60 protein-coding genes, 3 pseudogenes, 1 riboswitch and 1 other annotated feature (2 of these 65 cut by a window edge) are annotated in these 57,671 nt (G+C 35.6%); of the genes and pseudogenes, 20 read left to right on the top strand and 43 right to left on the bottom strand.

Annotated elements, in window-relative coordinates; translation table 11 throughout:
- On the top strand, nt 1–267 hold the 3' portion of the coding sequence (locus JFU18_RS26825) for a winged helix-turn-helix transcriptional regulator (protein ID WP_002128279.1). It extends 108 nt beyond the left edge of the window; only the last 267 of its 375 coding nucleotides appear in the window; its start codon lies off the left edge, out of view; its stop codon occupies nt 265–267.
- 240 nt (nt 268–507) lie between these two features.
- Nucleotides 508–966: a hypothetical protein gene (locus JFU18_RS26820; protein WP_201034106.1), complete on the top strand. Its 459-nt coding sequence runs from the start codon at nt 508–510 to the stop codon at nt 964–966.
- Between the two features lie 54 nt (nt 967–1,020).
- Here JFU18_RS26820 and JFU18_RS26815 read toward each other — a convergent pair whose 3' ends face one another.
- The 6 genes from JFU18_RS26815 to JFU18_RS26790 form a co-directional block, all read right to left on the bottom strand.
- Nucleotides 1,021–1,308, bottom strand: a complete 288-nt coding sequence (locus JFU18_RS26815) for a hypothetical protein (RefSeq protein WP_201034107.1) — start codon at nt 1,306–1,308, stop codon at nt 1,021–1,023.
- Nucleotides 1,309–1,556: 248 nt separating this feature from the next.
- Nucleotides 1,557–2,282, bottom strand: a complete 726-nt coding sequence (locus tag JFU18_RS26810) for a hypothetical protein (protein WP_201034108.1) — start codon at nt 2,280–2,282, stop codon at nt 1,557–1,559.
- Between the two features lie 336 nt (nt 2,283–2,618).
- Nucleotides 2,619–3,377 (bottom strand): SDR family oxidoreductase, encoded by a 759-nt coding sequence (locus JFU18_RS26805; protein ID WP_002013978.1) that lies wholly within the window; start codon nt 3,375–3,377, stop codon nt 2,619–2,621.
- Nucleotides 3,378–3,433: 56 nt separating this feature from the next.
- Nucleotides 3,434–5,098: a putative ABC transporter permease subunit gene (locus JFU18_RS26800; RefSeq protein ID WP_201034109.1), complete on the bottom strand. Its 1,665-nt coding sequence runs from the start codon at nt 5,096–5,098 to the stop codon at nt 3,434–3,436.
- Nucleotides 5,091–5,816 carry an ABC transporter ATP-binding protein gene (locus JFU18_RS26795; RefSeq protein ID WP_002066081.1) on the bottom strand — a complete coding sequence of 242 codons (726 nt, stop codon included), beginning with the start codon at nt 5,814–5,816 and terminating at the stop codon, nt 5,091–5,093. Before JFU18_RS26795 ends, JFU18_RS26800 begins: the two co-directional genes overlap by 8 nt.
- An 88-nt stretch (nt 5,817–5,904) precedes the next feature.
- A complete protein-coding gene (locus tag JFU18_RS26790) occupies nt 5,905–6,099 on the bottom strand; it encodes a hypothetical protein (RefSeq protein WP_002142517.1) in 195 nt (64 codons plus the stop codon).
- Nucleotides 6,100–6,279: 180 nt separating this feature from the next.
- Here JFU18_RS26790 and JFU18_RS26785 point away from each other — a divergent pair, with 180 nt between their 5' ends.
- A complete protein-coding gene (locus JFU18_RS26785) occupies nt 6,280–6,639 on the top strand; it encodes a DUF2178 domain-containing protein (protein WP_201034110.1) in 360 nt (119 codons plus the stop codon).
- Complete coding sequence (locus JFU18_RS26780; protein ID WP_002084410.1) at nt 6,627–6,827, top strand: helix-turn-helix transcriptional regulator; 201 nt, start codon at nt 6,627–6,629, stop codon at nt 6,825–6,827. The genes JFU18_RS26785 and JFU18_RS26780 overlap by 13 nt, the downstream gene beginning before the upstream one ends.
- A gap of 301 nt (nt 6,828–7,128) precedes the next feature.
- On the opposite strand, the gene JFU18_RS26775 is transcribed toward JFU18_RS26780, so the two are convergent.
- Nucleotides 7,129–8,091 carry a tubby C-terminal domain-like protein gene (locus JFU18_RS26775; RefSeq protein ID WP_085311938.1) on the bottom strand — a complete coding sequence of 321 codons (963 nt, stop codon included), beginning with the start codon at nt 8,089–8,091 and terminating at the stop codon, nt 7,129–7,131.
- 536 nt (nt 8,092–8,627) lie between these two features.
- Here JFU18_RS26775 and JFU18_RS26770 point away from each other — a divergent pair.
- The gene (locus JFU18_RS26770) at nt 8,628–9,125 is read left to right on the top strand and encodes a DinB family protein (protein WP_002013992.1); all 498 of its coding nucleotides are present in this window, start codon (nt 8,628–8,630) and stop codon (nt 9,123–9,125) included.
- A gap of 500 nt (nt 9,126–9,625) precedes the next feature.
- Here JFU18_RS26770 and JFU18_RS26765 read toward each other — a convergent pair whose 3' ends face one another.
- The 3 genes from JFU18_RS26765 to JFU18_RS26755 all read right to left on the bottom strand — a co-directional run bounded on the left by JFU18_RS26765 (nt 9,626) and on the right by JFU18_RS26755 (nt 12,428).
- Nucleotides 9,626–10,336 carry a YjjG family noncanonical pyrimidine nucleotidase gene (locus tag JFU18_RS26765; protein ID WP_201031452.1) on the bottom strand — a complete coding sequence of 237 codons (711 nt, stop codon included), beginning with the start codon at nt 10,334–10,336 and terminating at the stop codon, nt 9,626–9,628.
- A 157-nt stretch (nt 10,337–10,493) separates the two neighbouring features.
- Nucleotides 10,494–11,525, bottom strand: coding sequence for a tyrosine-protein phosphatase (locus tag JFU18_RS26760; protein WP_201034111.1), 1,032 nt, complete (start codon nt 11,523–11,525; stop codon nt 10,494–10,496).
- A 180-nt stretch (nt 11,526–11,705) separates the two neighbouring features.
- Complete coding sequence (locus JFU18_RS26755) at nt 11,706–12,428, bottom strand: GNAT family N-acetyltransferase (protein ID WP_201034112.1); 723 nt, start codon at nt 12,426–12,428, stop codon at nt 11,706–11,708.
- Between the two features lie 123 nt (nt 12,429–12,551).
- Between JFU18_RS26755 and JFU18_RS26750 the strand changes: the two genes are divergently transcribed.
- Nucleotides 12,552–13,391 (top strand): DUF2785 domain-containing protein, encoded by an 840-nt coding sequence (locus JFU18_RS26750; protein WP_002013997.1) that lies wholly within the window; start codon nt 12,552–12,554, stop codon nt 13,389–13,391.
- A 17-nt stretch (nt 13,392–13,408) separates the two neighbouring features.
- On the top strand, nt 13,409–13,858 hold the full coding sequence (locus JFU18_RS26745) for an NUDIX hydrolase (RefSeq protein WP_201034113.1): 450 nt from the start codon (nt 13,409–13,411) through the stop codon (nt 13,856–13,858).
- Between the two features lie 42 nt (nt 13,859–13,900).
- On the opposite strand, the gene JFU18_RS26740 is transcribed toward JFU18_RS26745, so the two are convergent.
- The 4 genes from JFU18_RS26740 to JFU18_RS26725 form a co-directional block, all read right to left on the bottom strand.
- A complete protein-coding gene (locus tag JFU18_RS26740; RefSeq protein WP_201034114.1) occupies nt 13,901–16,390 on the bottom strand; it encodes an FtsX-like permease family protein in 2,490 nt (829 codons plus the stop codon).
- A complete protein-coding gene (locus tag JFU18_RS26735; RefSeq protein ID WP_201034115.1) occupies nt 16,387–17,145 on the bottom strand; it encodes an ABC transporter ATP-binding protein in 759 nt (252 codons plus the stop codon). Before JFU18_RS26735 ends, JFU18_RS26740 begins: the two co-directional genes overlap by 4 nt.
- Entirely contained in the window at nt 17,138–17,287 is a 150-nt protein-coding gene (locus JFU18_RS26730; protein ID WP_002014003.1) for a hypothetical protein, read from the bottom strand. Before JFU18_RS26730 ends, JFU18_RS26735 begins: the two co-directional genes overlap by 8 nt.
- Nucleotides 17,288–17,364: 77 nt before the next feature.
- Nucleotides 17,365–18,363: a tryptophan--tRNA ligase gene (locus tag JFU18_RS26725; protein WP_242486453.1), complete on the bottom strand. Its 999-nt coding sequence runs from the start codon at nt 18,361–18,363 to the stop codon at nt 17,365–17,367.
- A gap of 43 nt (nt 18,364–18,406) precedes the next feature.
- Nucleotides 18,407–18,613, bottom strand: a binding site (T-box leader).
- A gap of 135 nt (nt 18,614–18,748) precedes the next feature.
- On the opposite strand from JFU18_RS26725, the gene JFU18_RS26720 reads away from it, so the two are divergent.
- Entirely contained in the window at nt 18,749–19,906 is a 1,158-nt protein-coding gene (locus tag JFU18_RS26720) for a 1-deoxy-D-xylulose-5-phosphate reductoisomerase (RefSeq protein WP_201034117.1), read from the top strand.
- 28 nt (nt 19,907–19,934) lie between these two features.
- On the opposite strand, the pseudogene JFU18_RS26715 reads toward JFU18_RS26720, so the two are convergent.
- Both JFU18_RS26715 and JFU18_RS26710 read right to left on the bottom strand, forming a co-directional pair.
- Nucleotides 19,935–21,057: pseudogene (locus JFU18_RS26715) on the bottom strand (AI-2E family transporter).
- Nucleotides 21,058–21,121: 64 nt separating this feature from the next.
- Complete coding sequence (locus JFU18_RS26710; protein ID WP_002033357.1) at nt 21,122–21,370, bottom strand: GlsB/YeaQ/YmgE family stress response membrane protein; 249 nt, start codon at nt 21,368–21,370, stop codon at nt 21,122–21,124.
- Between the two features lie 231 nt (nt 21,371–21,601).
- On the opposite strand from JFU18_RS26710, the gene JFU18_RS26705 reads away from it, so the two are divergent.
- Together JFU18_RS26705 and JFU18_RS26700 are read left to right on the top strand one after the other, a co-directional pair.
- Nucleotides 21,602–22,072 carry a GNAT family N-acetyltransferase gene (locus JFU18_RS26705; protein WP_085311949.1) on the top strand — a complete coding sequence of 157 codons (471 nt, stop codon included), beginning with the start codon at nt 21,602–21,604 and terminating at the stop codon, nt 22,070–22,072.
- Nucleotides 22,073–22,100: 28 nt separating this feature from the next.
- Nucleotides 22,101–22,242: riboswitch (cyclic di-AMP (ydaO/yuaA leader) on the top strand.
- 97 nt (nt 22,243–22,339) lie between these two features.
- On the top strand, nt 22,340–22,483 hold the full coding sequence (locus tag JFU18_RS26700; RefSeq protein WP_000945244.1) for a hypothetical protein: 144 nt from the start codon (nt 22,340–22,342) through the stop codon (nt 22,481–22,483).
- A gap of 81 nt (nt 22,484–22,564) precedes the next feature.
- On the opposite strand, the gene JFU18_RS26695 is transcribed toward JFU18_RS26700, so the two are convergent.
- From JFU18_RS26695 to JFU18_RS26680, 4 genes and pseudogenes are all read right to left on the bottom strand, one after another.
- Nucleotides 22,565–25,078 carry a BC_3345 family exosporium-associated protein gene (locus JFU18_RS26695; protein ID WP_201034118.1) on the bottom strand — a complete coding sequence of 838 codons (2,514 nt, stop codon included), beginning with the start codon at nt 25,076–25,078 and terminating at the stop codon, nt 22,565–22,567.
- 24 nt (nt 25,079–25,102) lie between these two features.
- Nucleotides 25,103–27,610 carry a collagen-like protein gene (locus JFU18_RS26690; RefSeq protein WP_201034119.1) on the bottom strand — a complete coding sequence of 836 codons (2,508 nt, stop codon included), beginning with the start codon at nt 27,608–27,610 and terminating at the stop codon, nt 25,103–25,105.
- 146 nt (nt 27,611–27,756) lie between these two features.
- A pseudogene (locus JFU18_RS26685) lies at nt 27,757–27,990 on the bottom strand (SAM-dependent methyltransferase); the annotation flags it as partial.
- A 2-nt stretch (nt 27,991–27,992) separates the two neighbouring features.
- Nucleotides 27,993–28,535, bottom strand: a complete 543-nt coding sequence (locus tag JFU18_RS26680) for a CGNR zinc finger domain-containing protein (RefSeq protein WP_085311951.1) — start codon at nt 28,533–28,535, stop codon at nt 27,993–27,995.
- A gap of 112 nt (nt 28,536–28,647) precedes the next feature.
- On the opposite strand from JFU18_RS26680, the gene JFU18_RS26675 reads away from it, so the two are divergent.
- The 3 genes from JFU18_RS26675 (at nt 28,648) to JFU18_RS26665 (ending at nt 30,821) form a co-directional block, all read left to right on the top strand.
- A complete protein-coding gene (locus JFU18_RS26675; RefSeq protein ID WP_201050377.1) occupies nt 28,648–29,844 on the top strand; it encodes an MDR family MFS transporter in 1,197 nt (398 codons plus the stop codon).
- A 228-nt stretch (nt 29,845–30,072) separates the two neighbouring features.
- Complete coding sequence (locus tag JFU18_RS26670; protein WP_201050375.1) at nt 30,073–30,516, top strand: hypothetical protein; 444 nt, start codon at nt 30,073–30,075, stop codon at nt 30,514–30,516.
- Between the two features lie 17 nt (nt 30,517–30,533).
- Complete coding sequence (locus JFU18_RS26665; RefSeq protein WP_201034121.1) at nt 30,534–30,821, top strand: DUF3923 family protein; 288 nt, start codon at nt 30,534–30,536, stop codon at nt 30,819–30,821.
- A gap of 21 nt (nt 30,822–30,842) precedes the next feature.
- Here JFU18_RS26665 and JFU18_RS26660 read toward each other — a convergent pair whose 3' ends face one another.
- From JFU18_RS26660 to JFU18_RS26645, 4 genes are all read right to left on the bottom strand, one after another.
- The gene (locus JFU18_RS26660; protein WP_002190204.1) at nt 30,843–31,394 is read right to left on the bottom strand and encodes a DUF2179 domain-containing protein; all 552 of its coding nucleotides are present in this window, start codon (nt 31,392–31,394) and stop codon (nt 30,843–30,845) included.
- A gap of 199 nt (nt 31,395–31,593) precedes the next feature.
- The gene (locus JFU18_RS26655) at nt 31,594–32,007 is read right to left on the bottom strand and encodes an ATP synthase subunit I (RefSeq protein WP_085311953.1); all 414 of its coding nucleotides are present in this window, start codon (nt 32,005–32,007) and stop codon (nt 31,594–31,596) included.
- A 53-nt stretch (nt 32,008–32,060) separates the two neighbouring features.
- Nucleotides 32,061–33,383, bottom strand: a complete 1,323-nt coding sequence (locus tag JFU18_RS26650) for a hemolysin family protein (RefSeq protein WP_002137356.1) — start codon at nt 33,381–33,383, stop codon at nt 32,061–32,063.
- 119 nt (nt 33,384–33,502) lie between these two features.
- Nucleotides 33,503–33,910 (bottom strand): MerR family transcriptional regulator, encoded by a 408-nt coding sequence (locus JFU18_RS26645; RefSeq protein ID WP_025149265.1) that lies wholly within the window; start codon nt 33,908–33,910, stop codon nt 33,503–33,505.
- 224 nt (nt 33,911–34,134) lie between these two features.
- Here JFU18_RS26645 and JFU18_RS26640 point away from each other — a divergent pair, with 224 nt between their 5' ends.
- From JFU18_RS26640 to JFU18_RS26620, 5 genes are all read left to right on the top strand, one after another.
- The gene (locus JFU18_RS26640; RefSeq protein ID WP_085311954.1) at nt 34,135–34,908 is read left to right on the top strand and encodes a glycosyltransferase family 2 protein; all 774 of its coding nucleotides are present in this window, start codon (nt 34,135–34,137) and stop codon (nt 34,906–34,908) included.
- 115 nt (nt 34,909–35,023) lie between these two features.
- A complete protein-coding gene (rfbF, locus tag JFU18_RS26635; RefSeq protein ID WP_085311955.1) occupies nt 35,024–35,791 on the top strand; it encodes a glucose-1-phosphate cytidylyltransferase in 768 nt (255 codons plus the stop codon).
- A gap of 1 nt (nt 35,792) precedes the next feature.
- Complete coding sequence (rfbG, locus tag JFU18_RS26630; protein WP_201034123.1) at nt 35,793–36,848, top strand: CDP-glucose 4,6-dehydratase; 1,056 nt, start codon at nt 35,793–35,795, stop codon at nt 36,846–36,848.
- A gap of 12 nt (nt 36,849–36,860) precedes the next feature.
- A complete protein-coding gene (locus tag JFU18_RS26625; RefSeq protein WP_201034124.1) occupies nt 36,861–38,096 on the top strand; it encodes a class I SAM-dependent methyltransferase in 1,236 nt (411 codons plus the stop codon).
- Nucleotides 38,093–39,016, top strand: a complete 924-nt coding sequence (locus tag JFU18_RS26620; protein WP_201031471.1) for an NAD-dependent epimerase/dehydratase family protein — start codon at nt 38,093–38,095, stop codon at nt 39,014–39,016. The genes JFU18_RS26625 and JFU18_RS26620 overlap by 4 nt, the downstream gene beginning before the upstream one ends.
- Here the strand turns inward: JFU18_RS26620 and JFU18_RS26615 are convergent.
- A complete protein-coding gene (locus JFU18_RS26615) occupies nt 38,985–39,746 on the bottom strand; it encodes a glycosyltransferase family 2 protein (RefSeq protein ID WP_265176833.1) in 762 nt (253 codons plus the stop codon). The genes JFU18_RS26620 and JFU18_RS26615 overlap by 32 nt on opposite strands.
- Before the next feature lie 368 nt (nt 39,747–40,114).
- Here JFU18_RS26615 and JFU18_RS26610 point away from each other — a divergent pair, with 368 nt between their 5' ends.
- A complete protein-coding gene (locus JFU18_RS26610) occupies nt 40,115–41,002 on the top strand; it encodes a DMT family transporter (protein WP_201034126.1) in 888 nt (295 codons plus the stop codon).
- A 22-nt stretch (nt 41,003–41,024) separates the two neighbouring features.
- On the opposite strand, the pseudogene JFU18_RS26605 reads toward JFU18_RS26610, so the two are convergent.
- Both JFU18_RS26605 and JFU18_RS26600 read right to left on the bottom strand, forming a co-directional pair.
- A pseudogene (locus tag JFU18_RS26605) lies at nt 41,025–41,558 on the bottom strand (hypothetical protein).
- A gap of 21 nt (nt 41,559–41,579) precedes the next feature.
- Entirely contained in the window at nt 41,580–42,434 is an 855-nt protein-coding gene (locus tag JFU18_RS26600) for a pentapeptide repeat-containing protein (RefSeq protein WP_201034127.1), read from the bottom strand.
- Between the two features lie 195 nt (nt 42,435–42,629).
- On the opposite strand from JFU18_RS26600, the gene JFU18_RS26595 reads away from it, so the two are divergent.
- Nucleotides 42,630–42,803 carry a DUF1272 domain-containing protein gene (locus JFU18_RS26595; protein ID WP_001162783.1) on the top strand — a complete coding sequence of 58 codons (174 nt, stop codon included), beginning with the start codon at nt 42,630–42,632 and terminating at the stop codon, nt 42,801–42,803.
- Between the two features lie 70 nt (nt 42,804–42,873).
- Here JFU18_RS26595 and JFU18_RS26590 read toward each other — a convergent pair whose 3' ends face one another.
- The 16 genes from JFU18_RS26590 to JFU18_RS26515 all read right to left on the bottom strand — a co-directional run.
- The gene (locus JFU18_RS26590; protein ID WP_201034609.1) at nt 42,874–43,935 is read right to left on the bottom strand and encodes a lactonase family protein; all 1,062 of its coding nucleotides are present in this window, start codon (nt 43,933–43,935) and stop codon (nt 42,874–42,876) included.
- A gap of 137 nt (nt 43,936–44,072) precedes the next feature.
- Nucleotides 44,073–45,614 (bottom strand): gluconokinase, encoded by a 1,542-nt coding sequence (gntK, locus tag JFU18_RS26585; protein ID WP_033708043.1) that lies wholly within the window; start codon nt 45,612–45,614, stop codon nt 44,073–44,075.
- A 157-nt stretch (nt 45,615–45,771) separates the two neighbouring features.
- Nucleotides 45,772–46,440, bottom strand: coding sequence for a fructose-6-phosphate aldolase (gene fsa, locus JFU18_RS26580; RefSeq protein WP_000667685.1), 669 nt, complete (start codon nt 46,438–46,440; stop codon nt 45,772–45,774).
- Between the two features lie 51 nt (nt 46,441–46,491).
- Complete coding sequence (gene gnd, locus JFU18_RS26575) at nt 46,492–47,385, bottom strand: phosphogluconate dehydrogenase (NAD(+)-dependent, decarboxylating) (RefSeq protein ID WP_002014034.1); 894 nt, start codon at nt 47,383–47,385, stop codon at nt 46,492–46,494.
- A 95-nt stretch (nt 47,386–47,480) separates the two neighbouring features.
- The gene (gene zwf, locus JFU18_RS26570; protein ID WP_201034128.1) at nt 47,481–48,965 is read right to left on the bottom strand and encodes a glucose-6-phosphate dehydrogenase; all 1,485 of its coding nucleotides are present in this window, start codon (nt 48,963–48,965) and stop codon (nt 47,481–47,483) included.
- A 388-nt stretch (nt 48,966–49,353) separates the two neighbouring features.
- Nucleotides 49,354–49,863 (bottom strand): heme-degrading domain-containing protein, encoded by a 510-nt coding sequence (locus tag JFU18_RS26565; protein ID WP_201034129.1) that lies wholly within the window; start codon nt 49,861–49,863, stop codon nt 49,354–49,356.
- A gap of 218 nt (nt 49,864–50,081) precedes the next feature.
- A complete protein-coding gene (locus JFU18_RS26560; RefSeq protein ID WP_201034130.1) occupies nt 50,082–50,504 on the bottom strand; it encodes a SpoIIAA family protein in 423 nt (140 codons plus the stop codon).
- A gap of 112 nt (nt 50,505–50,616) precedes the next feature.
- Nucleotides 50,617–51,936 (bottom strand): aromatic amino acid transport family protein, encoded by a 1,320-nt coding sequence (locus JFU18_RS26555; protein ID WP_201034131.1) that lies wholly within the window; start codon nt 51,934–51,936, stop codon nt 50,617–50,619.
- A 1,134-nt stretch (nt 51,937–53,070) separates the two neighbouring features.
- Entirely contained in the window at nt 53,071–53,406 is a 336-nt protein-coding gene (locus JFU18_RS26550) for an IDEAL domain-containing protein (protein WP_000987460.1), read from the bottom strand.
- A 125-nt stretch (nt 53,407–53,531) separates the two neighbouring features.
- Nucleotides 53,532–53,945 (bottom strand): Rrf2-family transcriptional regulator SaiR, encoded by a 414-nt coding sequence (saiR, locus tag JFU18_RS26545; protein ID WP_001083471.1) that lies wholly within the window; start codon nt 53,943–53,945, stop codon nt 53,532–53,534.
- Between the two features lie 194 nt (nt 53,946–54,139).
- Nucleotides 54,140–54,274, bottom strand: coding sequence for a BA3454 family stress response protein (locus tag JFU18_RS26540; protein ID WP_000573513.1), 135 nt, complete (start codon nt 54,272–54,274; stop codon nt 54,140–54,142).
- Between the two features lie 30 nt (nt 54,275–54,304).
- Nucleotides 54,305–54,700 carry a transcriptional regulator SpxA gene (gene spxA, locus JFU18_RS26535; RefSeq protein ID WP_000236196.1) on the bottom strand — a complete coding sequence of 132 codons (396 nt, stop codon included), beginning with the start codon at nt 54,698–54,700 and terminating at the stop codon, nt 54,305–54,307.
- 517 nt (nt 54,701–55,217) lie between these two features.
- Complete coding sequence (locus JFU18_RS26530; RefSeq protein WP_002128326.1) at nt 55,218–55,784, bottom strand: SGNH/GDSL hydrolase family protein; 567 nt, start codon at nt 55,782–55,784, stop codon at nt 55,218–55,220.
- Nucleotides 55,785–55,800: 16 nt separating this feature from the next.
- Nucleotides 55,801–56,625, bottom strand: a complete 825-nt coding sequence (locus tag JFU18_RS26525; RefSeq protein ID WP_002167930.1) for an MBL fold metallo-hydrolase — start codon at nt 56,623–56,625, stop codon at nt 55,801–55,803.
- Nucleotides 56,626–56,653: 28 nt separating this feature from the next.
- Nucleotides 56,654–57,211 carry a DUF7010 family protein gene (locus tag JFU18_RS26520; RefSeq protein WP_201034132.1) on the bottom strand — a complete coding sequence of 186 codons (558 nt, stop codon included), beginning with the start codon at nt 57,209–57,211 and terminating at the stop codon, nt 56,654–56,656.
- A 27-nt stretch (nt 57,212–57,238) separates the two neighbouring features.
- On the bottom strand, nt 57,239–57,671 hold the 3' portion of the coding sequence (locus tag JFU18_RS26515) for a phosphotransferase family protein (protein WP_002128328.1). 407 nt of this gene lie beyond the right edge of the window; the window shows 433 of its 840 coding nt (coding positions 408–840); its start codon lies off the right edge, out of view — the gene reads right to left on this strand; its stop codon occupies nt 57,239–57,241.

The raw sequence follows: 57,671 nt of genomic DNA, 5'->3' as shown, positions 1-57,671 counted from the left end.
CTTTATCATTTATTAGATGGTAAGAAACGATTTAATGAATTAAAAAGATTAAAACCTAATATCACCCAAAGAATGTTAACACTTCAACTTAGAGAACTTGAAGCAGATGGCATCGTACATCGGGAGGTATATCGTGAAGTGCCCCCTAAAGTAGAATATTCGTTAACTGAACTTGGCGAGTCATTACGTCCAATTATCCTTTTAATGATGGAATGGGCGACTAATAATATGGAGCAGGTTTTGGAAAGTAGAAATAACACTAAATAGTTTTTAAAACCTGTAATTAGCCATTACAAACACCTCAAAAAAGATTGCCTCTTAGGATACTGGCAATCTTTTTTGAGTAAAAGGATTATTTTATTTAACTTTTTGTCAATATGTTGCGTTATTTGTAAATTATTGCTTACTTTTGTAAAACACAATATTTATCTATTAATTTATTCATCTTAATTGGTTATTATGTATTTGAGAGCAAATCTCAATTAAAAACCATAAGGAGTGTTTATCTTGAAAAAATTCTTAGCTATCCCTGTAATTGCTGCATCTCTTATCGGCTTAGGTCAAAATTCAACATTCGCGGCAACCGAAGAAACAAAGGTAAGTCCTGCAAGTACTGAGTCTAATCAAGTGCAACTTCCACCAGTTCAATATGCTTTAGAGGCTAATGAAGAGTTCGCTTTTTACGGTTCAGGAATTTACAAATTTCACCATGAAGGCGGGAAGGATCTAAGAGTTTTTCTTAAAAATATTGGTAATGAAACTTTCAGTTATGATTTATATAATTCTAAAGGTGGATGGTTATCAAACGGAAAGTTAACACCTGGACAACAAACTATTAATGAATTTAGTACTGAGTGGTCTGATTGGCTTCCTAATGGTAAATACCAGATTGTATTTAAAAATAACAGTGGTGCATTTTCTAAAGTCAAAATTGCTGCAAGAGCACTAGACGAGTTTGAAAAATAGTACTTTTGGAATAATATTACCGATTGGAGCAGTTAGCTTTTGCTAGCTGCTCTTTTATTCTTTTCGTATTGTTGCTGCCATAAAGTATGGAGGACCATTCTTTCCATATTTCATTACCTCGTCAATATCCTGCAATTGTTGGATACCTTCCTCATCGTTACGATCACCAGGAATAATAATTGATGTGCAATATAATGGTGTAACTGACTCCTCATCATATGGCGACTCTTCAGCGAGATAAAACTGAGCTACCATTGAAAGTTCTTCTCTTTTACAGATTTCAAGAATCTGCTGCATTAACGGTGCAATTTCCTCATCATAAATTTTCTCTTTATCGTACATATCAATCCATTCCCCTTTTCTACAAAATAAAATTTTTGTAGAAAATAATGAACTTTAAAAACTACTAAATTGCAAATATAAATACAAGGGAGCGTTTTATATGACTTCCTATCAAAAAATATCTTTAATAGTTATCACTCTTTTTTATCATTGTGATGTTCCTTTTAAATGAAGTCTTTATTTCTTAACCCCCAACGAGAATGTACAACAAACTAAAAAGGCCTACTCACACGAGTAGGCTTTTGAAACTATGAAAGCTTCGTTAATAATTGATTTAAATCTTTTTTCGTTTTCGTCGTTAATGACTTCATTTTGTTAATATCGATCTTTTCTTTCTCCGCTCCTACAATTAACGGATACATACTTTGGCCAATTGTTTTATATTCAGTCGGATGCGATGCTTCTAACTCTTTTTCAATTACATCCCACTTCTCATTAATTTGTTTTCCAAGTTTATTAACTGTTTCTAATTTAGGATTTGCAGCTAATTGCTTGTCTAAGCTTTCAATTAATGTAACGACTTCTTTTACATTTGTTTTCACAGCTACGCTTTTCTTCGGATCTTTCGTTGTTTTTCCGTTGTTGTTTGTACTTGTACTTTGATCTGTTGTCTTTCCGTTATTGTTTGTACTTGTGCTTTGATCTGTTGTTTTCCCGCTAGTAGTTTGATCATTCGTTTTTCCTGTTGTTTCTTTTTCTTTTGTTGTTTTTCCGTTACTTTCTGTTCCTGATGATTCCTGTGTATTTTTTGCATCCTTATCTGTTTTTTCATTCGAAGAAGTATTTGTGTCTTTTTCAGTATCTTTCGTTGTTTTTGACGCTTCATCTGCACTTGTCGTTTTTGATTGCTCTTCATTTTGCGCTGTTGCTGGATCCTTCTTCGCTTCATCTTTATCTGTGAAGGTACTACAAGCTGCCATTGAAAGCATTGTACCAATTGCTACTGATGCGATAGCGACCTTTTTCATTTTCATAAAAATCCCCCTATGTTTACAATTTTATCCTTCTCTTTACGATTCTATTTCCCCTTAAAAAATCCCTTTTCATACGAATCACCATCTTTCCGACAGTAATCTTCATAATAATACGTACAAAAAACGATAAATTCATTTTAATATTCGAGTTTTTTCTACTACATTTTCCTCCTCTGTAGCAAAAGAAAAAGAGTATGTTGTCACATGAAGATTTACAATCTACAAATGACAACATACTCCCCTATCAATTTTTTATCTTTCTTGACATTTTATTTATACAAAAAACAAAATAATTACTAATTTTTTTATTTCTCAACAATTGTTAACATAATATTTTTATGAATAACCACCGTTCGAATGAATGACTTGCCCAGTAACCCACTTCGCTTCTTCACTTACTAAAAAAGCAATTAAGCGTGCCGCATCCACCGGTTCTCCAACTCTTCCTTGCGGGAATTTCCATACTAAATGATGCTGTAATTCCTCTGTAATCCATCCTGTATTCGTTGGTCCTGGATCAACAGCATTGACTGTAATCCCCTTCTCCATAGCTACTGGTGCAACTGACTTAGTAAATGCTTCTATTGCTCCTTTCGTTGCTACGTATGCTAGTTCATCTGGCATCGGACCTAATGACTGCCCAGAAGTAAGATTTATAATACTTCCACTCGTTTTAAGTGAAAAATGTTTAATAAATAATGAACTTAATAGCATAGGAGCACGAACATTAACCGTATAATGTTTATCTAGCTGTTCTACATCTAACTCTTCAATTTTCGTAGGAGTAGAATACGCCGCATTATTAATAAGAATAGATGGATCCCCTAAACGTTCTGATACCATATACAATACACGATTAGGCGAATAAGACTGCGATAAGTTTATTTCTGCCATTTCACATCGAACGCCGTAACTTTCAATTTCCTTTTTCAACAAAAAGGGCTCTTGATCATTCATTCCCCATGGCATCGCTTTATCATACCGAGGCCAATACGTGAAAAAAATGTCTATCCCATTTTGAGCAAGCACCTTGCATACAGCTGCACCAATTCCATTCAGACGAGTTGCCCCTGTTACAATTGCTATTTTCTTCACCTTTTCTCCTCCATCTATGGATAAATCCCCTGCACGAATACAGAGGATCTACCTTTTTAATTAATATTTGACAATATACGCTCAGCGCCTAATTTTAAAATTTTAATAAAGATATAATTTACAATCGTAAACATTACAAATAAAACGATAAACATAATCCAAAGTCCTACTTGAAGGAAGAAGTATAATACACTTACACCCGCTACAATAACTAAAGCTATTAAAATATTAGCTAAAAAATTCCACAAAGTTGTATATCGACTTTTAAATAATTTCTGTTCTGTATCCCAATGAATATCTGCAGTTTGTGCATCCCAGCGTGTACCGATTAAATTAATTAACAATAAACCGTTCGCACTTAGTAAGAACCAAAGTATCATGAAGACTGGCGAAATACCTGCTACAAATGCCATTGTAATACCGAATACTCCTAAAATGATTACATTAATTAACCAGGCCGTTATCGCTTTCGCAAAAAAGATATCCGAAGCCTTTACTGGTAAGTAGCGATTAACAAACCAAGAGCTTCCATCTCGTGAGAATGACGTTGTTGCAATAACGTTACTCCCCATTAAAAATAAGGATGCACAAAGGCCAACACCAATTGCGAAACCTGCTGATTCTGGATTATCAATATACCCTGTAATCCATTTTAAATTTCCATCTTGTACAAACAAAACAAAGAACAGCATAATTGGCATAACGAAAGTTTGCACAATACAATTTAAGAAAAATTGTGGTGTACGGAATAACGTTTTAAATTCTTTTTTCACATATGCTTTTAAATGAGAACTTTGTACTGTTGATTTCTGTAAACCTTCTGGTGAAATTACCTCTTTCTTTGCTGTACTCGTTGAAAGTCCAATAACCCCTTTTAAATATGTACGCTCTGCAATGTAATAAAACAAACCGAAAAATGCGATAGAAATAAGAATGTATATTAGTACGTATAATATTCCCTTCCACGATGCATTTTCTACTAATCCCATTGCACCAAAATATGTAGTCGGAAAATAATTTGTCATTTGTATGAAAAGGGAGGATTGATTATTTGTAAGATAATTCGCAACTGAATCTCCAGCTCCAGATACTGCACTTTTATTTCTCCATTGCATAAATACATTGATTCCGACGATAAATAGTATACTTACGATTCCAATAAATATACTTCCTCGATCTTTATTTTTCGCTATATTCGTATACCTCATAATAATTGTCATAATTAACGAAGCTAAAACTAGCGGAATGATCGGGAAGAATAAGTAAATGACAATCATATAAATGTAATATGTAATGAAAGCACCACTCTTTAAACCGTAAGTAATAAAGATAGGCAATAAAATAAACGAGCTCATTACGTATTGTGTAATTAACACTGTAAAGAACTTTGCCGAAATAATTTGCGCTGGTTTTAATGGTAACGGTAGCAACATTTCAACATCATTACTATAGTAAAACACTGTTAAAATGTTCATAATACTCATCAAAAATACCCATATACTAGCAACTGCTAATCCCATCGCAATAACAATTCCTGGATCCTGTCCGAGGTGTATCATTCCTTCATATATTCCATGGGTCATCGAACCGAATATTAAAAAACCTACAAATAAAATGGCTGCAAATGAAAATAAATACGCCCACCTTTTCTTTTTATCTGTTATGAAATCTGCATAATTTAATTTCAATAATACTTTCGTTAACGTCCAAATTTTACTCATTTCCCGTCATCTCCAAGAACATTTTTTCAAGTGATTCATTGGATTCAAAATGGTCTCTCATTTCATTTAAATTCCCTTTAAACTGAAGATTTCCCTTATTAATAATCGCGACGCGGTCACATATTTTTTCAGCTACTTCTAATACGTGTGTCGAGAAAAATACAATCTTCCCTTTATCTGCATGTTCTCTCATCATTTCTTTTAAAATATATGCAGATTTCGGATCAAGACCTGTTAACGGTTCATCTAAAATCCACACATCTGGTTCATGTACGAGCACACCGATAATAACAATCTTTTGTCTCATACCGTGTGAATAACTTTGAATTTGATCAGATAAAGCATTGTACAGATCAAACTTCTTCGCTAATGACTCTATTCGTTCTTGTCTTACTTCCTTCGGTACTTCATACATATCAGCCATAAAGTTTAAATATTCAATCCCTTTTAATCGTAAAAACATATCCGGGCTATCTGGAACATAGCCAAATGTTTTCTTCGCCTCCATCGGATTTTTCATAATATCTTTACCGTTGATTGTAATGGTTCCTTTGTCCACCCCATGAATACCAGTAATCATCTTAATTGTCGTTGATTTACCCGCACCATTCGGTCCTAAAAACCCAAAGATTTCTCCGCTCGGTACAGATAAACTTAAATCTTTTACTGCATAGTTAGATCCATTATAACTTTTTGACACATTCAAAATTTCGATCATTACATCCAATCCTTTCCTTAATTACCAATTAACTATATTAATATTATAGCATACTTATATTTATAGATTTTTACATTTTTCAGTTTTTTTAACCTTTAAAATAAATATAAACTCCTAATCCAACGATTAAAACAACAGCTAGTATTATATAAATCATCGTAAGTCGTTTAATATTTCCTTTTGTCGCTTTACTATAATTCGCATCACCATTTCGCCCAATTAACACCGTTCCAATTACAGTAATAACTACAAGTAATATAACGATCATTATCCCAGTTAACATTTCGTCCTCCCCCTCCTTACATCCATTTTACGATATTTCCCTTTTTATTTTACAGAATATTTAACCTTTTTTACTATTATTATGAAATAAATCGCAAAACTATTATTACTATGAATTTCCATATGTGATATATTTATAACATATAGTGATTTATTTCTAACACCGAAAGGAGCATCAATCATGAAAACGACTTGGATAAAATATTTAGGATTTCTCGGTTTCTTTGGGTTTCTCGGATTTTTTTATGAAAAAGGATTGTTTACTATGTTCTGTTTCTTCTCCTTTTTCACGACGTATAGAAAAGTTCATCACGATGAGCTTTTTGAACAAATTGTCATTAAATCGTGCCGAAATGCATTCATTATTACAATATTAACAACAGCTATCATTATGTTTATTGAAATGTTATTTCCGAATCCTACACTACAAGAGATTGATATTGCTCTTATTTTCAGCACACTCATTCTTACGTTCGGCTTCTCTATGTTCTTTTACGATAAACCAGTTGATGAAATGGAAGATGCACCATGGCGTTCGTAACGAAGATAAAAGAATATCGTGCCAAAGTACATATGACGCAGGAAGATTTAGCGAAAAAGGTTGGTGTACGTCGTGAAACGATTAGCCATCTCGAGAAAGGAAAATATAATCCTTCCTTACAGCTTGCTCACGATATAGCGAGGGCACTACATAGTACGATTGATGAGGTTTTTATTTTTGAGGATTAATAAAGGGCACCAAGTTTAATATATAATACTGAATCTAAAGTAATTAAATATATACTAGACGACGCATGTTGTTTAACAATGTAGTTTTAAGGTGTATCAACACTTTGCTTGATACGCCTATTTTTTATGGTTTTTATCACTGCATTCATCAAAGCGACCAGTATGTTGCAACGAAAATACCGTACTTTTTCCAGAACAACATAAAAAATACCAGTATTCTTTCCATGAAGAATACCGGTACTTCTCATTTATCCCACTATTTACGGGCAATAAGACCCCCACTGATTAAAGTTTCACTTTATCACCCATACAAAACAGCATGAAATACACCTAACAGTAAGTATTGATCCTCTATATAATCCTCATCATATACATCCATCTCGATACAATACATATCTTCCTCAAGACGAATATTCCAATCTGCGATTACATAGCCGTTTCGTAATAATTTTCCAAGCCCAATTGAAGTTTTGTGAACAACATATTCTTCTGTCTTATATGTAAAAGTAAATAAGAAATTTGCATCTAATAACTTTCCGTCACATACAAGTATTTCATGCTCTGCATCATTATTATCGATGTACGTTACTAAAATCCTTCTTTGACGCTGCCTACTTACATCCTTTGCAATGACGCGAATATTGTTCTTACTATCCTTTATTTCATAAATGATATTACTACCGACTTTCGGAATGAAGTCTAGCACTTTCATCAACGTATTTTTATAATAGCCCCGTACTGCGCCTACTCCTTCGCTTCCATTGTAAACCTCTATCGAAGTCGTATCCGCTTTACTATCACACAGTCGTTTATAAGAAAGTTGCATCATTCGCTCTCCTCTTAAGTACTGATCAAACGTCACAGGATATCCTATCGCGCGCAGTTCCTTATTTAGCTCATATAAATAGCGTTGAACGCTCTCTACTAATGTTGTAGTTGATATACGCTCTTGAAGTTCAAATTGCTGCCAACTGGAAAAAACTCTCCACTGATCTTCCTCTTCATATACGAATCCGAGAATTACTTCCTCACGGTCACTCGTTTCATAATTCAATTGTTCTTTCTGTCCATGTTGCACTTGTTCCATCCACTGTCCTAAATAAATGCCAAGCTCTGCAACCTTCATGCATGACTTCTGAAAAAATACGCTGTCACTCACGCGAATTGTTAAATCCCCTTCAATAAAGCCATTTGCATAAGCGGCATACCGTGGCTCATCCTTCTGCGGGATAGCCTTGTCTAACTCAAATAAAAACGTTAACATCCTTCACTCACCTCTAGTTGTTACACAGCTCATACATGACATCGCATCACTCTGAGAAACTATGTATATATGAATATTTAATTATCGCATTATAACACGTGAATGACCTTAGTATAGTAGCGCTATTTTTGCTTCGCGAACTCCCTCATAATAGAATAACTATCCTTTTATTATTTTTTTCTTGACTTAGAGTTCACTCTAATTATTATAATCAACTCATAGTTCATTCACAATAAAATCAATTGGATAAAATTCAGGAGGGATCGGAAAAGCTAAAATCAAAAGTGGCTGACATTAACGCAGACCTGAATGTTGTCATTCGAACCTTTGATTTATCTGTTAATACAATTGTACATTAAGGTACTAATCAAATAAAAACCTACGATTTCCTGTACGTTAAGAAGTCAGTGATTCTTGCCTTATTTTACTTTCTCTTAATAGTCGTAAAGCTTCTATAATTTATTTAGTACATATAAAAAAAACGGAATCATAAAATCAGCAAATTAGAAAATAAAACAGGATGGGAGTCAGTTATTATGGAGCAATCAAATAAAGCGTTTAGCCAGGCATTAGTAAAATCGTTAAGAGGAGAACGAGGACATCTTCCCATCAAGAATGCTTTATCGGATATAGACGTGGCGCTTGCGGGAAAACGCAGAGAGGAACTGCCTTATTCTATTTATCAATTAGTGAAACACATGACCTATTGGCAAGATTTTCTCTTATTATCCGCTCAGGGGAAGAAGCCTGCATTGCCTGCCCATGTAAAAGAGAGCTGGCCTGAAGAAGAATGCCCTGGCAGTGAGGAAGAGTGGCAACAGATTATTCAGTATTTTCTTCAAGGGATTGAACAGGCATGCACGATCGCCCAAACTGTTCAATTGGACAAAACATTGGAGGAATGGCCTGGTGAAACCCCTGGCGGTGTTCTACGGAATATTGCATCTCATAACTCCTACCATTTAGGAGAAATTGTGCTGATTCGCAGATTATTTAGTGCTTGGCCACCGCCAACAGGCGGATATCCGGTCTAAACAAGGAAAGGGTTCCACCCCATGCCCATTAACTTAAGATTTTAAATTACACCCAAAACGAAATTTTTACCACTTTACAGTTATTTATGAGAATTAAATTCATTTTTTTCATTACTGGGGAACAAACATTTTTTAAACTTGATGGAGATAGGGTATAAAAATACAAATTTCATCTCCGAAAAAATAAAAAAAACGATTGCTTGGATCCTAAGAGGCAATCGTTTTTTTTAGCTGTTTGTAATGACCAATTACAAACAGCTAAATATATTATTTTGTGTTATTTCTGTTTTCCAAAACCTTCTCCACATTAATCCTCAATTTCAATTCCAGCTTGTTTAAATGGTTCTAATTTTATCTCTGTTTTCTTTCAGTAAAATTATTTTGACTTGGTAACATCTTTTTTTGTTCCATATCATAGTATATGAACTTATATGAACGATTTTTCAAATATATCTACCGTAACTTAATATATATCAACTAATCGAAAAATCTTAACTCTATTAAAATGAAGCTACCTTTTCTTCCGCCACTTCCGCAATTTCTAAAATTTGTAGCAGGTTCTCCACTTCATAGGTCGGCTTAACACTTGTCTTGTTTTCTTTCAGACTCGGATTATACCAACACGTATCAATACCGTAATCTTCTCCACCTTTCATATCAGAAGTTAGCGAGTCTCCAACCATTAGTACACTTGATTTATCAGTAATCCCAAGCTTTTCAAACGCATAATCAAAAATCTCACGCGCTGGTTTTTGATGGCCGACTTCTTCAGAAATAATAATATGATCAAAGAAGTTACATAAAGGCGAATTTCCAATTCTAGATTGTTGCACTTTTGTATATCCATTCGTAATGATACCTAACTTGCAATCTTGAAGATTCTCACATAATTGCACTGCACCATCTATAAGATGTACTTCTTTTCCTAAGTTTTCAAGGTATACATCACTAAAATGCTGCGCGTCTACTTCTAGAGTATGAAGAGCAAATAATTGTCTAAATCGATCTACCGCTAATTCACTTAGCGTAATCATTTTATTCTCTAAATCTCTCCATAATCCATTACTAATCTCTTTATAACTTGCAAGATAATCATTATACCCTGTAGGCATGCCAAATTGTACAAATGCGTTATGTAATGCGTTTCTTTCTGTTTCAGGGAAATCTAATAATGTATCGTCTACGTCGAATAGTATTACTTTGTATTTCATGATGTTCGCCTCAATTCCTATATTCTCATAGCTTAATTATAGCAACAATAATAAAAGGAGGCTAATCCAATCAGCCTCCCTCCTCATTATTTATCACGCATTAACGGGCAGTCCGATTGGTGAAGGCTAATAATCAGTGGGGATGCCCCCTCACTGATTAAAGTTTCACTTTATCTTCTAGCAATAACACTTTCATTTCCTCTAACGATTCTTTCGTAAAGCCAAGAGCTTTTTCAGCGTATGCTTCCACTGATCCGTATTGCTTTTGGATTTCATTCATTGCAGCTTGTAAATATTCAGCACGAGCTTCAAACATCGCACCTAATATTGCTCTACTTTCATCGTTTTGTAATTTTGCGCCTAAAAATGCCATCATTTTTTCGTTTAACTTCTCACGGAAACCGTTACTTAATAAATAGTCTTGCATTACCGTTTCTTCTGATACACCTAATAGAAGTAATAATAATGCGGAACCAAATCCAGTACGGTCTTTTCCAGCTGTACAGTGGTTTACTAACGGTAAGTTTTCCGGGTTTTGCGCTAGGTTTAAGAAGCTCACGAATGCTTCATTACCACTTACGAAATCTTGATTCATTTTCACAAGATACTCGCCTGGTTTCCCTAACATAGAAAGGTCACCAACTTGGAAAAATTCATTTATATTTAAATCTTTCGCTAATTCTTGCATTACTGGTAAGCATACTTGACGAGCACCTGTAACACCTGGATTCGGCTTATGTTTCACTTCAAAATCTGTACGGTAATCACAAATTAACTTTAAGCCCGACTTCTGTAAATACTCGATATCCCATTCTGTTAATCCTGCTAATTCTTCAGAACGGTACAACTTGCCCCATTTTACTTTACGGCCTTCAGTCGTTTCATATCCTCCCATATCACGGAAGTTAAACGCACCTTGTAATGGTAATCTACGCTCAGCTACTGTGACTGCTTGTCCATTACTTCCTACTAACCTAAAATATGGACGCTCATTTTCACTCGGGTTTTCAATTGTACATGCTGAATCCCCACTCACTGTTACAAGTAATTCTCCATTTTCTTCAATATGATCTGGTGAAGTACTCCAATAAATACGAACTTCTTCTATATTATTTTCCCACTTTATTTGTAACGTATGATCTTCATTTCGTTCTACAGTTGCTTGTAGCCAATTTCTTTGTTGCTTCATACTTTCACCAACGCTTTCTTCGTATAGTCTAATCCTTCTCTATTGTATTATAGGAAAGCTTACTTTGTCGTTTCGATTTTTCTTTTTATCTTACAAACATGCAAAAAGTTCTTTTACTTGTTCATAAGTTGTACATGGATTCCCGCTAAATGAGTTCGAGAGAGTAAGCCATCCATCCTTCTAAAACCTTCTCACATATCGCTCAGTAGAGCTCAGCTGCTGACATCCGTTCTTTTCAAAGACATCCTTCATCCACTCGTTTTGTACATTTGTCTCGCCAATATAATAAGATGCGCCTATTTCTTTTAAGACAAACATTGCCCCTGTAAAGAATGCTGCTTCATACCCTTTATTTCGCATATTTGGAGCGACTGCGAAATACATAAGTTTTCCTTCTTCTAACGTACCTCTTTCAATATGCGGGATTACAATTCCTATTGGCTCTTCATCGATACTTGCTGTTAAACAATGTTCTTTCCATTGCCCACCTATTTCTTGTAGCATCGTATTTACAAATTGATCATAATCGATTTGTTCTCCCGTCACTTCATTCCACAGTGAATAAAAAGCGTCTTCGCCTATCTCTTCAATAAGCTTAAAATCAATATCACTTTTTATATCTTCCACTTCATATATATCCTTAAATACAATCATGTTTTCAGTAATATATTCAAATGAATACGTTTCGAAACATTTCTTATACACATTATAATTTGGGCTTTTTGAAGAAATCTCAAATTGAAATTCTTCTATTCCATCTTTTTCAGCTTCAGCAACGCAATATTGCATTATCTCTTCTAATTGCTCTTCTGTAAAAACCTCTGCATCATTTTCTTTTATCATTATAGAAGAAGCATTTTTTCTTGTTTTAAAATGTTTTTCTAACTGTTCTATAGTCATCATATACTTCCCTCATCTATGTCATACTCGAATTTCTACTCGTTCTCCTTGCATGAGCAGGATTGTCCTTGAATATATAGAATACTAGAAAACATTGCATCTTTAAAGTGCGGAGGAGGTTCTCCATTGGATATTACAGCGCTGCAACAACAGTTAGAGCTTATACAACAAAATGACTATACGCAACTGCAACATATAGATATTAATGAGTTAACGCTCAATATGCTTCAGTATATCGGAACAACTGATAGTTACGTTCGTTACCAACTTATATATAAATGTTTTGCACATTTCATTCATCATGAATTCCTTATGGACGATCAACTGAAATTACTTCTACAAACTTGTTTAAGTGATGAGTATTTATATTGTGACATTCACTCCCCACTTACAGATGGGGTTTTCACACGTTCTTATACTGTTTCGTTACTTGCATTAATACTCCAATTCGCTAACTCGCACTACTTTTTTACAGAGGAGGATATCGAAGAAATAAAAAACAAACTCATTACATACACAAACTTAGAAATGGATTTTCGAGGCTATATTGAAAATAAAGGATGGGCTCATTGTCTTGCCCACGTATCTGATGCCTTTTCTGAAATTGTTCACAATTCCTATACGACCTTTGAATGGTACGAGGAATTAATTCATTGTTTATTAAATAAAATTTTCATCCCATCGGATCTTTTTCATAATAATGAAGATGAACGAATTGTTACACCGTTACTATCCATGCTATATCATGACTTTCCGCAAGATGAGTTAATTTCAATTATTTATAAAAAAATAAAAAGGCTTCCTCAAATTAGAAAACGCCTTTCCCTTAATGAGTATTGTATTTTATGCGCAAACATTAAAATCTTTTTACGCACATTATTTTTTAGAACAAAAGATGATCATAACTTAGCATTTACAGCACGTAAAACAGAAAAAATGTTAAAAGAACTGCCTAATTATTATTAAATATAAGGAGAAGAATTATGGGCTATATTGAAGACATGAGAAATCTAGTAGGAAATCATCCACTCATTTTAATCGGATCACACGCCATTATATTAAATGAGAAAAATGAAATATTATTGCAGCTCCGTACAGATTTTAATCGCTGGGGCATTATTGGTGGCGCCTTAGAATATAACGAAACGTTAGAAGACGCTTTACAACGAGAAGTATATGAAGAAACTGGACTTATCATTAAAAATCCAGAACTATTCCGTACATACTCAGGACCTGATTTCTTTCAAATCTATCCAAACGGTGATCAAGTACATGGTGTACTCGTTGTTTATATTTGCCGTGAATTTCAAGGTGAGCTTGTATGCGATCAAACGGAATCGAAAGAACTGCGCTTCTTTTCACTTGATGAATTACCTAGTAATCTCCCTCCTGTTATTGAGAAGATTATTACTGACTTTCGGAAGTCGAATTGAACTATTAATATAGCCAAGATGGAATTCATCTTGACTATATTTTTATTTATTATCCTTATTTAACTCTTGTACAATATCCCTTTTTCTTATTTTATTAGCAAAAGGAATAAAAATAATAAGGACTATTCCGAACATCCCCGCTATTACCGTTACGATAAGTTTGAAATCAAAAAATAAAGGTGTACGATCTATTATACTTACCATATAGGTTAATAATATTCCTATAACAACCCCTAGTATGATTCCAATAAGTACATATAAATTAACTTGCGTCAAAATAATTTGTACAATACCCTTTTTATTAACTGTTATTGCTCGTAAAATAGCAAACTCTTTTCTTTTAGATTGAATATTATTTATAAGTGTATTACACACCCCTAATGTTACACTAAGCAAAATTACTACAATAACAACGATGAAGATGGACCACCTTTGCTGAAACATTAAATTAGATTGTTTTAACGATTGAGTATAACTACTTATTTTTAATTGTGGATATTGACCTTTCAATTTCTTTAATTGTTCCAACGTCTCTCTCTCATTATTTGAGCTAATAAATGCACGCTCAAAAACTGTATAATCTTGTTTATATGTTACATTACTCCAATCCATGAGTACCGAAGGAGAATTCGGTAGCTCGTTAACAATTAACCCAACTTCTACCTTACTAGTCGCTCTAACTTTTTGTTCCTGTTCTGAAAATAGACCTAATTGAACGATATCGCCTACATGAAGTTTATACCGTCCCGCTAACTCTTCTGTAACAATTATACTATTCTCCAAATTTGCAGGTACTTCTGACAGTAATCCTTGCTTTTCCATTTCCTTTAAATCACCTAAATTATAGTCAAAAGTAATATAATTTTCACCTTGCTTTAATTCTGCCAGTGAGTTCGTACTAATTGTACTAGCTCCTTTTATACTACTTATTTCTTTAAATATATTTTGTATATGAGGTGAGGTAATGGTTAAATCATTATTCAAACGATTTTCCACAACAATATGTGTTGGAAATTCTCGTTTTAAATATCTTTCATTATTTTTCTGCATTGTTTTAAAAATAGTGGAACCAAAGACAACTATCACCATCATCGTACTTATCATTAAGATAACAAATGTATTTTTCCTTACTTGCGGAATTACATTTTTAATAGCAACAAATGTGTTCCTTCCAAATATTTTTTTCATCATAGGTAGGCATAATTCTAATATCGAAGAAAGATAAATAGGAAATAAAACATACACTCCTAAAACAAGAAATATAGATCCTATTACTATCACTATCGCCTGCATATCTCCAGTATTTGCTACAAATCCACCTAAAGCAGTTAAAACTATGCTACTAATTAAAAGGAATTTCCCCATAATACTGCGTGTTTTATTATTAGAAAAATCGGATTCTTCATTTTCGCGCATAAGCTTTACTGGCAATATTTTCGAACTTCTATATGACGGATATAACATAAACAGTTCAATAAAAAAGATACTACAAATCACAGTTACAATTGCTAGTTTATAGTCGAAACTCATCGAATTAATTTGAAAAGCAAATAAATGCTCTAGCCAACTTTGTAAAAAACGGTTACTTATTACAGCTAGTAACAAACCAAATATTCCACCAAAGAAATTAATTACACTACATTGAATGAATATAACTGTAAACATTTGTTTCGTTGTTGCTCCCATTGATCGCATAATCGCAAATTGACTTTTATATTTATATAAAAACACTTCAAAATTAGACATTAATAATAACGAAGTAATAATAAGTATTAATACAGATAAAATAACTATAAAAATATGTAATGACGCTAAGTTACTTTTTAAAAACTCGTCTTCCTCCGCAATATCGATTCTTAATTCTTTGTCTATTTTATGAATTTGATTAGACAAAGCTAGTACATCCGCATTCGCTTTTGCTTTTATCAACACATAAGTAGCTTCATTGTGTTTACCCGTTTTTTCATATACGTGCTGTTTCACCGTACCTTTCGATAAAACGAGTATATCTGGAGCTGAACCTCCAGCTTCTATATCAGATAACACTTCTTTTACTACATAGGATTTATTTTCTATTTCAATCTTTTCCCCAACGTTTACTTGTAGAGTTTCTGCTAATCCATGATTTAATGTTACTTCCTCATTCGATAGATTTTTAGAGAAGTGATATCGACTTTTAGATAACGAATCATTTTGAACACCTACTGTATAAATAGCTGTATTCAATTTATTCACTTGCAAATGATTTACTAATACTTTTGACATGTATTCAATATTTTCTTGTTCCTTAATATTTTGTAGTAAAGATTTATCCATCAATTTATTTTGATCAGGGTTATATCCAACAGATAAATCCATATCTCCATATAAATTTTTAACTTCATTTATAACAGACTGTTTCGCATGGCTCGAAAATACAATCATCGTAACAATTAGAGAAACAGCCAACATAACGCTAACTATAGAGGAGATAGCAGTAAATTTATTCGTCTTAAAAAAGCGTAAACCTAATCCTCGTACTGATTTTATCATTTTGATTTCTCCATTAATCTTTTAAATTTATTTAAAATGATATTTATATCATTTACTCCATGAGAACACGTATAATCATCAACAACTTCTCCATCATGAAAGAAAAGAACCCGATCTGCATACGTAGCAATGTGAGGATCATGAGTAACAAGAATCATACTTTGATTGAATCTTTGTTTCATATCGACCAGTACTCGTAAAATATCATTAGACGTATTGAAATCTAAATTTCCAGTAGGCTCATCTGCAAGAACAATTGGAGGAGATGTTATTAACGCCCTACCAATTGCAACACGTTGTTGTTGCCCCCCAGAAAGCTGAACTGGTCGATGATTTCTCCAATTTACTAAACCAAGAACATCTAATATTTTATTTGTTTTTTCTCGTATCTCCTCTTCTGAATCAGCTGATAATATGAGGGGTAACGCAATATTCTCTTCTACAGATAAATCCTTTAATAAATGAAATGCCTGAAATATGAATCCTATGTTATCCCGCCTGTACTCCGTCGCATATGGTTCAACAAACATATTTTTAGGGCCTTCACCATTTACATATACGACTCCCTCATCAGGCTTGTCTAAAGCACCAAGTATATTAAGTAATGTACTCTTCCCAGACCCACTCGTCCCCATTACGGCAAGAAGTTCTCCTTTATTTAACTCCAAAGATACATTTTGTAAGGCTCTAACATTTGTATCTACACTCTCATAAGTCTTACTTAAACCTTGAACTGCTAACACAATTTCACTCATCTTTATTCACCTCAACATTATTAAATGCTATTTCCTCCATTAGATTAACTTGAATTAAAATTTTTTCTTTTAGATTACTAGGTGGTATAATTTCTGTTCCTATTTGAAATAACAACATTTTTAATTCGAGAATTGCATCCATTTCTATCCCTCCCTTAATCTATATTGGTAACAAATTTAAATTTCGTTCGATTTTTTTATAAAAAAATAAGGGAACGCTTAACGTCCCCTCTCAAATCCAATTCGTTTTTTAATTTCCGCTAAATTTACCTTTGCGATTTCTCTTGCCCGCTCGGCACCTTTTTCTAACGCCTCATATAATAAATTCGGCTTATTCATATACATCTCATATTTCTCACGAGGTCCAGCTAATTCGCGGTCTACAACGCGGAATAGCTCTTTTTTCACATCGCCCCATCCGATTCCAGTCTCATACTTTTCACGCATCGACTGCATTTCATCTTCTGCCGCAAATTCTTTATATATCATAAATAATGTTTCTAGTTCTTTCGGTTCATTTGGAAGTGAAGAATCGGTTTTGATTTTAAATATTAACTTTCGTAGCTTTTCTTGCTCTGCAAATAACGGGATCACATTTCCGTAACTTTTACTCATTTTTCTTCCATCAAGACCAGGTAATATTGCACCTTCTTCTTGTATGACATACTCCGGAAGTGTAAATGTCGTGCCGAATGTATGATTAAAATACGTCGCAATATCACGCGCAATTTCAATATGCTGAATTTGGTCTTTTCCAACTGGTACATGAGTAGCTTGAAATAGTAACATGTCAGCTGCCATTAAAATCGGATACGTATATAATCCCATATTCACACCTGCATCAATTTCTAATCCCGCTTCTTTATTTTGCTCTACCTTCGCCTTATACGCATGGGCACGGTTCATAAGCCCTTTCGGAGTTAGACATGCTAATATCCAAGCTAATTCTAGAATTTCCGGCACTTCCGTTTGTCGATAAAAAATAACATCTTCGCTAAGTCCAAGTGATAACCAAGTAGCAGCTACCTCTTTCGTATAACTACTGAACTTCTCTGGATCATGCACTGCATTTAACGCATGATAATCAGCTATAAAGTACAATGCTTTTCCTTCATTATTTTTTGACATTTGCAATGCAGGTTTAATTGCACCAATATAATTTCCTAAATGCGGATAACCTGTCGGCTTAATTCCTGTTAACATAATTTTCTCGCTCATCCTAACTCCTCCTTTCTCAAAATAAAAAGAGCCCCTCATCCAAAAAAAGGACGAGAGGCTCCCGCGGTACCACCTTAATTAGCTATATTATAGCTCACTTCAACTTCTTAACGTGAAGTAACCGTCTTCGCCTACTCATTTCAGCTAGAAGCTCCAGAGCCCATTCCATATTCATCACTTACTGATTCCCACCACATATCAGCTCTCTGAAAAGTTTTGAACATGTACTCTTCTCTTTCATTGCTTTTTCGTTTTTTACAGTTTATCACATTCCCTTTCCAATTAAACCCTAATTTTCTGTTTTATATAGCAGGAATTCCCACCTTAATTGTCTAATAATATATAGGTTTGCAGAAATACTCGAAACAACTTTGGAGGTTTTTTTATGGTAAAATATATATCCATTTTAGGTTCAACAGGATCCATTGGCACATCTGCATTAGATGTCGTTTCCGCTCATCCTGAACATTTTAAAATCGTCGGTTTAACCGCAAATTATAATATCAATCTTCTCGAAAAACAAATCGAATCTTTTCAGCCTCGTATTGTAAGCGTAGCGACAAAAGAATTAGCGGACACATTACGTTCTCGTATTTCAACAAATACAAAAATTACATATGGAACTGATGGTTTAATTGAAGTATCTACCCATCCTGATACAAATCTTGTATTAAGTTCAGTTGTCGGTGTTTCAGGTTTACTCCCAACAATTGAAGCATTAAAGGCGAAGAAAGATATCGCTATCGCTAACAAAGAAACTTTAGTTGCAGCTGGACATATCGTCACCGAACTAGCGAAACAAAACGGATGCCGCCTAATTCCAGTTGATAGTGAACATTCAGCCATTTTCCAATGTTTAAATGGGGAAAATAATAAGGAAATCGAAAAATTAATTGTTACAGCTTCTGGCGGCGCTTTTCGTGATAAAACACGTGAAGAAATGAAAATATTACAAGCGAAGGATGCTTTAAAACACCCAAACTGGTTAATGGGCGCAAAACTAACGATAGATTCTGCCACGTTAATGAATAAAGGGTTTGAAGTGATGGAAGCTAAGTGGCTATTCGATATTCCTTATGAAAAAATTGATGTTATGATTCATAAAGAAAGTATCATTCACTCTTTAGTGGAATTTATTGATGGATCAGTCATGGCACAGCTCGGTGCTCCTGATATGAGAATGCCGATTCAATATGCGTTTCACTACCCTACTCGGCTACCTTCATCCTATGAAAAATTAAATTTATTAGAAATTGGTAGTTTGCATTTTGAAAAACCAAATTTAGAAAAGTTCCCCTGTCTACAATATGCATTTGAATGTGGAAAAATTGGCGGTACAACTCCAGCCGTATTAAATGCAGCAAATGAAATTGCAAATGCACTATTTCTTAAAAATGAAATTGCATTTTTCGATATTGAGAAAACAATTTACAAAACCGTTGAGGCTCATCATAACGTAAAAGATCCTTCTTTAGATGCTATATTAGAAGCTGATCAATGGGCACGCCAATATGCAAATCAATTATTAATAAAAAAGAGCTAAAACAGATAAAACTGTTTTAGCTCTTTTTTCACGTATTCAACTTAACAAATCTATAACTATGCGTAACTAACACTTTTAATATCGCATATCCTGGAATTGCTAAAATAATCCCCATAATTCCAAATAAATTTCCAAGCAGTTAAAATAATAAAAATGATAGTAATTGGATGAATGTCTAACTTTTTTCCCATTACTTGTGGTGAAATAAATTTCCCCTCTGCTAATTGTACAACCATCATGACAATAATTACTTTTAAAATCATTGCTGGCGAATCAATAAAAGCGATAATTAACGCTGGCGTTATAGCGATAATTGGCCCTACATACGGAACAATGTTTACAATCATCGCCAAAATAGCAAGTAGTACCGCATATTTAATACCAATAATAAGATAACCGATTAATAGCATAATACCGATAAATAAACTAACAATAATTTGCCCTCTAATATACGAACTAATCGCATAATGCATATCATCTAGTATTCTCTTCGCAGTCGGTTGTCTTTGCTCAGATATAAACTTTAAAAAATGATTCGGTAATTGCTCACCATCTTTTAAAAGATAGAACAAAATAAATGGAACCATTACAAATGTTAAAACAACTTCAGTAATTGTACTTAAAAATCCAGTTACATTTCCTGTTACTGATGATAATGATTTTGTAAAGTTCATTGTAGAATCTTTTACGATATTAGCAAAATCAATATTTAAACTTTCCTGCATTCTACCAATTACATTACTTTCTCCAAATTTACGTGCTGCCCTTTCGATTTCATGCCCGAAATATGGCAAGTTATCTATTAAAGCATTTACTTGATCTTTAATAATTGGAATAACCGTGACCGCAAGAAAAACAAATAATCCAAGAACAATTATATATATCGAGGCAATTGACACAATTCTCGACACACCTTTTCTTTCTAAAAGAGAAACGAATGGATGCAATATATAAAATAGTACTCCCGCTAATAATACTGGGAAAAAGATTGTTTTTAAAAATACGACGAACGGTGTAAAAACGAATGATATTTTTGTAAGTAATAATATATTTACAAACAGCAAAGCGAATCCAAGTAGTACAGCTAAATAATTTTGTTCTTTAAAAAACTTTTTCAACTTATCTCTTTTTCTTATATTTACTTTCTCCAAGTGTACCACCTCTCTAATTAGGAAAAGCCCTAAAAGGGCTTTATAAAACAATCAGTAATAGCCTTTATTTTCTTGCAGCTTTTACTACAAATGATACAATAAGAATTAACACAATTGCACCTAATAATGCTGGCACGACATGAATCCCACCAAATGATGGCCCAAAAGATCCAAATAATCTACTACCTAACCAAGCTCCTAGTAAACCAGCAATTATATTTCCAAACATACCAGCTGGAAAATTTTTACCCGTTATAGAACTAGCAATTATACCTATAATAGCACCAACTATTAATGTAATAATCCATCCCATTTTTAGTCCCTCATTTCTATTATAGTTTGTATTATCAAATACAAGAGTAGCTAAACTCTTATATAAGATTACGTATTTATCTACGCTAACCATATCCTACTATAGAAATATACCTACGAACATTTTATGTATGGAGATACATATATTATATGCAAAAAAGAAAAAAATTGTCAAACTTACCCACAAATCAATTATATTAATATATCATATTTAAAGGAGGCGTTATTATCTATGATTCATAAATTACTTCCCACTTCTTATGAAGTAGCAACATCCATTTTAAAGGTTCAAATTCCAGCTTATAAAATTGAAGCAGACTTTTTAAACAGTACTGCAATACCTCGTTTATATGATACTGTAAACGATATTCAAAATTGTGATGAAACATTCTATGGATATTTCTCTGAAAATAAACTCGTCGGCTTTATTTCTTTTATACAAGAAGAAGAACTAATCGATATCCACAGATTAGTTGTATCGCCCGATTTTTTTCAAAAAGGAATCGCAACGAAACTGCTACTTTATATATTTAACATGTTCTCGTCTTCAATGACATACATTGTACAAACGGGTAAAGCCAATACTCCAGCTCTCGCATTATATAAAAAACACAGCTTCATTGAAGTAACAGATACAACACTACCTGATGGCATGATTCTTACGCAGCTTAAAAGACAGAAAACACAAAATAATTTGACTTAATTATTTATTTATGTTATTTTTTACTTTATACAACCTTTTGCTGAGTCCAAATTTTGGAGCGGGGGAACCATTTTTGTAGCCATGCTACTTGGGGCGAATCTTTTTAAGTAGGGAAACTCTCACTTCCCGAGTCCGACAGCTAACCTCGTAAGCGTAATGGGAGAGGAAGGTGCTTTTTGCCTATGTTACACACTTTGCCTCCTTAGTTATAAATATGGAATCGATATCAATCAGAAAACTATATTTATAGAAAAGGAGACTGGTACAATGTTACGTTTATCAGATCACGCAATAAAAATGATGGAGCAAAGACTTCGACTCGAACAACACCGCACATATCAAGCAAATAAAATTGTAGATAACTTACATCACAAATACTTCTTTCAGCATATTTTTCAGCCGAAAAGATAAAAAAATGTTTATTTAAAATTAAAAACAAAAGGAATGTCTAAAAAGACATTCCTTTTGTTTTTTATATTTCCTGTGCTTTCTTTATAATATTCTCACTACATTTAAACTTGCTGTTATTGTACCCGCTATAGTAGTCACATGCCCGATACTTAATGGTCCGTTTTGTAATATTAACGTCGAATTCGCACTCGTTACATTTACAAGAAGCGTATTTGAAATGGATGGTTCCAGTATTACAGTTACTGTCGTTACATTTTGTATAAAGCTCCCTGTTACTTGTGTTCCATTCAATAGTAATCTTACAGATACTACTTCATTTCCACCATTTGCGTCTCCTTGGAAATAGTAGCTTACTAAATATATGCCTGGGGTGGATACTGTGACAGTCGTGGCACTAGTTAAAGATACACCAGTTCCATATAAAGTGGATCCCGAATTAATTGGAATATTGGCATTTGCTGCAATTGTACTTGTTGATGTAGAAAAGAAGTATCCACCACCTGTTGATATAGCAGATGATCCAGTTGGTCCAGTTGAGCCGGTTGCTCCCGTTGCTCCCATCGCACCAGTTACTCCTGTTACTCCCGTTGCACCGGTTGCTCCTCCTATTCCTTGTATTCCTGTCGGACCAGTCGCACCTGTCACTCCGGTCGAGCCGGTTGCTCCTGTTGGACCCGTTACACCTTGGGGACCTTGGATTCCTTGCGCGCCTTGAGGGCCGGTTGCTCCCATTGGGCCGGTTGCTCCCGTTGGACCCGTTTCTCCTTGGGGGCCTTGAATACCTTGGGAACCTTGGGGACCCGTTTCTCCTGTTTCTCCTGTTTCTCCCGTTGGGCCAGTGGCACCTTGAGGGCCTTGGATTCCTTGAGGGCCTTGAGGACCCGTTTCTCCCGTCATTCCAGTTACCCCGGTTGGACCAGTCGGGCCTGTTGAACCGGTTATTCCTTGTATCCCTTGAGGTCCAGTTGGGCCGGTTGGACCAATTGGACCTTGGATTCCTTGTATCCCTTGAATTCCCTGTGGGCCAGTCGGGCCTTGAATACCCTGCGTTCCTTGAATTCCTTGCGGGCCTGTTGCTCCAGTTGGACCTGTTGGGCCCCCTGGACCTTGCACTCCTTGAATTCCAGTCGCGCCGGTTGGACCTATACCTCCTTGTGGCCCCTGTATGCCTTGTATTCCTTGTGAACCGGTTGGACCTGTTATACCACTTGCCCCTTGCACTCCTTGCACTCCTTGAAGACCTGTTGGGCCAATTGGACCTTGGATTCCTTGTAGACCCTGTAGGCCTGTTGGACCGGTTGCTCCTCTTCCCCCTTGCTCACCTTGTATTCCTTGTATTCCTTGAGGACCTGTTGGACCGATTGGCCCCTGGGCCCCTTGCACTCCTTGAGGACCTGCCTGGCCTGTTGCTCCTATCGGCCCCTGTACTCCTTGTAAACCCTGTAAACCAGTTGGACCTGTTGCTCCCATCGGTCCTTGGGGACCTTGAATGCCTTGATCACCCGTTGGGCCTGTTACTCCCATCGGTCCCTGTACTCCTTGTAAACCTGTTAAACCAGTTGCTCCGGTTGGACCTATTACACCTTGCACCCCTTGTAAACCAGTTGTTCCCGTCGCTCCCGTCGCTCCTGTAGCACCAGTTGCTCCGGTTGCTCCGGTCGGTCCACCAGGAGATCCAGCTGGTCCAGTTGCTCCGGTTGGACCTCCTGGTGGACCTGTTGGGCCAGTTACTCCCGTCGGACCGGTTGAAGAACCTGTTGGGCCAGTTACTCCCGTCGAGCCCGTCGGGCCGGTTGGACCGGGATCCCCTTGCAAACCTGTTGCTCCCGTCGGACCTATTACACCTTGCACTCCTTGGATTCCTTGAGAGCCAGTAGGACCTGTTGACCCCATATCACCTTGTGGACCTTGTAAACCTTGAACACCGGTTTCCCCCTGCAATCCCATCGAACCCTGGGTCCCTTGAATTCCTTGAGAACCAATTGGGCCAGATGAACCAATTGGCCCCTGTATTCCTTGTATACCCGCTACACCTTGTAAACCACTACTTCCTAAATTCCCTTGAATACCTTGTATGCCAGTATTTCCGGTTGGGCCAGTCGGACCAATTTCCCCTTGTACTCCTTGTATACCTTGTATTCCTGCTGGACCTGTTGGACCAATTTCCCCTTGTACTCCTTGTATACCTTGTATTCCTGTTGGACCTGTTCCTCCCATTGGACCAGGTATTCCTTGGATACCTTGTATTCCTGTTGGACCCGTTGGGCCCCTTTCTCCTTGAATCCCTTGAACACCTTGAATTCCCATTGGACCTTGAGAGCCCATTGGTCCTTGACTCCCTTGAGAGCCTCTTGGTCCAGTTAAACCTGTTGGACCTGTTGGGCCAATCGCTCCCTGCACTCCTTGGATTCCTTGAATTCCTGTCGGACCTGTCGGGCCAATCGGCCCTTGTACCCCTTGTATTCCTTGCGGTCCAGTCGGTCCGCCTAAGGGACCTGACGGACCAGTTGGTCCAGTTGGCCCCGTAATACCTGACGGAAGAAAAGGAATAGGTGCTTGAAACTTACTACACTTATCTTGATTCTTCACAAGCATCTCCTCCCATGTATATATGGTGTATCAAACTAATTTCAATATATTTAAACTAGCTGTTATTACTCCTGCTAATGTCGTTACATGTCCTATACTTAATGGACCATTTTGTAATGACAAGGTGGAATTTGGAGAAGTAACTTCAATAACCATCGTATTCGAAATCGATGGTTCTAATATAAAATTACCTTTTGTAACATAAAGAATAAAACTCCCTGCGACTTGCGTTCCGTTTAACACAAGCCTTACCGAAATGGTTTCATTTCCTAAACTTGGATCCCCTTGAAAATAATAACTTATTAAATATATCCCCGGCGCACTTAACGTTATAGTTGTTGCATTTGTTAAACTAACTCCTACCCCAAAAATCGTAGAACCAGAATTTATTGGTATTAACGCATTGGCTGCAATAGCACTCGTTGCAGTAGAAAAGAAATAACCGCCCCCTCTAGGTAAACCAGTTGCTCCTGTCGCTCCTACTATTCCCGAGAAACCTATAGATCCTATACTACCAGTTGCTCCTGTAAGTCCCACCGCTCCAATTGGTCCCTGACTTCCTTGTGCTCCAACTGGGCCAATACTACCACTAACCCCTGTCATTCCACTTACTCCTGTTGGGCCTTGTATACCTTGAATACCTTGGATACCTTGAATTCCGATTACTCCCGTTTCTCCTGTATTACCTGTCATTCCCGTAATTCCTTGTATCCCCATAATCCCTTGAACACCTTGCAACCCTTGTAATCCAGTCGCTCCTGTTTCCCCCGCCTGGCCTGTTTCTCCCGTTTCACCAGTAATTCCAACGCTTCCTTGAGGTCCTTCGGGGCCCTGACTACCTTGTGCTCCTTGTATTCCTTGCGGGCCTGTTATACCGTCTTCCCCTACATTTCCTTGAGGCCCCCTAATTCCTTGCGCACCAGTTGGACCTGTTATTCCTTGTATTCCTTGAAGACCTTGAACACCTTGAGCTCCTGCTGGGCCTGTTATTCCTTGGACTCCTTGAGAACCTTGCAAACCAATAGCTCCTGTTGAGCCTGTTATTCCTTGGACTCCTTGAAGACCTTGAGCACCTTGAGCACCAGTCAACCCAATTACTCCTTGAATTCCTTGCACTCCTTGTGCTCCTTGTACTCCTGCTGCTCCTGTTTCTCCTTGAATTCCTTGCACTCCTTGTATCCCTTGTGCTCCAACTTGACCTGTTACTCCTCGGATTCCTTGTGGACCTTGTACTCCTGCCGCCCCTGTTGCACCTATTGGACCGGCTATACCTTGTATCCCTTGCAATCCTTGTGCACCTGTTGGACCGATTATTCCTTGAATACCTTGAATACCTTTATGACCTTCTGCACCAGTTGGACCGATTTCTCCCTGCGGACCTTGTATTCCTTGTGGACCTTCTGCACCAGTTGCTCCTGTTATACCTCGGTTACCTTGAGAACCTTGCGCCCCTTGTACTCCAACTGCTCCAACTACACCTTGGGAACCTTGTGCTCCTCTAACACCTTGAGGTCCAGTTGGACCTGTTATCCCTTCTAACCCTTGCATGCCTATTACACCAGTTCCCCCTGTTCCTCCCTGTGCACCAGTTTCACCCGTTACACCGGTTGGTCCACCTGGTGGGCCAGGGGGACCAGATGGACCAGTCACTCCACTAGATGGACCAATTGGACCTGTTGTTCCCGTCGGACCGCCCGGTGGTCCTTCTGAACCTTGAATACCAACGCTACCCGTCGCTCCCGTTATACCGCTTATTCCCTTTATGCCTTGAAAACCTGTTGTTCCAGCTATACCTTGTATTCCTTGCACACCTTGTGGACCTTGTATACCTATTACACCTGTTATTCCCTGAGTTCCACTTATACCTTGAGAGCCTTGTATCCCTGTAGACCCTGTTGTTCCAGCTATACCTTGTATTCCTTGTGAGCCTTGGGGACCCTGCTCTCCAGTAATTCCTTGTATCCCTTGGTTCCCTTCGTCTCCCTGTATACCAGTACCTCCTTGCTCCCCTTGTATTCCTTGCCCCCCTTGGGAACCTTGGGGACCCGTTACACCTGAGATGCCGGTTTCCCCCACCTCTCCTTGCATTCCTTGTGCTCCTGTTTGTCCTCGCTCCCCTATTTCTCCTTGTATTCCTTGGGGGCCTTGTATACCTTGACTACCAACAGGTCCTGTAGTTCCTTGTATACCTTGGATTCCTTGTACCCCAATATCGCCACTTGGTCCTTGATCTCCAATTAATCCTTGAGGACCTTGCAAGCCAATTGGACCCGTAACCCCTGACTCTCCGGTATCACCAATAGCTCCTTGTAATCCTTGAGCTCCTATCGTCCCTCTCTCTCCTTGGATTCCTTGTATCCCTTGAGGACCTTGTGGACCCGTTGCTCCTCTAGGTCCGGTGATTCCTTGTGGCCCGACTGGACCTTCATGCCCTCCAGTTGGACCAGTTGAGCCACTGTTACCAACAGGGCCAGTTGCTCCTATAAGCGGAAGAGGCAGTGCCACTCCGAATTTTTTGCAATTTCTATGATGACGCACAACAATCCCCCTTCCCAAAAATAATTACACTTTTTATATGAAATGCATTTTTACATTAAAAGTACATATTTGACCTCATTTTTAAAAAATAAAGAAGCCTATCATTTCATTTGTTTGAAATGATAGGCTTCTTTTTATAAAATACTTTATTTCCTCGCCTTAATAATAAAAGTTGTCGGCACCATCCTAGCTTTATATAAAGAACAATACTTCGTAGAAGGCTCAGTTAGTTCTTGATCAAATACACGAGATGGTTCAGGTTCTTCTATTCTTTCAACTGTAAATCCAGTTCTATTTAACTCATTTATGTATGTACTTATTTTTCTCTTATATAATGTTGCTTGTACATTTTCTCCTTTAAATGTTTCAAACGTAATAGGGATTACACATTATAACCCGATTTCCCTTTTCTCTTCGCTCTGTAATTTTTCACTTTCGCAATTGTACCGCACGCTCTTCCTCCTTCGTCTCCAGCATACATACCACACCATCTTTTACTTCCATTACGCGAATGGTCGTAAAAGACCCAGTGGCAATCCGGACATGCTTTTAACCTTCCCCACAAATTTTCTTGAATCGCTATTAAAACAACGCTTAATATTTTTGTATACACATTCTCTTCGTGTATTGGTTCATATGTAATACCTTTCATATCTTCCTTTACATGTACTTGAAATGGGTATTTTTCTAACCACTTTTGCAACGATCCTTCCCCTTCAATTGTTAGCCGAATGTCTTCTCGAAAACGTTTCAATTCATCTATCGTATGAAAAAGAAACTCTTTATGAAAATGTTTTTTCATAAATTGCTTTATATCACCTTCTGTTTGCAACAAATCAATTGGCTCTCTCGTATCATTTGGTATTCTCCATGTATTTAAAAATCCCCGAATATATTCTAATTCATTTGGTGCGTTTTGATTCAATTCCATCCACCTTCTTCTTAAAATTTACTTTTTTCTGACTTTATATATAATTATAATATAAAATAGTTAACCATCAAATAATTTTACCGGTTACAACATTAGGAGGAGTTCTATGAAAAGTTTCTCAATACCGATACGTTTCATGCTTATTTCTTCATTTTTTATGTCTTTTGGGTATTTTGCAGTATACGCATTTTTAGCTATTTATCTATTAAGCTTTCTTCATTTTTCTGCTGTTCAAGTAGGAACAGTGTTGACGGTTATGACAATCACATCACGAGTTACCCCATTATTCTCAGGATTAATCGCTGACAAAATAGGCTATATCATTATGATGATAGCCGGATTATTTTTAAGAGGAATCGGATTTATCGCTTTAGGAATATGCTCTGATTTCTATACAATTTCTATTTCTTCTGCACTTATTGGCTTCGGAACTGCATTTTACGAACCTGCTGCGCGCGCCATATTCGGCTCACAACCAGCTCATATGAGAAAAAATTTATTTACATATTTAAACCTTAGTTTTAATTGCGGTGCAATAATCGGACCAATTGCAGGAGGGTTCTTACTCTTACTCGATCCAATCTATGCTTTTTCTCTAACAGGATCTCTTATGCTGTTATTCGCTTTTATCTTTTACTTACTTAAAAATCACTTCCAAGTCACTACTGAAAACACGTCTATTACATTAGGGATACAGTCTATCTTACAAAACAAATCTTTCCTTTTGTTTTCATTTATTATGATTTTCTTCTATATTATGTTTACTCAGCTAACTGTCGCACTTCCACTTCATATGAAAAACATTAGTAATAGCAACCAGCTCGCTACACTAGTTATTACGATAAATGCAATAACAGGCGTCATATTTATGGTATTATTCCGGAAACTTTTCCATAAATACAACACACTTTCTATTATTAAATACGGTGTTTTATTAATGGGTATTTCCTTTTTACTCATTCCTTTATTCCAACATCCATATTGGCTATTTATTTGTGTAATTTTATTTACAATCGGTGAAACGCTCGTATTACCTAACGCTGATATCGCTATTGCAAATTACAGTAACGAATCGTATACAGCTACTTATTTCGGATTTTATCAACTATCACTCGCATTTGGTTTTATCGTTGGTAATTATACCGGTACATCGTTTACATCGAACTTAAACGGAATGTATGCACCTTGGCTTATTTTCGGTACATTTGGACTTATCTGCTTTATTGCATTACATATTTTATATACTAAAAAACTTATTTCTAAAGAACATGACTCCCTATGTAAAGATACGAAACACCTTTAAAAAATTACAATTTTCAAGAATTAGGAAATGCGAATTTACAATAATAAACGTATCTTTCAATACGATAAAAAACATAAAATCCTGAAGCTATCCCTTAAAGTAAATATACACCTGTTACATTTTACATATTATGGTATAATATTGTCAGATTAATAGCTATTTATCTATGTTCCACACTAACGATCTAGGAATGACAAATCAAAAGGTTTTTAAATCAGGGGGGATCTTGTGAAAAAGATAAAAGGATTTAGCCTTCTTCTATTCATCCTAATCATTTCATCCGGATGTTCAACTATAGTAGAACAGTCTTTAGAAACCGGAGGCGGCAGTATTGAATTATTAACACCAACGATTACAACAAAAGATAATGAATTAGAAATTAAGACCGAGGGCATTGATGAAAATAAAGTAACTTTTATTTATGTTGCCAATAAAAAAGTATTGGAACAAAAAATAAATAATGGTGAATCCTACAAACTTAACATTAAAGATATCGAGCACGCTCATAGGACAGACTACAAGCCAAGAGTTCAACTTTTGCAAACGAAAGATGATAACGAAGATGGAGACATGGCAACCTTTAAACAAGTTAGATATACAGTTGAAAAAAGTAGCTTTATAGTTATTTCATTTAAATATAACAACCGAAAATATACTTTTAACAGAGGGTAAATATAAGAGGTGCTAATATGAAAAGACGATGGATTTTTTGGTGGATTGGTAACATATTTTGGATTACCATTTTTGGGATATTGGCAGCTATCATTTGGCTAAGAGAGGTTGATGGTGCTGGTGTTACTCAAACACCAGAGCTTAAATTAGTGACATTTATCGTCTTATTAATTGCATTTATATTACCACTAATTATTCAAGTTGTATGGTTAATTGTTAATCTGAGAAAAAGCAGAAAAAAGAGAGGAATCTTTTTCAATATAGATTCCTCTCTTTTTTCTATGGGGATTATGCCGTGCTTTTAAAGCTGCACTACTCCCTTTTCTTTACGATGCATGTTCATCTTTCTTCTTCTTCAACAATGCTCTCTTTTTCATTGCCTTCGTTAAATATCCACCTTTAAACGAACGGATTTCATAAGAAGACATAAACGCTTTCGGTGCAATTTCATTAATAATTTCTAACAGTTCTTTTTCTCTAGAACGCTTTGCAACGATGTCTAAGCGATAACGTATAGAATTAATACCTTCGCCCTCAAATACTGTAACGCCAAATCCAGAGTGACGTAGTTCATCTACTAATTCATTACAACGGTCTAGTAAACTAACTTGATACGTAATATAACCAATTGCTAATTTATTCTCTATATAACCGCCTAATAAAAGTCCCGTACTAAAGCCAATGACATAGGCAACGATGTTCATCCAATTTGATAAATCTTGAAACACAATACCTAAACTGACAATGTAAATAGCTCCTTCTAACAATCCAACACCAGCAGCGGATCTTGTTTGATTCTTTACAAGCAAAATCGTACGGATTGTCAAAATTGGAACATAAATAATTTGAAGCACAAAAATAAGTAACGCTTGTAACATTGGTATCCACCTCTTTCAAAAAGTCTTTTGTCATAATAACATACATAACCTTTAAAAATCGATGGGTTTTTAAATTTTTTTACATTATTTTTCATACTATTGAAAAACATAAAAAAGAAGCGTATTATATTTGTCGTAAATTTGATTCCTTTCATTAGCTCGCTTAAACACAAAAAAGGAACCCCATTAGGCCCCTTCATCATAGCTCTATGTTTTTCGAAGCATGTTCCCTTTGCTTCTCTTCCTCTTTCACTAACTGCATATTTGCATAAGCTAAATTTGCAATCATTAAAAAGTGACCACCTAAAATGCCTGTACCAAATGCCCACATTTCCATTTCATGCTCAATTTCAAACATAATGATAGCCCCTAATATTGCGGCTGCAAATCGGTTTAGAACTCCTAATCCAGGAGCCTTTTCTTTCATCACGATACTTCTTCCTAATTTCTCCACTCTGCGAGCTAATAGCCAAAGACAATATGCGCTAACTGCTAAACCGATACCGAACCCTGTCACTTGTTTCCCAAACGGAGTAACCGCCCACATTAGTAGTAAACCACTAAAGATCGTATACAATTGTAATCGATATACACGTAAGGCTACTTGAATCAAAATATCCGCTCCTAATTTCACATTTTATTATGTGTCAGAAGAAAAGCAGCAACTTACACAGTTGCTGCTTTCTCTTGTTCTTGTTCCATTTTTTGAATTTCAACACGTTTAATTTGATAAGCATCTTTTTCTAACACTTTAAATTCATAGCCTTCTGCTTCAACGTATTGTCCTTCTTCGATTTCATGATTTTGCATCATAATCCATCCACCGATTGTATCCACATCGTCTTCTTCAATGTGTAATCCAAACAAATCTTTTACTTCTGAGATAAGCACTTTTCCATCAACAATTTTATGATACTCGTTCACATGTTGAATTGGTGGTGCTTCATCTTCATCATATTCATCACGAATTTCGCCGACGATTTCCTCCAATATATCTTCAAGCGTTACAATTCCAGCTGTTCCTCCGTACTCATCATATAAAACAGCCATTGGAATTCGCTTCTTCTGCATTTGCAGTAATAAATCATGAATTGGAGTCGTTTCCATAACTTCAATAATCGGACGCATATACGTGCGAATCGATGATAAATCTTCTTGATCGTTGTTCATATATCGAATAAAGAAATCTTTTACGTTGACCATACCGATAATATCATCTTTATCTTCTCCAAAAATCGGATAACGTGTGTATCGTTCATTTTGGATTACTTTCATGTGTTCTTCTACTGAATCTTCAAGATAGAAACCAACGATTTCTGTACGCGGTACCATGATTTCTTTCGCAATGCGATTATCAAATTCAAAGATATTATTTACATACTTGTATTCAGCTTGATTAATTTCGCCACTTTCATAGCTATCCGAAAGAATAAGACGTAATTCTTCTTCTGTATGAGCTACTTCATGTTCAGAAGCTGGTTTCAAACCGAATAAACCAGTTATAACACGAGCTGAACCGTTCAATACCCAAATAAATGGATACATGATTTTATAGAACATCATTAACGGAGTTGCCAATAACAACGTTACTTTTTCAGCCTTTTGAATTGCCAGCGTTTTCGGAGCTAATTCCCCTACTACAACGTGTAAATATGTCATTAGCATAAAAGCAAGACCAAAAGTTAATACTGATGAGATAGAAGGATTTATGTTCCATTTCTCAAATAACGGGTGTAATAACTTTTCGATTGTCGGTTCACCTAACCAACCTAATCCCATAGCTGTAACTGTAATACCTAATTGACAAGCAGATAAATATTCATCTAAATTTGTTGTTACCTTTTTCGCTGCTAAAGCACCGCGTTTCCCTTCCGCAACAAGCTGATCAATACGACTTGAACGTACTTTTACAATCGCAAACTCTGCTGCTACGAAAAATCCAGTAAATGCGATTAAAATCGCAACCATGACTAAATTAAATATTTCCAATGAATCCCCTTAGTTAAAAAACTAAGGTGTCCACCTCCTGTATACTATAATGTTTTCTTATTTGTTCGTTAGAAAACATAGCCCGATACAAAAATTAAAGAGGTCGGATTTCACTTATTCTATAATAATAGAGCAAGTGTCTGTATTAAAGCTGTCGTTTGACCAGATAAAGATTTCGATATTTTTTCACGTTGTGAATCAGTCAATTCATCTAAAAGCGGCTTTAACTCCGTTAACTCTGCTTCTAATCGATGAATATGGTCTGTCACTTCATTCACTTGTTTCGAAACGTGTTCATTGATACCGAGCAGCTTCTTCTTCTCCTCGATTTTCTCTTTAATCTCACAAAGCGGCATATGCATTTCTTTGCACTTCTCAATAAATTGTAATGTCTCAAATGCTGTTTCGTCGTAATAGCGATAATTAGATTGAGATCGCTCCGCTTTTAAGATTCCTAGATTCGTATAATAATCAATCGTTCGTTTCGACACGTGAGCCATGAGAGCCAACTGTCCGATTCGATACACCTTCCCAACGATCTTCCCCCCTTGTTTATATTACTACTATCATACAGTACATAAACTGTACAGTCAAACGTGATGGTTATCATTCACAAATTATACAAATTTCTAACTTTCATCCTTTATTAATAAAAACAATTAATCTATAACTATACAGCTTTTCCTTTCAACCTTTCTTATTTAACAGCATACCTTACTAATAACGATTGCTTGTATAGGAGGAGATTAATATTAAAAAAACTATCATTTCTCATTTTTATAATGAAGAATACCTACTTCCATGGTGGCTTATGCATCATACAAAAGTATTTGATCACGGTATATTAATTAATAGAGGTTCTACTGATCGTTCCGTAGAGATTTGTAAATTATTCGCACCCCACTGGGAAGTGCGAGATTCCAGATTTCTTGAGTTTGATCCAACTAATACTGATATTGAAGTGATGGGAATTGAAAGAGAAATTTCAGGTTGGAAAATCGTTTTAAATACTACTGAATTCTTTTGTTGTAATAATACAGAAGAGTTTTTCTCATCTCTTCATGCACTAGGACAAAATATGTATGCGATTAGAATGATTTTAATGATAGATAGCCATAAGTACAATTATTCAAAGCCAAGATACTCTATCCCATTAGTAGAACAACGATACCACGGCGTCTTCCCTTATAACCCAAAAGCCGGATGTGCCTGGAGATTTATTCACAATCATCTAGATGGTGCATATTTACCTGGTAGACATTATTCGCGGCACGGGAATATAGTTTATGACTATCCTTCATTTATTTTAAAATTTTATTTTAGCCCTTGGAATGAACAGTCAAAGGCAAGAAAATTACAAATTACACCTACCCTTTCAAAAATAGGTGTTCAAATGGGACTCCAAACACATTACGGTCAATCTCCTGAAGAACTGGAAACACGTTTTTTAGAGCTTAGTAACGTAACTCAAGACCTCCGTAATAATCCTGAATATCAAGAATTATTTCCAAAGTTTAAACCATAATGTTTTTTGCATGGTCATCACCTCACACCATTTCATCCGCTTAATCAAAAACAATCTCATTTGCATAAAATATGAATACTGTATATATTATAAATTTTTATTTTAGGAGGAAAAAATGAAAGCTGTTATTCTTGCTGGTGGATACGGTACAAGAATTGGGGAAGAAACACATTTAAAACCAAAACCTATGATTGAGATTGGAACAAAACCTATTCTATGGCACATTATGAGTTTGTTTAGCCATTACGGGATTACTGAGTTTATTATTTGCTTAGGCTATAAAGGATATGCAATTAAAGAGTTTTTTCTAAATTACAACTTACACATGTCCGATTTCACAATACATTTAAGCGACAACACAATTACTAGCCATTCTCATCGTATAGAACCATGGAAAGTTACATTAATCGATACTGGTCTAAATACCGAAACGGGTGGACGAGTTAAAAAGATAAAAAATTATGTTGGAGACGAACCTTTCTGTCTCACTTATGGTGATGGATTAAGTAATGTAAATATAAAAGAACTTATTGCATTTCATAAAAAACACGGAAAAATGGCTACTGTTACAGCCGTACAACCTCCTGGTAGATTTGGTTCTCTCGTTTTAGATAAACAATCTGTCACATCCTTTCAAGAAAAACCACTAGGTGATGGTGGATGGGTTAACGGTGGATTTTTTGTTTTAAATCATGATATTTTCAATTACATTAGTGGAGATAAGTCTGTTTTTGAAACCGAAACTTTAGTTCAGTTAGTAAACAAAAATGAACTGGCAGCATTTCAGCATACTGGTTTTTGGCATCCGATGGATACATTGCGCGATAAAAATAAATTAGTCGAGCTATGGGAAAATAATGACGCTCCATGGAAGGTCTGGTAATATGACTTCATCATCTTTTTGGAATAAGAAAAAAGTATTTATTACAGGACATACTGGCTTTAAAGGCTCATGGCTCACCCTTTTTTTAACTTCTTTAGGCGTAGAAGTAATCGGCTACTCTTCTCACCCTCCCTCAACTCCTAACCTTTTTGAACAATGTAACGCAGCAAAAGAGTGCATTACAATTGAAGGAGACATTACAGATTACGATTCTTTATTCCATGCCATAAAACAGCACAAACCTGATATGATATTTCATTTAGCAGCTCAACCAATCGTCACCACTTCATACAAAGATCCTATTGATACATTTAAAACAAACGTCTTAGGCACTGTTCACGTATTAGAAGCAACAAAGTACGTCGAAAGCGTACGTCTCATTATTAATGTTACGAGTGATAAATGTTATGCGAATGATGGGAGCGGTAATCGAGCATTTGTAGAATCCGACCGTTTAGGGGGCTACGATCCATACAGTGCTAGTAAAGCTTGCGCTGAATTAGTTGCAACATCATATCAAAAATCTTTTTTTCACACGAACACCCTTTCACTCGCCTCAGTAAGAGCAGGCAATGTCATCGGTGGTGGTGATTGGGCAGAAAATCGCTTATTCCCAGATATCATTGGTTCATATTTACAAGACCGTCCTTTAAGTATTCGAAACAAAAATGCTATCCGACCGTGGCAACATGTTTTGGATCCTTTACATGGATATATCCTTTTAGCTGAGAAACTTTGGAAGCATAAAGAGTATGCAGAAGCATGGAATTTCGGACCAATTAACGAGGCTAACAGAACCGTCCATGATGTCATTCAATCTGTAATAAAATTATGGAATAAACCATTAACAATACTTTCTCCCACTATAAATACTCCTTATGAATCACCTATTTTAACACTCGATAGTACAAAAGCAGTAAATAAACTGGACTGGACTCCTAAGCTATCCACAGAAAATGCTATCGCTTGGACCGTTGAATGGTACGAAAAATATGCATCCGGTGAAAATATAGAATCATTCACACGACAACAAATCGATGCATTCAAAAATTTATAAGGAGGCTATAAAATGGAACAAAAAAAATGCCGTTTTTGCCACTCATTGTTAAAAGATACTTTTATAGATTTAGGTGTTTCCCCTCTCGCTAACTCATTTGTAGCTCCAGAAAACTCATATAAAATGGAACCTTTTTATCCACTGCATACATTTGTTTGTAACTCTTGTTTACTTGTACAATTAGATGAATTTGAATCCCCACAAAATATTTTTCATGACTATTTATACTTCAGCTCTTACTCCTCGAGTTGGCTATTGCACGCTAAACAATACGTAGAAATGGCAATTAAGCGTTTCAACCTAACGAAACATTCAAAGGTTATTGAAATCGCAAGTAACGATGGATACTTATTACAATACTTCCAAAAAGAAAACATCAATACTACTGGAATTGAACCAGCGAAAAATGTAGCAGAAATCGCTATACAAAAAGGCGTTCCTACTAATATAAATTTTTTCAGTAACGACTTAGCAAAAGAATTAATAAGCAGTAGTCCACAAGCTGATTTAATTATTGCAAACAACGTATTAGCCCACGTTCCAAACTTACATGATTTTGTCGCCGGCTTAAAAACATTATTAAAACGAGATGGCACTATTACAATTGAATTCCCGCACCTATTAAACCTTATTTCCTTTAAACAGTTCGATACAATCTATCACGAGCACTTCTCTTACTTCTCACTTATAAGTCTGCAAAAAATTTTAGCTCATTATGATCTACAAATTGTGGACGTAGAAGAGCTTTCAACACACGGTGGTTCCTTGCGTGTATTTATAAACCATATACATGCACAATCAACTATCCATTCTAATGTTTCAAAAGCAATCCAAAAAGAAGTGGATCATGGGCTAGATACATTGGATTGCTATCTCCTTTTTTCGAAACAAGTGGAGCAATTAAAAATAGATATTTTGAAGTTTTTTATCGAAGTAAAAGCTTTAAATAAACAAGTTATCAGCTACGGCGCTCCCGCTAAAGGAAACACCCTTTTAAATTATTGTGGAATCGGAAAAGAATTTCTATCTTATACGGTAGACAAAAATCCTTATAAACAAAATCTCCTTTTGCCAGGAACTCGTATTCCTATAAAATCCCCAGAAGAAATTAAACGGACAAAACCTGATTATATTCTCATATTACCTTGGAATTTAAAGGAGGAAATTATGAAAGAATGCTCCTTCATCCGTGAATGGGGCGGCAAATTTTTAGTGATGATCCCAGAAGTAGACGTGATCGAACCATGAAAAAAATCCTTGTAACAGGTGGTAGTGGATGGATCGGTAAATATATTTTACATTCCCTTATACAAAAGGGCTATGAAGTGCACGCCACCTACAATAAAAATAAACCTTCTCACCTTTCCTGCCATTGGCATAAAGTAAACTTACTTTGCGATGAAGAAGTAAAAAAACTCATTTACGACATGAAGCCTAGTCATCTCATTCATTTAGCTTGGGAAGCAGTGCCGCCAGCATGTTATATATCTATTAATAATTACTATTGGCTTCAGTCTAGCATCTCATTGATTCAACACTTCACAACATGTGGTGGAAAGCGGGTCGTTGTTGCAGGTACCGGCGCAGAGTATGAGTGGTTTAACGGTGTATTATTTGAAGGTTCACCGCTTCTTTCCTATAAAACCCCGTATTCATTATGTAAAAATGCATTGCACTCCTGGCTACAATCGTACGCACAACAAACCAACCTTAGCATTTGTTGGGGACGAATTTTTCATATGTATGGCCCTTACGAACATGGCAGTCGACTCGTTTCTAACATTATCACTTCCTTATTAAAAAACGAAGAAGCACTATGTACACATGGAAAACAATCAAGAGATTTCCTCCATGTGGGTGACGTCGCTGACGCTCTTGTAACATTATTAAGTTGCAACGTTACAGGCACAATAAATATCGCCTCTGGTCAATCTGTACAAATTAAAGAATTAGCTTCTATCATTGCTAAAAAGATAGGAAAGGAAAACTTAATTAAACTAGGTGCTATCCCTTTCCCTAAAGATGAACCTTTATTTGTTGGTGTTAATGTGGAACGTTTAAAAAGCGAAGTGAACTGGAAACCAAAATACGATTTGAACACTGGAATTGAAGATACAATTTTATGGTGGGAATCATTTATAAAAAAGCATAACGATATGCATCACTGAAACGCAGATCCTTTGTTCCTCCCGCTAGTTCTCTATACCATGCTTCTAATCTATCAGGTGTAATAATATGATGCGTCCCCATTCCCGCATGTATACTACCTTGAGAAAGAGTTGGCCCGATTTGTAATTTGCGCCTTTTGATCGCATCATTCCACGGACTAAATCCAAACCATACAATACATGCAAGAGGTGGGTAATTCATAGACTCATGCATAGTTAAATGTCTTCCAGCCGTATAACTTCCATATTCGTGATTGTGAATGAACCTCCCTCTTCTCCACAGCTCCCAATCTTCAGGCAAGTAACCGTGAAATCGCTGTTTCATTAGAGAAATACTATACCTAAGTTTTGGATAATTATAGTTTGGATTTTCTACCATTATAAGGCCTTCTAACCCGTACATCCTCCCTCCTAAGTCTTTTAGTGATTTCCAGAACTGCTCTTTATCTTGTACACAAAGAAACTCAGTCGTATTTAAAATTATTTTCCACCCTTCTACCTCTTGTTCAACCCCCATTACTTCACGATCTGTTGCTAGTGCATCAAATTCTGGATTTTCAGAATCTCGCACTTCCCAATGCGGTGCGAACTTTTTGCAAATTTCCACAGAGCGATCTGTAGAACCTTTATTAATTAAAATACCATGATCAAACAGTTTCGTATGATGCATAAGCCACCACGGTAATAAATACTCTTCATTGTAAAAATGAGAAATAACGGTTGTAGTTATAATAATCTCCTCCTCTTTCTCTATTAATCTACTTTTTCATCCTACTCTTAATATACTTATCAGTTATGTAATTGGTTTCTTTTATTTTTAAAATATGTTTTTCTACCATATACTATGCTTTCTTCGACAACCACCATTTTCTAAAGAATCAACTCCGTACAATTAACATCCCAATAAACTGAAAATTAAGTTATAATATCATTATAAAATTATGAAGGAGGAATGCGCTCATGTACTACAACACTTCATTCGAAAACGATCAACCTGTAGGCCGTCTATAATCTAAGACGGGCATTCATATAACAAGTGCACCATGCCTCGTCTTAGGGAATAAATCATAACCCTAAAAATAGACGGAGGTCATTCAAATGAAACAAACCATTTTAGGAGCTATATGTTTATCACTAGCAGCAAGTATTTGGGGCGGTATGTACGTCGTTAGTAAATACGTACTCGACTTTATTCCGCCACTTACACTCGTTTGGCTACGCTTTATTATCGCTTTTGTTGTTTTATATGCGATTTTGAAAACAACTGAAAAAAAGCAAAAGAAAAAAGTAACCATACACAAAAAAGATTGGCTATTATTCGCTTGGATTGGATTCATCGGGTATTTCATTTCGATCACATGTCAATTTATCGGAACGAAATTATCCGATGCTCATACAGGCTCCTTAGTGACATCAGCTACACCTGCATTTATGGTTATATTTGCAGCGCTCCTTTTAAAAGAGAAACTAACTGCTCGTAGACTTTTATCAACTATAATAGCGACAATCGGTGTCATTATCGTTATCGGATGGGATATTGAAATCGGCTCCTATTTTATCGGTACAATCATTTTAGTTGGAGCCGCTATTACGTGGGCTTTACTATCCATTTATGTAAAAATCGCTTCCGCTCGATTTTCATCTTTAATTATTACAACGTACGCAATATTTTTTTCACTCTTTTTCATTACACCTTTTATGGTATGGGAATTCCAAACAAATCCTATTGAACATATGAACATGTATGTAGTATTAGGCGTACTCTATTTAGGAATCGTCTCAACCGCAGGTGCATTTTTTCTTTGGAATAAAGGGTTAGAATTAATGGATGCTAGCATCGGTTCATTATTCTTCTTCTTTCAGCCTATCGTTGGTTCGCTACTTGGCTGGATCCTGTTAAATGAGACGTTAAACAGTAACTTTTTCATTGGTGGTATCCTTATTATATGCAGTGTTATAATTACTACTTTTGAAAAGCAAAAATAGTATAAAAAAAACAGGCAGAGACTTAGTCTCTTCCTGTTCGCATAATTGGATCTTGGGCGTGAAAACCGATGCAAATTGGTATATTACTTTGTAATCCACTGCATGCACTTATAAAACTACACACCGTTCTTGCGATTAAATATAAAGTAATACCTACAGCCTTTTTATCTGAATCAAAGCCATTTTCACCATAAATATCAGCTAACTCTCCTAAAGATGGTCCTTCTATTTCATCCGTCCAATCACTTGCCCAATCCTCATCTTCTTCAAGAAACATATAATCGTCACAAATATAAAACTGACTATCCCACTCATTATCAAGATCATACTCAAAATAAATCGCCTTTGCTTCTTCACTTTCAGCAATTTCTAACGCTTCTTTCAAACCTATCCTCATACTTTCCTTTTATGAATCTAATGGAATCAATTTAATGCGCTCCACATCCTCACTTGACGCTAGTGTGCGACAAATATCATAATACTTCAATTCTATTTGAGATACTGATAACAAAAATGCATCTTCCTGCATTTCCTCTAAATACTGAAAAATATCCACACTATTACAACTCCCTACACTTTACGCAGTCCAATGTGCTGGACGAGACAACACTTTCGGTAATTTCGTATGTTTGTCCCCTTTCGCCGCATTAATTTGAACTTGCGTAAGAAAAATACTATTTGTAAAGTCTGCTCCGCGAATATCTGCATCTCTTAAATCTGCTCCGATGAGATCTGCTCCTCTTAAATCTGCTCCATTTAAGTTAGCCGCAATTAAATACGCTCCTCTTAAATTCGCCCCTTGTAAATTTTTCTTTTTCAGATTTGCGCCCATAAGATCTGCTCCGCGGTGACTGATTCGTTTTTTACGTGCAACATTCATTTCCTTCCATACTAATTCACTCGTCTCTAAAAGGAGAATGTTCACTTCTGCACGGTGTAATGGCACATTTACTTCCATTAATTCATCTGGACTTAAATTAGAAAGACGCTCTGTCTCTTCAATCGCTTCCTTCAGCTCTTTATGAATTGTCTGCGTCGACTTTAATAGAATAGCCTCATTCAAATACCACAGCATTTCATGAAGCTGATGCATAACCGGAAAAGCATCATACATTTCTCTCGCATGCTCGGCATCTTTCCGCCAATCAATTCCTTTAAACGTAACTTGAGAAATCTTTTGTCCAGCGCCGAAACATTCAAATACTGTACAACCTTTATACCCTTTTCCTCTAAGATCTCTATGTATACTACATTTATAATCTGATTGTAATTTTGTACAAGGTTTACCACCATCTTTATTCACCGCAAAATCTATTGATGCTGCAAACGGTAATGCTACACAACATAATCCAAAACATTTTTCACAATCCGCTTTTAAACTATTGTAATTTACATCCTCTTCTACACGAAAATAGTCGTTATGATTAGTCAAAATATATACCCCCTGTTGTCTTTTGACTATTTCATAATATTCCAACTGCACTAAATAATCAATTTTAAAACAAATGGACCTATTTCATTTCAAACAACAACATAATCCGTCTATTTCTTTTCATTTAAAAAGGACACCCACTACAATATTAATTATAATTAAATTAAGAACTTTCAAATAACGAGGAGGATTACGATGGCATTAGAAATGAAAACAAACTGTCAAATTTGCGACCATTCCCTTCAGCCTGATTCTGAAGCATACATATGCGTGTATGAATGTACATTTTGTGCACCATGTACAGAGGAAAGACAAAACGTTTGCCCAAATTGTGGCGGCGAGTTAGTACGTAGACCGAAGAAGAAATAGAAAAAAGCAAAGCGATATCGCTTTGCTTTTTTCTGTTTCTGGGGTATATAGAAATTCTACCAATCACAAATTAAACATTTAAAAACTTAACACAAACAGGCTCTGGTACAACAACATCAGATTGTAACAGTGTTAACTTCCCTGTCGTTTCATTTCTTGAAAATAGCACAAGATTATGTGACTTTTCATTTGTAGCAATAAGAAATTTTCCAGTAGGATCTAACACAAAGTCCCTCGGCCAATTTCCTTCTGTAGATGTATGTGCAACAAATGTAAGTTCACCTGAGTTTTGATTTACACTGAAAACAGCGATACTATTATACCCACGATTCGCCGCATATACAAAACGGCCATCAGAAGAAATATGAATAGCACTTCCTTGACTATTTCCATCAAATTCTTTTGGAACTGTAGAAATATACTGCAACTCTGTAAAGGATCCTTCTTCCGGATAATATGTTAACACAATGACTTCCGAACTAAGTTCAGTCATCACATAAGCGTACTTTCCATTTGGATGAAAAGCAATATGTCTCGGACCGCTTCCTGGGTTCACAGACAAGCTATTCACTTCTTTTAATGTACTATCTTTTATTCCATATGTAATTATTTTATCAATCCCTAAATCAACACCTACCACATATTTTTCATCAGGAGTATATCCCGCGTAATGTGCATGTGGTTTTTCTTGTCTTTCTTTATTTGGACCTGAACCTTCATGTGCCATAATAGATGAAGCAGGATTTACAGTTCCATTTTCTTCATCTACTTCAAAAGACTCAATCGTTCCTTTATGGTAATTCGCTGTAACTACCGTTTGATTTCCACTATCCACACTAATATGACAAGGAGAAGCCCCTTCTACTACTTGTCTATTTTGTTCCTCTAGCTCTCCAGTATGACTATTAATCAAATAAGCAGCTACACCACCAGCTTCTCCTTCTTTTACAACAGAATAGAGATATTGATTATTTTTGCTAATCGTTACATATGTAGGGTTATCCATCTTAGCCGCAAGTGTTACATTACTAACTTTTTGCGCTTCCGTATGTAAAGTAAAAGTATATATTCCTTCACTATTTTCTTTCGTGTAAGTTCCAACATATCCAATAAACTCTTTGTTATCCGTCATTTTCATAACCCTCTCCCTATAGTTTTTGTTCATCACACTTCTTACTAAGCAACCTAAAACTATTATTCATTGAAAGAATATCCTAAAAAATCGGAGTACCTCTTTATACGCTACCATATTTTTCTGCCAAATAGCCCCTAAACCCACTTTTTCTGAAAAGCTGCTATACTTTCATATTCTTCTTCCAAGTGACGGGCCAAACGAATATAGATCGGTGTTAAATCTTTATATTTCTCCACACTTTCCATGTTTGGCTCATGATAAAAATTGGCACCTACCATATTAGAAACTACATGTAATGTATCTACTTCACCTAAGCTATATAAACCGAGGATTGCCGCTCCTAGGCAAGAGCTTTCGAAACTTTCAGGAACGTATACGTCTTGATGAAAAATATCTGCCATCATCTGTCTCCAAAGTTCTGACCTTGCAAAACCACCTGTCGCTTGAATTTTTTTCGGTTCGCCAATTAGTTCTTTTAACGCAAGAAGAACTGTATACAAGTTATAAATGATTCCCTCTAAAACAGCACGTATAAGATGCTCTTTCTTATGATGTAGTCCAAGCCCAAAGAAAGATCCCCGCGCATTTGCATTCCATAAAGGAGCTCTTTCGCCTGCTAAATACGGATGAAATAATAAACCATCAGATCCAGGATTCACTTTTGCCGCTATTTCCGTAAGCACTTCATATGGATCTTTTCCTAAACGCTTCCCATGCTCAACTTCTAACGTACATAATTGGTCGCGAACCCACCTAAAAATCATACCACCATTATTAACCGGTCCACCAATTACCCAAAGGTCCTCAGTTAACGCATAACAAAAAGTCCTACCTTTCGGATCCGTTACAGGATGATTTGTGACAACTCGCACTGCACCGCTCGTACCAATTGTAATAGCAACTACTCCAGGTTCTATTGCATTTACACCTAAATTCGATAGTACCCCATCACTCGCACCGATTATAAAAGGAGTAGTAACAAGTACATTCATCTCTCTTGCAAGTTCTTCATTTATCCCTATTAAACTGTGCGTCGTTGGAACAACTGTAGATAGCTTTTTATCGGTAATTCCTGCGACACGAAGAGCTGCCTCATCCCATTTTAAAAATTTCAAATTGAACATTCCTGTTGCTGATGCAATAGAATAATCAATTACATATTCCTTAAATAACTTATAGAAAACATACTCTTTAATAGAGATGAATTTATAGCTTTTTGCAAACAACTCATCATGTTCATTCTTAAGCCAAACTAATTTCGAAAGTGGTGACATAGGATGGATTGGTGTTCCAGTACGAAGGTAAATTTCATGACCATTCATATCATTCTTTATTTTTTCTGCCCAGCTTGCGCTTCTATTATCTGCCCAAGTGATACATCTCGTTAACGGCTTCCCTGCTTCGTCTACAGCAATGACACTATGCATTGCCGAACTAAAAGAAACACAAAGAATATCAACTGGCTGCACATTACTTGATTGTATAGTTTCTTTAATCGTATGTATGACCGCTTGAAAAATCTCTTCTGGATCTTGTTCTGCTGTTTCTGGTGCGGGAGAATATAAAGGATATTCAATCCCATGACTTGCAATAACTGATCCATCAATCGAAAACAAAACTGATTTTGTACTAGTTGTCCCAATATCTACACCAATCATATATTTCGAGCTCACTATGTAACCCCTTTCAAATTATTCCTATAACAAAAGAGCACCATGATGTATACAAAAAAGACGCTCCCTTATGAGAGCTACGTTTTAATAAACTTCTCTCTCATAAGGAGGTCCTTTTCATAACTATAGTGCTATTTTGAAAAGTGAAATCTTCATTTCATTATAACTTAGGCGCTTTCGCCCAATCCGCAGCAAACTTTTCAATACCTTGATCTGTTAATGGGTGCATAGCAAGTTGTTCAATGACTTTATAAGGAATTGTTGCAATGTGAGCACCTGCCATCGCTACACGAGTGACATGGTCTGGGTGTCTGACAGAAGCCGCAATAATTTGTGTATCTAATTGATGAACATCGAATAATTCAGCAATTTTAGCAACTAATAATACGCCATCTTCAGAAATATCATCTAAGCGTCCTAAAAATGGAGAGACGTACGTTGCACCTGCTCGAGCAGCTAAAAGAGCTTGGTTCACAGTGAAAATAAGTGTAACGTTCGTTTTCACACCTTTTTCAGTAAGGTAGCGGCAAGCTTCTAATCCTGCTAGTGTCATCGGAAGTTTTATCGTGATGTTTTTATCACCACCGTTAATTTTAATTAGTTCTTCTGCTTGAGAAATCATTTCTTCAGCTGCAACAACATCTGGAGTTACTTCTGCCGAAACAGATTCAACGTTAGGTACTGCCTGACAAATTTCTGCAATACGGTCTTCAAACTTAATGCCCTCTTTCGCTACTAAAGAAGGATTCGTTGTAACGCCAGCTAAAACCCCTAGTTTATATGCCTTTTTTATGTCCTCAAGATTTGCAGTATCAATAAAAAACTTCATGATTCATTCCCTCCATTTTTTAAACGCTAACGAGTTATAATTTTAAAATTTTTATTTCTTTTCTACTGCATGTCCGCCAAATTCATTGCGCAGTGCTGCTACAACTTTTCCTGTAAATGTATCATTGTCTAATGAGCGGTAGCGCATTAATAGAGACATTGCGATAACAGGAGTTGCTGTTTGAAGGTCTAATGCTGTTTCTACTGTCCATTTTCCTTCACCAGAAGAATGCATAACGCCCTTAATTTCATCCAGTTTTGCATCTTTAGAAAATGCATTTTCAGTTAATTCCATTAACCATGAACGAATGACTGAACCGTTGTTCCATACTCTTGATACTTTTTCATAATCGTAGTCAAATTCACTCTTCTCTAAAACCTCAAATCCTTCACCAATGGCAGCCATCATTCCGTATTCAATTCCGTTGTGAATCATTTTTAAAAAGTGACCACTACCAGCTTTTCCTGCATATAAGAATCCATTTTCTACAGCTGTATCTCGGAAAATAGGTTCAACGATGTCCCAAGCTTCTTGATCTCCTCCGATCATGTAACAAGCACCATTACGAGCACCTTCCATTCCGCCAGAAGTTCCTGCATCCATAAAGTGAATGCCATCTGTCTTTAGTTGCTCATATCGGCGAATAGACTCTTTATAGTGTGAATTCCCAGCTTCAATTAAAATATCTCCTTTTGATAACAGCGGTGTAACCTCATTAATAACAGAATCAACAACAGCGTGCGGAACCATAACCCATAGAATTCTTGGTGATTCTAATGATTGAACAAGTTCGTTTAAACTAGACGTACCTGTAGCCCCATACGCTTTCATTTCTTCCACTGCACTCGTATTTAAATCGAATGCAGCTACTTCATGTTTATGATCAATTAAATTCTTCCCTAAATTTAATCCCATTTTACCTAAACCAATTAATCCTACTCTCATAATACAATTCCTCCTTGAATTACCTTTCATCATAAATACATGTTAATAAAATGATGAATATCTTTTGTCATATTGCTTTACTTATAAGAATGTACTTATTTTTTCAATCCCTCATCTAACCACCATTTAAATTCACTTTCTTGTAATAGAGCATGAGCAGCATCCGGACCATACGAGCCAGACTCATATTCATGAAAAGGTAACAAGTTTTCTTCGAACGCTTCAAGGATTGGCTGCACCCATTCCCATGACAATTCAACCTCTCTCCAGTGTGCAAAGAATGTAGAATCTCCACATACAGCATCATAGATAAGCCTTTCGTAGGCTTCAGGTATTCCCACTCCTGTTTGCTCACAAGTAAAATGAATACGGATCGGTTCTAGCTCTCCATTGTTCAATGGATTTTTACTATTTAATTGGAGTGAAACATTTTCATTTGGGCTAATTTCAATGATTAACAAATTAGGCTCTGCATTTGGATTACTATCTTGATATTGCTGTTTTAATGTATTTTTAAACTCAATTACAATACGAGTAGACTTTTCTTTCATTCTTTTTCCTGTTCGTATGTAAAAAGGAACATCAGTCCAAAATGGGTTATCAATCCATAAGCGAGCCGCAACATATGTATCTGTTTGAGAAGAAGGATTTACTCCTGGTTCCTCTCTATACGCTACAACTTGTTGTCCTTTTATCTCTCCTGAAGCATACTGTCCGCGAATGATATGGTTCTGAATGTCTTCTTTTTTCACTTTACGAAGAGTTTCCATTACCTTTCGTTTTTCCTCACGAATTTCACATGCATTTATCTTTTCCGGCAGATTCATAGCAGTCATCATTAATATTTGCAACATATGATTTTGAACCATATCGCGAATGGCTCCTGCATGATCATAATATGCTGCCCTTTCTTCTACCCCAACCGTTTCACTAGCTGTTATTTGTACATTCGCTATATGTTCTTTATTCCAAATCGATTGGAGAACAGGATTTGCAAATTCAAGTGCTTCAATGTTTTGAATCATCGGTTTACCTAAATAATGATCAATACGGTATATTTCGTCTTCTTCAAACGTTCGACTAAGCTTATCATTCAGCTCTCGGGCAGATGTAAGATCATGACCAAACGGTTTCTCAATCATCAGGCGCTTCCATCCATCCGTTCCATCGAGTCCACTTTCCTTAATATTTAAAGCAATGGTCTCAAAGAAGTCAGGAGTAACTGAAAGGTAGAACATTCTATTCCCTTGTATATTTTGTTCTTCTTCCCTTTCACGAACTACTTGTAATAACCTTTTATAATCTTCTGGCTTATTCACATCTAAGGGACAATAACGAAAATACTCTAAAAAATCTTCTATTTTCGGAGTACCTTCATCTTTGCGACGAGAAAAAGTGTCTATGGATTCTTTTACTCTTTTTTGAAAATCTAAATGAGATACTTCACGTCTTCCAAGCCCAATAACGGATATTGGCTTTGGAATCTTTTGATCTCTATATAAGTTATATAGCGCGGGGTAAATTTTTCTTTTAGCTAAATCTCCTGTTGCTCCAAATAAAACAAAGGTCATTGATTCCAATTTCAGTCCCCCTCGTGATGTATAGTCATTGTCACCTTAGTAAAAATGCATTGTACAGAAGCTACTATTATTTTTGATCCAACCTTACTTCTTAACTTCTAATTTTTTATATTTGTCGCTTTCTAATTGTCCCCAATATTAATAGTGGCAATTCAAAGCATTTTTACCACATGCTACTTACTTATTTTAACTTACATAAAATAACTTAATTACTTTTAGTAATTTAATTACGTTACGTCTATCATATTAACTACATAGATTATAATCGTCAAGAAAAGTGTCTCGAATTAAAAATTTTAATTCCGTAACATCTTATTAGAAATATGTTCATGAACTGAATAATAAAAAGGCAAGACCGAACATATTCTTGTTCGATTTTGCCTTTTTACTATTGTTTCAAATGATTTTTAACTGCCCTTATAACTAATTCATGATCCTCTTCTGGTGGTAATCCTGAAACTGTTATCATTCCAATAACTCCTACATCTTTTATTTGGACAGGAACACAGCCACCAAACGCAGCATAATCCGACCTATCTAAAAGATACTTTTCATTATATGGAACGCCCGTTATTTCACTTTGTATCTGCATATAATACGAGCTATGATTATGCAAAGAAACAACTCGTTTTTTACGCTCAATCCATTGCGTATTTTCCGCAGTTGTCCCTGTCATCTTGAAATGAAATAGTTGCACACCATTTTTCGCTATATCAACAGCAATCAATTTCCCTTCTTGCCTCGCCGTTTCAACGATAAATAAACCTATTTGCAGTGCATCTTCATTTGTAAAAGAGGAAAATTGAAGTGTTTCCTCATCTATTAAAATTTGCTTACTTATTTCACTCAAATTTGAAGCGCTCATATATTTATCCCCCTTACTCACTTTATGCCACATTGATATTTTTGAATTTCTGTGACTCTATCGTACGGCCTTTCCATATAACTAATACCGTAAAGCGTATTCTTTTCTTCTTGGTGCTATTATGAATTATATTTAACGCCTTAAAAAAGTATGTCCTTTCGTACTAAACATCTCGTATAGAAGTTTTCTTCCGGATATTTCTTACAAGCATAAAAAAACCAGTTACTTAGGCAACTGGTTCGCTAACAATTTCATATGGGATATCCATTCAACCAAACTAATGCTTGTTCATAATCATCAAAAAATTTCACAGATTCTTTTGTATTGGACTGTTTTAAATAATTCAGTATCTCCCCTTCTTCAAGGAGAAAAGCAATTGCCTTACTGTGATTCAAAATCGTTTCATTGAAAAACTTATCTTTCCATGCTTTTTGAACAGAAAAATGATCTGGCGTGTACCCTTTTCTATCTACCAGCAATTTGTATTTCCGACCCTCGGAAATGAATTGCTGACAAACCTGCTCGAAGCCATTAAACCATTCATAAACATCATCTGTTTTAATCTTGCCAATAAGATGGGTAACAATTATATCTCCTGAAACTGTTGTGCTTATATTCAGCTTACTCAACTTGGAATCATCTCCCTTAGTTACAATTATGCGGAAATATCTCATAAAATCAATAAGATAAAATTGTTACGCATTAAAAAAGGACAAACTCTCCAAACGGAGAAGTCTGTCCCAAAATCGTTCTATTTTATTTTGCATTAGAACTAACAATCGTGAATTAGAATAATGATTTAATACTTGCTAAAACAGTAAGTACACCTACAATAATAACAAATACGTTACTCATTTTCCCTTTGTATTTAGCTAGTACTGGTACTTTATTGATTGCATACATCGGTAATAGACATAAGATAGCAGCAACTAATGGACCGCTTAGAGAATCAATAAGTCCAAGAATACTTGGATTTGTATAAGCAACAAACCAGCATGACAATACAACAAAAGTAAGGACGATTGTCTTAATTGTTTTTTCTTCAATAACTTTCCCACGTGATTTACCGAACTTAATAATCATGTCACGCATTACTTCAAATGCTCCGATATAATGGCCAAGGAAAGATTTTGTAATAGCCACAAAAGCAATGATTGGAGCTGCAATCGTGATTACAGGTGAATTAAGCTCATTAGCAAGATATGAAAGGATTGATAAGTTTTGCTCTTTTGCCATTTTTAAATCCTCTGGAGTCAAGCTTAATGTACTACTCCAAACGAAGAACATAACTACAGCGAATGTCATGATATAACAAACTTTTTGTATTTGCGCACATTTAGCATCAGTAGCTTCTATTCCATACGTAGCTCTCTGTTTTACAACAAATGATGAAATCATAGGTGAATGATTAAATGAGAATACGATGATTGGTAGAATCAACAGTATCGTTCCAAAATATCCTGTTCCTGTTGAAGCAGTAGAAACAGTTGAAAAGCTAAGCATTGACGTATTCCACTGTGGAATTAAAGATATTGCGATAAAAAATAGAGAAGCTATGAAAGGATACACTAGCATACTCATGATCTTTACAGTAATATCTTGACCAAAATTCAGTATAGCGATAAGACCAAGAACTAATACAAGTGATAAAATAGCCCTTAGAGGCTCTGGCATGTGCAATTGATGCACGATAAAACTACTTGCAGTATTTGTAAGCGCAACCGAATACATTAGCACGATTGTATAAATTGAACCGAAATATACGATGTTAAAAATGATACTTGCTTTATTTCCGAAATACTCTCTAATTGTACCTGTGATCCCCTCATCAGCAGAATTAGAAGCGTATATCATTTTAGCAAGTGCCCTATGTGAGTAATACATAACTGGATATGCAAGCAATGTAATTAGTAGTAATGATAATAAACCACCTGAACCTGCATTAATCGGTAAAAAGAGCACCCCTGCTCCAATTGCAGTTCCAAATAGGATCAATGCCCATGTAGTATCCTGCTTATGCCACTTTTTCGGATCTGCATATTGCTCATTTTCTAGTGCGATATTTTCAGCTTGAACTTCTATTTTCTTTGCAGTATTCCCGTTCATATAATAACTCCCCCTTGTATCCTATTCTTGCGTATCTCTTTATAGCTAACGAACATTCCCTTTTTTCGGAAAATAAATTCCTTACAAGTTGCCCCACATTGTATGTCCTTCATCATAATGAATCCAAATTGAAACATTCGCTAGTTAGCGTTCACAAAAAAGTTTACTCGTACTATCCGCTCTTTATATAAAGACCGCTTAAGAGAACAATATTGAATAGACTTCATAAATACGTTGCAACATTTCTAATAACAGTGTGTTACTTTAATGGTTTCTCTTACTTACTTGTAACAGTAATTTTAGATAAACCGGCCTCTCTTCATTTATGAGGCATTTCTTTCTCAATTCTATACATCACTTTCATAACTTCGGCAGCATTTATGGTATTGATTACACAAGCCACTGAAGCACTTTACATACATTTCGCCTCTAATCACACGCCTTTCTTTCTATTAATCGCATTTTTTATATTTTCTCCAGAGATCATAAAATTTCTCTCGACGCCCTCATTATAACGTGTATATTTATAAAATTAATATTTTTATATTTCCAGAAATATCTAATGGATATAATTTTACATGGATAATAATTTACAGTTAGCATGCAACCCTTGTTCCTATCGCTTATAACGGAATTAATCAGCAAAAAACACAGTAAAATATTGTTTATTCAAGCTACTCATTTTAAAAATATTTATATTCTTCTTTATCTAAAAATTTTATTTTGACTTAAAAAAGATATTCTAATAAATAATTAACGTGGTTAAAAAGAAATTTCTTTTTAAATACATAAACCAATTTTTAGGTTATATATTATCAATATTGCATTCATATACATTTTTAGGAAAATACATATTTTAACTTGATGACAATAAGAGAACCGCTAACATTTTGCAAAAATCTTCGCTAAACGAAAAAATAAAATAAGCTGCCCATATGGACAGCTTATTTACATCATTATCATTGTTAGGAGTGGGCAAACGAATCACTTCAATGTCATCTTAATTTTAGTTTTTTCAACTCTTCTTCAGGGATATTTCTATGTTTGTATTGAATGGGTTTTATTTCATTTCCTTTTAGATGATATTATTGCTTATTGCACGATCCAACCTATTAAAAACGAATAATGTAATCTTTAAAACCCCTCATTAACTAGCTCTTTTATCAAGTTTAATTTTGCAGAGAGCTCAATAAACCATTCTTCATCCCCTGTTAATAATGCAAGGTCTATAAGATAAAGGATTTGCTCCTTATTTATTACCTTTGATTCAGGGAGTTTGTTAACATGTTTACTAAAGAGTAAAATCGCTTCGTTCATTGTGTACTTGTCGTCACGTTTCACAATGCTAACTGTAACTACACCTTCCACTTCATCAAGTGATACAATGTAACCAACTATGAATTCACCCTCATTTGATATTCCACGAACCCAATCTCCCACTTTTAAAACATGATTATTATTTGACATCATACTTTTTCACCTGCTTATAAATATTTTTTGTAACGATAAAAAAGATATAAAAACCAATTTAAACTGTAATGTTTTTTATTACATTTATTTTTTAAGAACTCACGGCTACATAATAATTAAGCCGCTTAACGTTCTTGATTAATAAGATCAACAACTTCTTTCATTGTATAATTCTTTAAATATTCACCTAGATGTTCTTCCGCACCTAAGAAAATAGCAAAAAGAACTTTCCGCATGTTCGAACCTACAATACACTGATCATTTGATTCTGGACACTTCGGCTGCAATGCCCCTTCAGAGGTTATTTGATACATATTCCAAAGATTAATTTCACTTAAATCACGGGCAAAAATAAAACCTCCACCCGTTCCCTCTTTTGATTGTATAAACTTATGTTTTTTTAACAAACTTAGCACTTTGCGAATGCGTACTGGATGAACACCTGCACTTTCGGAAATAGCATTACTTGTTGACATCCGATCTGGCTGTAAAGCTAAATAAGTTAAACTGTGAATGGCCAAGGTAAAGTCGCTGTTCATTGTTGTCCTCCTACGATAAAAAATATGATTTCTCGTTTAGTAACATACTGTAGCCATAAATATTACAGATAGGTTAGTCAAACGTTAAAATATATAAGAAGCATGCTTAGCATGAAAAAATAAATTCCTTTATATTCTATCAGAACTCCCCTATATCTCCTAACTTCATTTAGCTTTTTAAGTTGCAAATAAATTTAAACAGTCCACTGTTTCTTAACTTGTTCTTCTGCCAATTGTTTAATTTTTGTCCAAATCGTATCTTTACTCACAATAACATTTGTGTGATAGTTTCTATCTTTATAATTAACTGTAACACATACTTCAATCACTTCTGTTTCCTCCTTTCAAAATATTACTTATTAATTAGCCATTTTTTGCAATTCTATATTCAAAAATGTTCGAACGCTACGCGGTAAAAATTTGCGAATTTCTTCCTCATTAAAACCAACCTGTAATCTTTTTTCATCCAGCATAATTGGACGACGTAACATTTGAGGATACTCAATTATTAATTTATAAAACTCATTAAGCGAAAGCGCCTCAATATTTATATTTAATTCCTGAAAAGTTTTAGATCTAGTTGAAATAATTTCAGTAGCACCATCTTCAGTTAAACGAAGAATGGATTTAAGTTCATCGACTGTAAGAGAATTTGATACGATATTTTTTTCGGTATAATCAATTTGATGTTCTTCAAGCCATGCTTTTGCTTTTCGGCATGAACTACAGCTTGCTGTCGTATATAAAATCACCATATTTTACACACTCCTTTTCTTTTTAAATTATTATATAGATTATTGAAATGTATTAAAAAAAATTACAGTTCAGAATGAAATACACGTTATATTATTCATTCGAGAATATTTAATTTATCTGTTTTTCACAAAAAATAGCAACTCACTTCTAAAAACTATACTGTAATTTTAAACTTTACAGTTCAATTAATCAACTGTTAAGTCTTGGATACATTCCATTAGCGGAACAAATCATTTTCTTTTGTACGAATGTCTCATAGTGTTACGGCTAACCACCTCTTTAAAGTACATTTTATCCCGCTATTTGAGTGCACCGCCTCAAAATTTGGCAAGAGCAAAAAAGTTAGGTCGAAGTCGGGCTCCCCTTAATAACCCAATTGGTAAGGTCTAATTATATTTCACTTTATTCATTTCATTCTTACATGTGCTACTATGAAATATAATTAGCATAATAAAAGCTACTGCATTGTAGGAGGAAATACGCGAACAAAAAAGCAAAGCGCCCACGCTTTGCTTCCTACAAAATCCCTTTTAACTTTTCACAAATTAACTTCGCTAAATATTCATAACCTTGTGGTCCGAAGTGTAAACCGTCCTTTTCATCATCTTCTACAAATCTCTTATAATCCTTTTCTTGAATCATTTCAGCGTACAAATTTAGAAAATGACTTCCTGTTTCTTTCGCCACTTCCTCAACCACATTTGCATATTGACCGAGTACTTCATTCGTTCTATTATGTTGCCTTGCTTCATCAACTGGTGCAGGACTAATAAGTAATACTTTTTCTGATGAAATCGCACTTACAATTTTCTCTAAATTTTCTTTGTAAGATTGTAATGGCACTGGATCAAATAACACCGAATCATTCGTACCAAGAAAAACTGTTACAAAGTCTGGTTTATGTGATAGTACATCATCTTCAACCCTATGTAACGCATCGAACGTATTATCGCCCGGCCCCCCCGCATTTACCACCTTCCAATTTGGAAACATCTCTTGCAGACGCGGTGTTAACCTTGGCGTTCCATCAAAAAACGTTTCATCAGCTGTAATACTATCACCGAAGCATACTAACGTTTTCATAGAGCTAATTCTCCTTTCACGTACGAAATAACTTTCCTTCTACCGCCTTAATATATCTTTCAGCAGAACGTTCCACTGCCTCATTTGCATTCTCTTTCACTACTCCGTGAAAAGCATTATATAAACGATTAAACTGTAATGGCTTCACTCGATTCGCCATTTCCTCCACTTTTCTCGCTGGCAATGGAATTAAGTTTGGATAGCTGTACATGAAACTCACCCACTGCTGATCCGCTACGACTTGAATAATATCACCTGTTAATAAAATACCTTTCCCATCATTTCCTTCTTCCCAATGTAATACAGAACCGCCGCTAAAATGTCCTCCGAGACGATGAATAGTAATTCCGTCCGCTAATTGTAAAGACTCACCAGACCAATAAATAATACGACTACTCGGGCGTACTACCCACTCTTTATCGTCTTCATGTATATAAATTGGTACATCAAACGTTTCTGCCCATTCTACTTGTATCGAATAATAATGAGGATGAGATAGTGCAATCGCATCTAACCCGCCCCACTCTTTTATCTTCCCAATTGTCGTTTCATCTAAATAAGTAATACAATCCCATAATAAACGATAGGAATCTGTTTTTATGACAAATGCTGTTTGACCGATCGCAAATTTAGGTTTTGTCGTAATGCTATAAAGTCTATGCTCTTCTTCTATTATTTCATTTTTATATGTATCACTCGTTCGCAAGTTTTCTAAAGTCGTCCAAGACTGCCCTTTCGGATTCACATATTGTCTCTCCTCATCACAAATAACACAACTTACCGGTTCTTCCACACTCGCTGCATACTGTACGCCGCACGTTGTACAAACGAAATTTTTCATAATAATTCCCCCTATCCATATATTTTTATTAAGCTGATTTTTGTTGATAATGATCTATTTTTTTATTTTCAATTAATAAACCTATTAGAGTTAGTAAGTAGACAGCTGTAACTGACAATGGAATTACAGTAAATCCATTGTCAGCAAAAAGAATCCCGCAAACTGACGTTACGAATACGGTCCCTACTGACAGTAAACCATAACTTTTACTTTCATAAATCCATACGTACGGTACAAAATGAACACCTATTAACATCGCTGCTACAAAAGGTAACCACTCTGGAAATTGAAAATAGGCAAGTAACACAAACGGAATATTTAATACATTTATCCCGCCAATTACTCCTGCTAAAGTCCCGAGCGGATTTCCTTTCGCAAACATATCAATTTTTAATATGGCAGCTATCATTAGGCCGCAAGGAAACACACACCCCATACCAATTAAATACACCCACACAACTTGCTTTTCTGAAAGAAGAACACCCGTTATACTCGCTACAACCCAAAATAAAATACCAGCTATTATAACTGGAAATCCTTTTTTCGTTCTTTGTGCTAAATCTCGTTTTGCTTCTGCTATGTTCATTTCACTATCTCCCCCAAACTATTTGTACTATAAAGCCGGCTCAATTTCGCCCATCCAATAACGCCAAGCTATTAAGTAATCTTCTAAATCTTTCGGGTGGTGTCTTACACATGTATCTATACGCAAATATAATCCTATTACTATTTCTTCGTATAAATCTCGTTCTGTTTTATGAAATACACATTGCTTCATCACATAATCAATCGTTTCTTTCGTTACATCTTCCGGAGTTGAACAGAACGCATAAATTAAATCATATAAAGGATCTCCTAAAATAGGTAACGGATCAATTACCCCATGTAACCTATTCTGCCGAAATATAAAATTATGAAATCCGAAATCACCATGTAATAAAAATGGCTGATTTACTCCGGCATCCCTATTTGCTAGTTTAAGAACAATTCTATAATCTTCCTCACTTATGTAACGTCTTACATTTTCATAAGCTTCCATCACATTT

The organism is Bacillus sp. TH22 (assembly GCF_016651015.1).
Classification (GTDB): Bacteria; Bacillota; Bacilli; order Bacillales; family Bacillaceae_G; genus Bacillus_A; species Bacillus_A mycoides.
The sequence above is the reverse complement of the archived record's forward strand: the minus strand, read 5'-3'. Positions and strand labels throughout refer to the sequence as shown.

Coding starts and splice junctions, on each gene's coding strand:
- rfbG (WP_201034123.1), top strand. CDS start 35,793: ATGACTTCATCATCTTTTTGGAATAAGAAAAAAGTATTTATTACAGGA.
- JFU18_RS26790 (WP_002142517.1), bottom strand. CDS start 6,099: ATGTTAACTGGGATAATGATCGTTATATTACTTGTAGTTATTACTGTA.
- JFU18_RS26560 (WP_201034130.1), bottom strand. CDS start 50,504: ATGAGATATTTCCGCATAATTGTAACTAAGGGAGATGATTCCAAGTTG.
- JFU18_RS26725 (WP_242486453.1), bottom strand. CDS start 18,363: ATGAGCGAGAAAATTATGTTAACAGGAATTAAGCCGACAGGTTATCCG.
- JFU18_RS26565 (WP_201034129.1), bottom strand. CDS start 49,863: ATGTGGCATAAAGTGAGTAAGGGGGATAAATATATGAGCGCTTCAAAT.
- JFU18_RS26760 (WP_201034111.1), bottom strand. CDS start 11,525: ATGAAGCAACAAAGAAATTGGCTACAAGCAACTGTAGAACGAAATGAA.
- JFU18_RS26665 (WP_201034121.1), top strand. CDS start 30,534: ATGAAAAGACGATGGATTTTTTGGTGGATTGGTAACATATTTTGGATT.
- JFU18_RS26550 (WP_000987460.1), bottom strand. CDS start 53,406: ATGATGTCAAATAATAATCATGTTTTAAAAGTGGGAGATTGGGTTCGT.
- JFU18_RS26780 (WP_002084410.1), top strand. CDS start 6,627: ATGGCGTTCGTAACGAAGATAAAAGAATATCGTGCCAAAGTACATATG.
- JFU18_RS26530 (WP_002128326.1), bottom strand. CDS start 55,784: ATGAAAACGTTAGTATGCTTCGGTGATAGTATTACAGCTGATGAAACG.
- JFU18_RS26595 (WP_001162783.1), top strand. CDS start 42,630: ATGGCATTAGAAATGAAAACAAACTGTCAAATTTGCGACCATTCCCTT.
- JFU18_RS26710 (WP_002033357.1), bottom strand. CDS start 21,370: ATGGGATGGATTATTACATTAATAGTTGGTGCTATTATAGGTATAATT.
- fsa (WP_000667685.1), bottom strand. CDS start 46,440: ATGAAGTTTTTTATTGATACTGCAAATCTTGAGGACATAAAAAAGGCA.
- JFU18_RS26620 (WP_201031471.1), top strand. CDS start 38,093: ATGAAAAAAATCCTTGTAACAGGTGGTAGTGGATGGATCGGTAAATAT.
- JFU18_RS26730 (WP_002014003.1), bottom strand. CDS start 17,287: ATGGATGCAATTCTCGAATTAAAAATGTTGTTATTTCAAATAGGAACA.
- JFU18_RS26735 (WP_201034115.1), bottom strand. CDS start 17,145: ATGAGTGAAATTGTGTTAGCAGTTCAAGGTTTAAGTAAGACTTATGAG.
- JFU18_RS26625 (WP_201034124.1), top strand. CDS start 36,861: ATGGAACAAAAAAAATGCCGTTTTTGCCACTCATTGTTAAAAGATACT.
- JFU18_RS26705 (WP_085311949.1), top strand. CDS start 21,602: ATGATTCATAAATTACTTCCCACTTCTTATGAAGTAGCAACATCCATT.
- JFU18_RS26755 (WP_201034112.1), bottom strand. CDS start 12,428: ATGATGACTATAGAACAGTTAGAAAAACATTTTAAAACAAGAAAAAAT.
- JFU18_RS26520 (WP_201034132.1), bottom strand. CDS start 57,211: ATGAACATAGCAGAAGCAAAACGAGATTTAGCACAAAGAACGAAAAAA.
- JFU18_RS26785 (WP_201034110.1), top strand. CDS start 6,280: ATGAAAACGACTTGGATAAAATATTTAGGATTTCTCGGTTTCTTTGGG.
- JFU18_RS26810 (WP_201034108.1), bottom strand. CDS start 2,282: ATGAAAATGAAAAAGGTCGCTATCGCATCAGTAGCAATTGGTACAATG.
- JFU18_RS26720 (WP_201034117.1), top strand. CDS start 18,749: ATGGTAAAATATATATCCATTTTAGGTTCAACAGGATCCATTGGCACA.
- JFU18_RS26800 (WP_201034109.1), bottom strand. CDS start 5,098: ATGAGTAAAATTTGGACGTTAACGAAAGTATTATTGAAATTAAATTAT.
- JFU18_RS26765 (WP_201031452.1), bottom strand. CDS start 10,336: ATGAAATACAAAGTAATACTATTCGACGTAGACGATACATTATTAGAT.
- JFU18_RS26770 (WP_002013992.1), top strand. CDS start 8,628: ATGGAGCAATCAAATAAAGCGTTTAGCCAGGCATTAGTAAAATCGTTA.
- saiR (WP_001083471.1), bottom strand. CDS start 53,945: ATGAACAGCGACTTTACCTTGGCCATTCACAGTTTAACTTATTTAGCT.
- JFU18_RS26700 (WP_000945244.1), top strand. CDS start 22,340: ATGTTACGTTTATCAGATCACGCAATAAAAATGATGGAGCAAAGACTT.
- JFU18_RS26775 (WP_085311938.1), bottom strand. CDS start 8,091: ATGTTAACGTTTTTATTTGAGTTAGACAAGGCTATCCCGCAGAAGGAT.
- JFU18_RS26610 (WP_201034126.1), top strand. CDS start 40,115: ATGAAACAAACCATTTTAGGAGCTATATGTTTATCACTAGCAGCAAGT.
- JFU18_RS26525 (WP_002167930.1), bottom strand. CDS start 56,625: ATGAAAAATTTCGTTTGTACAACGTGCGGCGTACAGTATGCAGCGAGT.
- JFU18_RS26675 (WP_201050377.1), top strand. CDS start 28,648: ATGAAAAGTTTCTCAATACCGATACGTTTCATGCTTATTTCTTCATTT.
- JFU18_RS26590 (WP_201034609.1), bottom strand. CDS start 43,935: ATGACGGATAACAAAGAGTTTATTGGATATGTTGGAACTTACACGAAA.
- JFU18_RS26795 (WP_002066081.1), bottom strand. CDS start 5,816: ATGATCGAAATTTTGAATGTGTCAAAAAGTTATAATGGATCTAACTAT.
- rfbF (WP_085311955.1), top strand. CDS start 35,024: ATGAAAGCTGTTATTCTTGCTGGTGGATACGGTACAAGAATTGGGGAA.
- JFU18_RS26740 (WP_201034114.1), bottom strand. CDS start 16,390: ATGATAAAATCAGTACGAGGATTAGGTTTACGCTTTTTTAAGACGAAT.
- spxA (WP_000236196.1), bottom strand. CDS start 54,700: ATGGTGATTTTATATACGACAGCAAGCTGTAGTTCATGCCGAAAAGCA.
- JFU18_RS26815 (WP_201034107.1), bottom strand. CDS start 1,308: ATGTACGATAAAGAGAAAATTTATGATGAGGAAATTGCACCGTTAATG.
- gnd (WP_002014034.1), bottom strand. CDS start 47,385: ATGAGAGTAGGATTAATTGGTTTAGGTAAAATGGGATTAAATTTAGGG.
- JFU18_RS26660 (WP_002190204.1), bottom strand. CDS start 31,394: ATGTTACAAGCGTTACTTATTTTTGTGCTTCAAATTATTTATGTTCCA.
- JFU18_RS26745 (WP_201034113.1), top strand. CDS start 13,409: ATGGGCTATATTGAAGACATGAGAAATCTAGTAGGAAATCATCCACTC.
- JFU18_RS26695 (WP_201034118.1), bottom strand. CDS start 25,078: ATGCTTGTGAAGAATCAAGATAAGTGTAGTAAGTTTCAAGCACCTATT.
- JFU18_RS26555 (WP_201034131.1), bottom strand. CDS start 51,936: ATGAACGGGAATACTGCAAAGAAAATAGAAGTTCAAGCTGAAAATATC.